This is a genomic window from Kitasatospora sp. NPDC001261 (assembly GCF_042896795.1).
Taxonomy (GTDB): domain Bacteria; phylum Actinomycetota; class Actinomycetes; order Streptomycetales; family Streptomycetaceae; genus Kitasatospora.
Window position 1 is genome coordinate 57401 of record NZ_JBIAXP010000033.1, and the last position, 55790, is coordinate 113190.

Sequence of the window (55790 nt, forward strand, 5' to 3'; positions counted from 1 at the left end):
CGCCGGGCCGGGCCGCGCCACCCGCCCCGTGCTCGGCCGCTCGATCCCGGCGACCAGCCGCAGCAGCGTCGACTTGCCGCTCCCGTTCCGCCCGGCGATCCGCACCAGCTCGCCCGGCCCGACCGCGAGGTCGACCCCGCGCAGGATCCACCGCTCCCGCCGCCCGTACCGCTTGCCGACCGCCGTCAGCTCCATCGCTCCCCCGCTCCCGATCCGTCCCGAGAGGAAGGCTATCCAGGCCGCGTAAGACCGCTGTGAAAGCACGGATTCCCCAACTGTGCGCCGGAGTTCGCGCCGGGGCTGGTCGAAGCACGATCCGGGCCCGTTTCGCCATGGCGAACTGATGATCCCCAGGGCGTGTCCGACAATTGGCGTCGGATCAGGGCGCGGCGTCGGGGTGCGTGCATCGCAAGGCGGAGGAGGGAGTCCATGCGGAGCATCGGCGACCGACGACAACGCGGCGAGGTGCGTGCACCGGCGTCGCGCGCCCGGCGGGAATTGTCGGACACGCCCTAGGATCGGCCGGGTGACTACCGGACGACGACCACAGACCAGGCTCGGCAGCCTGCTGGCAGCAGTGGCGATAACGGGCGCCTCGCTGCTCCTCGGCCTGCCCGCCCACGCCGACGAACCATCAGCCGGCGCCGCTCCCGCGACCAAGGAGGCGCCCCGGGTCGACCTCGTCCTGGACGTCAGCGGCTCCATGCGCGAGGCGGACATCCAGGGCAAGAGCCGCATCGCGGTGGCCCAGCAGTCGCTGAACGAGGTGATCGACGCGCTGCCCGCGGAGACCGAGTTCGGCATCCGCACCCTGGGGGCGAACTACCCCGGCAACGACAAGGCCCAGGGCTGCCAGGACACCAAGCAGCTGTACCCGGTCGGCAAGACCAACAAGGTCGAGGCCAAGACCGCCGTCGCCACCCTGCGCCCCACCGGCTGGACCCCGATCGGCCTGGCCCTGCGCGGCGCCGCCCAGGACCTCGGCAAGGGCGAGACCACCCGCCGGGTGGTGCTGATCACCGACGGCGAGGACACCTGCACCCCGCCCGACCCCTGTGACGTCGCCCGCGAACTCGCCTCCCAGGGCATCCACCTGGTGGTCGACACCCTGGGCCTGGCCCACGACGACAAGACCCGCCAGCAGCTGCTCTGCATCGCCAACGCGACCGGCGGCACCTACACCGACGTCCGCACCCAGGAGCAGCTCACCGACAAGGTGAAGCAGCTGGTCGACCGCTCCAACGACACCTACACGGTGACCCCGGTCAAGACCACCGGCACCGACAAGTGCGAGAGCGCCCCGGTGCTCGCCCCGGGCGTCTACACCGACCGCGAGAAGTTCTCCGAGCACCGCGTCTACAAGGTCCCGGTCAAGTCCGGCCAGGAGCTGCGCACCTCGGTCAGCGTCGCCCTCGACCGCCCGGTGGCCCGGGACTACGGGGTGCTGCTCCAGGCCACCAGCGCGACCGGCCAGGAACTGGTCCGCGGCACCGACGCCGGCAGCAGCCGCACCGACGTGGTCTCCACCGGCCTGCGCTGGTCCACCGACGACTCCAAGGGCTACGTCACCGCGAGCCCCACGGCCACCAAGGACTCCAAGGAGAAGCCGGAGACCACGGTCTGCCTGGTCGTCAGCAACTCGCTGGCCCCGCAGGCCGGCGTGCTGGCCGACCCCGGCCTGCCGCTGGAGCTGACCGTCGACCTGGCCTCCGCCTCGCCCGCCCCGGAGGGCGCCGCGATGGGCCTCGGCCGCGGCTGGATCCTGCTGCTCACCCTCACCCTGGCCGGCCTGGCCTTCGGTCTGGTCTTCGGCTGGATCGCGCGCTGGCGGATCGCCGTCTGGCGGGAGAACTGACCATGCGTACGACGATCCGCGGCGCCCTCGCCGCCCTCGCCCTGCTGCCCGCCCTGGCCCTGAGCGCCCTGGGCGCCCCGGCCGCCTCGGCCGCCTCGCCGTCCCCCTCGGCCAGTGCGAGCGGCACCCCGGCCCCGGCCACCAAGGCCGGCACCTCCTTCCTGACCGCGGTCAACCTCTCGCCCAACCAGGACGCCAACGTCTCCGTCTCCACCGGTGACTACCTGTACTGGGCGTTCGGCGCCGCCGAGGGCCAGACCCCGACGGTCAACCTGACCGTCGGCCTGGCCCCCTCGGCCGACCGGCACGGCCCGCAGACCTGGTCCGTCGAGGTCTTCGACGGGCTGCGCCGCCGCCAGGCGTGCACCGCCGGCACCCAGAACGCCACCGCCGAGCAGAGCGCCGGCTCGCTGGCGCTGAACTGCACCCTGCGCGAGGTCCGCACCTGGGCCGAGCCGTGGTCCGGCGACCCGCTGCCCGGCACCTACTACGTGCGGCTGTCGGTCAGCGACGTCCCGCAGCCGGACCTCGGCCTGGCCTCCTCGGTGCAGCTGCACGTCGCCGCCAAGGGCGACGCGGACAACGCCCAGCCGGAGGGCGGCGAGCTGAAGGCCCCGCTGGTCCCGCCGGCCGGCGGCGGCGCGAGCACGGCCAAGGCGGCCGCCCCGGTGGCCCAGGAGGAGCACTGGTACACCGGCTGGTTCTCCGGCTGGAACAGCCGCTGGTACTGGACGATCGGCGGCGGCTTCCTGGCCGCGCTGGCCGGCGTCCTCGGCTACCGGCTGACCCGGCACCCGCGCGGCCACCGGCCCGGCCACTACGGCGCCGTCCCGTCGCAGGGCTCCCACCAGAGCGGTCACTACACCGGCTCGGACCGCCCCTGACCCGCCCCGGAGGGCCGGCCGGACGTCGTTCCGGCCGGCCCTCCGGCGTGTCCGGGCCCCGCCCTCAGCCGCGGAACAGGTTGTGTCCGACGTCGGTCGGGACCTCGTCCTGGACCGGCTTGCTGCCCGGCCCCGGCACGTGCTCGCCGGGGACCGGCTCGTCGCCCTCCCGGTGCAGCAGCACGACCCCGTCCTCGGCCCACAGCTGCCGGTAGCCGTGCGCCAGCAGCAGCTGGATCCGCTCGGCCTGCTCCTTGTCCGTCTTGAACGGGAAGGACCGCTTGTCGCCCCGGGTGAGCACGTACTCGCGCCCGCGCGGTGTGCCGTCCACCAGCACCACGTCCGTCCGGGCGGTCAGCCGCGGCGCGATCTGGTTGTCCGCCTCGACGGACGCCCCGTCCGGGATCAGCGCGGCCGCCCGGACCAGCGCCGCCTCGCTCGGCTTGGGCGCCCAGGAGGACGGCAGGACCAGCGGCACCAGCCCGATCGGCACCGCGGCCACCAGCGCGATGCCGGCCGCGCCGAGGCCCAGCCGGCGGGCCCGCCGCAGGCTCCGCTCCGGCCGCCCGGTGGCGCTCAGCCGGCCCAGCACCTCGATCGCGGCGGTGAGCAGGACCGGCCACAGCAGCGAGTCGTAGTGCCGGGCGATCGACCAGTGGTTGGGGTTGCTGGACAGGATCCGTTCGGCCAGCAGCGGCACCGCGCACAGCACGGTGGCCGAGCGCAGCGGCAGCAGCAGCATGGTGCCGAAGAGCCACAGCAGCAGCAGCAGCGGCTTGAGCGGCTGGTCGAAGGCGGCCTGCACCAGCAGGAACGGGTCGTGCAGCAGGTTGCGCAGCGCGTCGCCGCCGTCCGCGCCGAGCGAGCCGTAGTTCCAGTAGTAGCCCGGTTCCCCGCCCATCGCCGGGATCAGCCAGGTGATGGCGGCGGCCGAGGCGACCGGCCCGCCCAGCAGCAGTCCCAGCCCGGTGCGGCGGCCCGCCCGGTCGTCGGTGCGGCGGGTGCGCAGCAGCAGCACCAGCCCGTACGCCCCGACCAGCAGGCCGAGGTCCTCCTTGGTGCAGCACAGCAGCAGGGCGGCGAGCAGCACCGTGCCGTACCGGCGGGCCAGCCCGCGCTCCAGCATCAGCAGGGTCAGCGGCACCGCGAAGGCGACCTCGTGGAAGCCCACCCGGGCGGCGACCAGCAGCGGCCAGCCGAGCCCGTAGACCAGGCCGGCCAGGTCGGCGGCCCGGCGGGCGGTGCGCGGCTCGGCGCCGGCGAAGGCGTACCCGGCGATCCGCCGGATCAGCGGCACGCCGGCCGCGAACAGCAGCGACTGTCCGATGATCAGCGAGCGCGGGTCGTCCCAGATCCAGTACAGCGGCGCGAGCAGCGCCAGCACCGGCGAGAAGTGGTCGCCCAGCAGCGAGAAGCCGGGCGGGAACTCGTGGTGGAAGCTCTTCAGCGTCGAGACGGGCAGCCCGAAGTGGGCGTAGCCGCGCACGCCCTGGTCGAAGATGCCGAGGTCGAAGCCGCCGAGCGAGACGGACGTCCAGCCCTGCAGGCCGATGGCGCAGGTCACCGTGAAGCAGAGCGCGGTGAGCAGCGCGGTGCGCCGGGCGGGGCCGAGCAGGACGGCCGCGGCCATCCGGCGGACGGCGGGCCCGGCGGCGGCCGGCGGCGGGGGTGCGGTCTGGGTGGTCACGTCTGGTCTGGTCCGTCCGGTCTGGGGTCCGTGGGTCCGGTCCGTCAGGTCCGGTTCGTCAGCGCGGGGTCGCGGTCCAGCCTGGCGGTCAGCAGGGTCAGGGCCCCGCCGCCGGCGGCGTCCACGGCCTGCCGCCGGGCGCGGTACAGCCGCACGCCCAGGACGACCAGGACGGCGATCGCGATCGGCGGGTAGATCGCGCCGGGCAGCTGCCAGTACCAGGCGACCCCGCGGCCCCAGCGGTGCGGCACCGCCCACATCACGTGGGAGAGGAAGACCGCCGCGGTCACGCCGAACAGCACCCGCCGGGCCGTGGTCCTGGCCTCCACCGCCAGCAGGGCGAGCAGCGGGATACACCAGACCCAGTGGTGGGTCCAGCTGATCGGCGAGACCAGCAGCGCGGTGAGCGCGGCGCAGACCGCGCCCCAGGCGTCGGCCCGCCGCAGCACCCGCGCCGAGCGGCCGGCCAGCACCGCCACCCCGAGCCCGAACACCGCGACCAGCGCCGAGGCGACGACCCCGACCAGGCCGGGGTCGTTGACGTCGAGCAGCCGGCAGACGGCGCCGCGCAGCGACTGGTTGTCCACCAGGACGGTCACGCCGACCCGGCTCGGGTCCCAGAGGTAGGTGGTCCAGAACCCGTACGAAGCGTCGGGCAGGAGGGCCCAGCCGATCAGGCCCGCCGCCAGGAAGGTGCCGGCCGAGACGAAGGCGGCCCGGACCCGGCCGGTCAGGAACAGGTAGACGGCGAACAGGCCCGGGGTGATCTTGATGGCGGTGGCCAGGCCGATGCCCACGCCCTTGAGGCGGTGGCTGTCCGGCCGGGTCAGGTCCCACAGGACCAGGCAGAGTATGCCGAGGTTGACCTGGCCGTACTGGAAGGTGGTGAAGACCGGCTCCAGCCAGACGCCGAGGCCGGTGGCCAGGACCACCACGGCCGCGCGGTGCCGCTTCGGCCAGCCGGCCAGCTTGAGCGACAGGTGCACGGCCACGGCGAGCAGCGCGTAGTTGAGGAGCATCACCAGGACGCGCAGGGTGCTCACGTCGAACCAGGTGCTCGGCACGAAGAGCATCGCCGCGAACGGCGGGTAGGTGGCCGGCAGGTCCCAGCCGGGCAGCCGCATCGCGTACAGGTCCTCGCCGCGGACCACCGCCTGGCCCTCGGCCCGGTAGACCAGCATGTCGACCATGGTGGCCCCGTGGACGTGCCGGAACCAGGCGAACACCGCCAGTGAAACCGCCGCCACACAGGCCGCCGGAAGGGTCCAGGAATTCGGCCTTCCGGTTTCCGCCGCGTCGCCGGACCCTTCCGGACCGGACCGCCGCACCCACCGTTTCAGACCGAACTCGCGCACCGCGATGGCACCCCGTCGAGATAGACCAGATCGTTCCCTCGTCGCCGTCTGGGCCCACCCACCATAACCGACCCCCCTGAGCCCCAAACCGCGTCAGAAACGGGCCCGGAGGGGCGATGTGACCTCCCCCACAACGGGCCCCGGGTCGGGGTCGGCACCGGGCCCGGACCCCAAAACGCGAAATCCCGCCGGGAGTTGCCTCCCGGCGGGATTTCGTCGACCGGCCGGAGCCGATCTGTTGGGTGGAGCTGAGGGGATTCGAACCCCTGACCCCCTCGATGCGAACGAGGTGCGCTACCGGACTGCGCCACAGCCCCAACGAGAAGAAACTCTAGCACCTTTCGGAGGGGGTCCGTGACCACCCCCGGATCACGGTGCCGGCCGGGGTGGCCAGGGGCTCGCCCCGAACGCGGGCCGCCCCGCCCGCGGTGGCGGGCGGGGCGGCATCGGGTGGGTGCGTCGCGGCGTACGGGCGGGCCGGGGGCCGACCCCCGGCCCCCGTCACTCGTTGGCCGCGCGCGGGCGCGACTCGGGAGCCTGGGGCTCGGCGTACTGGTCGAAGAGCGGGGTCTTGCGGGACTCGGCGGGGCGCCCGGCGGTCCAGGTGCCGGGGGCCGACAGGTCGAGGCCGCGGGAGACCCGGGGGGCGACCGGGGCGGTCACGTAGGTCGGCAGCGGGACGGGCACCGGCTCCCAGGAGTCCGGCCCGGCCGCGCCGCGCTCGCGCATGCCGTCGACCCACTCCTCGTGCTCGGTCGCCTCGGCCACCGCGGAGGCGGAGGGCACCGAGACGGTGGCCTGCTCGGGGTCGGCGGCCAGCCGCAGGTGGGAACGGCGCGCGGGCCGCTCCCCGGCGGGCGCGGCCGGGGCCGGCTCCGCGGCGGGGGCCTCGGCCGGGGCGCCGGCCGGCGGCCGGGCCTCGGCGCGCTGCTGCTCGCGCTTGCGCAGCCGCTCGGCGGCCTGGGCGGCCCGGACCCGGTCGAGCTTCACCTCGTACCGCTGGCGCTCCAGCCGGCGCAGGTGGCCGATGTACAGGGTGAGGAGGACCGCCGGGACCGCCGGGACCCAGAGGAAGGCGAGTCCGGCCACCGCGGCGACCACCGCGCCGAGCGCGAAGGAGAGGAACAGGGCGGTGACCATCCGGCGCCGGCGGGCCAGCAGCCGCGCCCGGCGCTCGGTCCCGACCCGCGGTTCGGGGCCCGGCCGCTCGGCCGGGCGCTGCACCGGGGGTTCGGGCTCCCGTGCGGGGTCGCCGGAGGCGGCCTCGTCCCGTTCGGGAGGACCGTCGTCGCTCTGCTCGTCACGCGGTTCGTCACCCAGGGCCCGGGCTGCCCGCCGCTCCAGCCCCGAACGCCCGGCCAGCAGGCGGATGGCGGTGCTGAAGCGTTCCGTCGGGCGCGCCTCGTTGAGTTCGTCCTGCCTGCGGAGCCACATCGGCACCAGATAGGCGGCCCAGGCCCCTACGATGACGGCGTAGATAAGGCCGCTACTGCTCACGATTCACACCGTACGGGCGCCGGGGAAGGCCTGGCAGCAATTTGGTGCGGCGTGTCGTGTGATCAAGCTGATTCTCCGACTATTTTGCCGCTATTTGTGCGGGTCCGGTGCCCCGACGATGCCATATCGATATTTCTTTCGAACATACATTCAATTACGTGTCCCGCGCCCGGAACTGAGCGCGCGCCAGCGCTCCAGCATCCCCTCCGGGACCTCCTCGTCGGTCAGCGCGTAGACGAGGTGGTCGCGCCAGTCGCCGTCGATGTGGAGATAGCGCGGACGGATTCCCTCCGAGCGGAAGCCGAGCTTTTCCACCACCCGTCGGCTCGGGCCGTTCTCCGGGCGGATGCAGACCTCGATCCGGTGCAGTCCGAGCGTGCGGAAGCAGTAGTTCACCGAAAGGGCCACGGCGGTCGGGATGATGCCCCGGCCGGCCACCTCCTCGTCCACCCAGTACCCGATGTTCGCCGAGCACATCGATCCCCAGGTGATCCCGCCGACCGTCAACTGGCCGACCAGCTGGCCCTTGTGGACCACGACGAAGGGCAGCATCCGGCCGGCCGAGGCCTCGCCGCGCAGGAAGCGGACCATCTGCCGGTAGGTCGGCCGGGCGCCGGCCGCCTGGCCCGCCGGGCCGGGCGGCACGGTGGCCTCCCAGCGGCGCAGCCAGTCCCGGTTGCGGCGGCTCACCTCCTGCCACTCGCGCTGGTCGCGGGCCCGGATGGGGCGCAGCACGACCTCACCCTCGTGGAGTTCTACCGGCCAGCCGGCGTTCAGTGCCCTCTCCTGGATGCTGGAGCCCCGGGTGCCGGGGCGTCGGTCCGGGGGTGGTCCCCGCCGCCGAGCTGGTCGACGGCGTGGGCGAGCAGCGGCTCCAGGACGGCGAGGCCGTCCCTGACGCCGCCGGTCGAGCCCGGCAGGTTGACGATCAGGGTACGTCCGGCGAGGCCGGCGAGCCCGCGGGAGAGCGCCGAGGTCGGCACCTTCTCCCGGCCGTACGCACGGACGGCCTCGGCGATGCCGGGGACCTGGCGGTCGATCACCCGGGCGGTCATCTCGGGGGTGAGGTCCATCGGCGAGATGCCGGTGCCGCCGGTGGTCAGCACCACGTCGTAGCCGGCCGCGACGGCCTCGCGCAGCACGGCCTCCACCGGCTCGCCGTCCGGGACGACCCGGGGGCCGTCGGCGGTGAAGCCCATCGCGGTCAGGCCGGCCACCAGCAGCGGGCCGCCCCGGTCCTCGTAGACCCCGGCCGAGGCCCGGTTGGAGACGGTGACCGCCAGGGCCCTCACTGCGCCACCTCCGGGGCGAACCAGTCGCCGCTCTTGCCGCCGGTCTTGCTCAGCACCCGGACGGACTCGATCGTGGCGCCCTTGTCCACCGCCTTGACCATGTCGACGACGGTCAGCCCGGCCACCGCGACGGCGGTCAGCGCCTCCATCTCGACGCCGGTGCGGTCGGCGGTCTTCACGGTGGCGGTGATCTCGACCGCGTCGTCCGCGACGGCGAGGTCGACCTTGACGCCGGAGACCGCGATCGGGTGGCAGAGCGGGATCAGCTCCGGGGTCTTCTTGGCGCCCATGATCCCGGCGATCCGGGCCACCGCGAGGGCGTCGCCCTTGGGCACGCCCTCGCCGCGCAGCAGGCGGACCACCTGCGGGGAGACCCGCACCCGGCCGGCCGCCACGGCGGTGCGCGCGGTGGCGGCCTTCTCGGACACGTCGACCATCCGGGCCGCGCCCTGGTCGTCGACGTGGGTGAGGCGGTCGCCGGGGGGAGGTGTCGTCACGGGTAACTCCAGGGGCGCGCAGGTCGAATACCGCGCTACCGTACCGTTCCCCGGTCCCGGGGGCCGATCAGGCGTCCAGCAACACCACGTCCACCTCGCTGCCGGCCGGCAGTTCGGTGGTCTCCTCGGGGACGGTGATCAGGCAGTCGGCCCGGGCCAGCGCGCCCACCAGGTGCGACCCGGCGCCGCCGACCGGCTCGACCGTGCCGTCGGCCGCCGAGTAGCGGCCGCGCAGGAACTGCCGGCGGCCGGCCGGGGAGCGCAGCGGGGACGGGCAGAGCGCGCGGACGACCGGGCGGTGCACGTCGGCGGCGCCGAGCATGGTGCGGATGACCGGGCGGACGAAGAGCTCGAAGGAGATGTAGGCGCTCACCGGGTTGCCGGGCAGGGCGAGCAGCGGCACCCCGGCCGCGCCGCCGATCCGGCCGAAGCCCTGCGGCTTGCCGGGCTGCATCCGCAGCCTCCGGAAGTCGACCCCGCCGTAGGACTCGAAGACCTCCTTGACCACGTCGTACGCGCCGACGCTGACCCCGCCGCTGGTGACGATCAGGTCAGCCCGGCCGAGCTGGTCCTCCAGGACGGCGCGCAGCCGGTCGGCGTCGTCCGGGACGGCGCCGACCCGGAAGGCGATGGCGCCGGCGTCCTGGGCGGCCGCGGTGAGGGCGAAGCTGTTGGAGTCGGCGATCTGCCCGGGGCCGACCGGCTCGCCGGGCTGGACCAGCTCGCTGCCGGTGGACAGCACCACGACCCGGGGGCGGGGGCGGACCTTCACGGTGGGCCGGCCGATCGCGGCGAGCAGGCCGAGCTGGGCGGGGCCGAGCCGGGTGCCGGCCTCCAGCACCCGGACGCCGGCCGCGACGTCGCTGCCGCGGCGGCGGATGTGCGCGCCCGCGGCGACCGGGCGCAGCACCCGGACCTCCTCGTCCGGGACCGGCGCGGTCATCGCGGCGGCGGCCACCCCGGTGCCGGTGCCGCCGTCGGTCCACTCGACCGGGGCGACGGCCTGGGCGCCGGGCGGCATCGGGGCGCCGGTCATGATCCGGGCGGCCTGGCCGGGGCCGACCCTGGGCAGCGCGTCGGCGCCGGCGGCGATGTCGCCGACCACCGAGAGCACCGACGGGTAGGTGTCGGTGGCGCCCTCGGTGTCGGCGGTGCGGACCGCGTAGCCGTCCATCGAGCTGTTGTCGAAGGGCGGCAGATCGCCGTCGGCGACCACGTCCTCCTCGAGCCGGCAGCCGCGGGCCTCCAGCAGCTGCAGCTCGATCGCGGGCAGCGGGCCGACCGCGGCCAGCACGTCGGCGAGGTGCTCGTCCACCGTCCAGAGGCGGGGGGCCGCCGGGGCCGGGTCCGCTCCGGCGTCGCAGCAGGCGCTGGGCATGGTGCTGTGCTCGGTGGACCCGGTCATCGGCGGCTCGCTCCCTCGGTCGTGGTCCTGCGTCAGTCCTGCATCTCGGAGCCGACGAACTCCCGCAGCCAGGAGCGGAACTCCGGGCCCAGGTCCTCGCGTTCGGCGGCCAGACGGACGATAGCGCGCAGGTAGTCGGCGCGGTCGCCGGTGTCGTAGCGGCGGCCCTTGAAGAGCACGCCGTGCACCTGCCCGCCGTCCGCCGCCTCGCGGTTGGTCAGCTCGCGCAGGGCGTCGGTCAGTTGGATCTCGCCGCCGCGGCCGGGCGGGGTCTCCCGCAGCACGTCGAAGACCAGCGGGTCGAGGACGTAGCGGCCGATCACGGCGTAGCTCGACGGGGCCTCGCCGGGCTCGGGCTTCTCGACCAGGTCGGTCACCTGGAAGACGTCCTCGCCGAAGCCGTTCGCCTTGACGGCGGCGCAGCCGTAGAGGTGGATCTGGGAGGGGTCGACCTCCATCAGGGCGACGACCGAGCCGCCGAGCTGCTGCTGCACCTCGATCATCCGGGAGAGCAGCGGGTCGCGCGGGTCGATCAGGTCGTCGCCGAGCAGGACGGCGAAGGGCTGGCCGGCGACGTGCTGCTCGGCGACCGAGACGGCGTGGCCGAGGCCCTTCGGGTCGCCCTGGCGGACGTAGTGCATGTTGGCCAGCTCGACGGACTCGCGGACCCGGGCCAGGCGCTGCTCGTCGCCCTTGCGGACCAGCAGCTCCTCCAGCTCGTAGGCGCGGTCGAAGTGGTCCTCCAGGGCCCGCTTGTTGCGCCCGGTGACCATCAGTATGTCGGACAGGCCCGCGGCGGAGGCCTCCTCGACGACGTACTGGATCGCCGGCTTGTCGACGACCGGGAGCATCTCCTTCGGGGTGGCCTTGGTCGCCGGAAGGAAGCGGGTGCCCAGTCCGGCCGCGGGCACCACGGCCTTGGTCACCGGAACTCGGGGGTTGGTCGTCGTCATGCGTTCACCTTACTCAGGCACGTTTTCGCCCGGCCGAGTACGGGCGGACGGCTAGGACAGCACGTCGCTGGGCCCGGCCGCGGTGGCAGTCGTATGGGTCGCGACCGGCTGGGCGAACGGGTCCCGGCCGACACAGGCCGACACACTACCCGCCTTTTCCGTACGGTCACGTTCGGCATCCGTTCCGTGATCGGGCGTGCGAGCGGCCTGTTCGGAGCGGTCGGCGCGGGGCTCCCCGGACTCCCCGGGCGGCCGGGCCGAGAGCCGCCAGCAGTCGCCGCCGGCCGCCCGGGCCGCGGCGAGCGCCGTGTCGGCGGCGCGCAGCAGGACGGCCGCGTGGGTGCCGTTCTCGGGCAGCACGGCGATGCCGGCGGCGGCGGTCAGGCCGTTGCCGGCGGCGGGGCGGGACTCGCGCGGGCCGGAGGACCAGTCCAGCAGCAGGTGCCGGCGGACCGACCAGACCAGCCGCTCGGCGACCTGGGCGGCGCCCTCGGCGCCGGTGTCCGGCAGCACCACCAGGAACTCCTCGCCGCCGTAGCGGCCGAGGGTGTCGGCCCGGCGGATCTCCATCGCGAGCCGCTGGGCGAGGTCGCGCAGCACCGCGCCCGCCCGGCCCCGGCCGTGCTCGGCGACGACCGCGTCGAAGCCGCTGATGGCGAGCATCAGCACGGCGAGCGGGCGCGGGCCGTCGGCCTGTCCGGTGTGCTCGGCGCGACGGGCCCGTTCGATCTCCCGGTCCAGGGTGAGCTGGAGGTGGCGGTAGTTCCACACGCCGGTGAGCGGGTCGCAGGAGGCGGTGCGCTCCAGGTCGGCGCAGCGCTCCTCCAGTTCGGCGATCCGCCCGCGCAGCCGCTGCGCCCCGGCGGCGGCCCGCGCCCGCTCCCGGCGGCCGCGCAGTCCGAGGGCGGTGGCGCCGGCCAGTGCGGGGACGCCGAGTGCGGCCAGGGCCTGGACCAGCAGCGGGGTGGTCAATGGGGGGTGCCCCTTCGCGTGTCAGGCTCTGCGCGTCGGCGGTGCGGAGGCCAGGAGGATCGGATGAACGAGGATCGGATGCCCAACGAGAAGAGCGGCCTGAGGACACGGCTGTTGTCGCGGCGGCGCGAACTGGCCGCCGAGGAGCGGGCGGCGGCGGCCGACGCGCTGGCCGGGCACGCCGGGGAGCTGGCCGCCCCCGGCGCCACGGTGGCCGCGTACGTCTCGGTGGGAGCCGAGCCCGGGACCAGGCCGCTGCTGGACGCGCTGCGGGCGCGCGGGGTGCGGGTGCTGCTGCCGGTGCTGCTGCCGGACAACGACCTGGACTGGGCCGCGTACGCGGGGCCGGACGCGCTGGCCCCGGCCGGGCGCGGGCTGCTGGAGCCGGTCGGTCCGCGGCTCGGCCCGGAGGCGGTCGCGCGGGCGGCGGTGGTGCTGCTGCCCGGCCTGGCGGTGGACCGCTCCGGGCTGCGGCTGGGCCGGGGCGGCGGCAGCTACGACCGGGTGCTGGCCCGGCTGGCGCGGGCGGGCGCTCGGCCGGTGCTGGCGGTGCTGCTGTACGAGCACGAGCTGCTGGAGCGGGTGCCGGCCGAACCGCACGACCGGCCGGTGGACCTGGCGGTGCTGCCCTCGGGGGTGCGCAGGCTCGGGTGAGACGGCGGCGGCCCCGCTCCCTCGGGGGGAGCGGGGCCGCCGGTGTCCGGGCCGTACGGGCGTCAGCCGGTGGTGAGCACCAGCTTGTGCTTGGTGGCCTTCTCGACCGCGTCCGGCGTGTAGGCCCAGGTCAGCAGCTTGCCCTTGAGCCAGAGGTCGGTCTGGTCGTTGTAGTTGTCGTGGAAGGCGTGGCCGGAGGCGCCGCCGACGTTGACCCAGCGCGAGGAGTCGAGGTCGTTCAGGTCGACCACCATGCGCATCGACGGGATCCAGTCCACCTGGTAGCCGGCCGCCGCGTTCCAGCCGGCCGCGTCGACCGCCGCCGAGCCGCCGGAGAGCCGGTACGGGCCGCGGTTGAGCAGCTTGTGCACCGCGCCGGAGGCGATCGAGGAGTCGTCGGTGCCGAGGGTCTGCTCGCGCAGCTCCAGCTTGTGCAGGCGGCCCCAGCTCCAGGTGGAGACGTCCTTGCTGAGCAGCGAGGTCAGCTCCTGGCGGGCGTTCTTCATCGCCTCCTGGAGCAGGTTGTCCAGGCCCTTCTGCTCCTTGTGCTGGTCGTCGATGTACGTCCACCACGAGCTGTCGGGCTTCTCCAGCTGCTGGCGCACGACCTCGGTCCAGCGGTCGCCGCCGTCCGGCTGGGCCTTGCCCGGTTCGCGGGTGCCGCACTCGGTGACGATCTTGGTGGCGCTGTCCGGCTTGGTGGGGTCGTCCTGCTGGCGGACCAGCAGGCAGTTGTCCTTGGCCCGCAGGTCGGCCGGGAACTTCTGGCCGAAGGCGAGGATCAGCAGCTGGCGCCAGACGCCGTTGTAGTAGGCGGCGGCGGCCGAGTCGGCGTCCTGGTGGAAGTTCCAGTCCTTCAGCAGGTCCTGGGCCTCGCGCACGTACGGGTCGCTGACCGGCTGCTTGAGCAGCAGCGGGACCAGCGTCTTGGCCATCACGCTGGTGTTGTCCAGCTGGAGGGTCTGCATGTCGTCCGGCGAGATCTTGCCGTTGTTCTTGAGCAGGCCCTCGATCTGGTCGGTGATCTCCTTGGCGCGGGTGCCGTACTCCCAGTCCTTGGTGAGGTTGTACTTGTAGCTCGGGTCCACCACGGCCTGGTTGGCGGTGACGATGTAGCCGGCCGAGGGGTTGAGGCTCCACGGCAGCGCGTTGAAGGGGATCGGGTCCTTCCACTGGTACGCGGAGTCCCAGCCCAGCGCCGGGAGGGTGCCGTCGCCCTTGCCGCGGACCGGGATGGTGCCCGGGGCCTGGTAGCCGATGTTCTTGGCGTCGGCGTAGATCAGGTTCTGCGCGGGGACGGTGAAGTCCTTGGCGGCGGCGCGGAACTCGTCCCAGTTCTTCGCCTTGTCCAGCTCGAAGACGGCGTCCATGGTCTTGCCGGGGCTGAGCGCCGTCCACTGCAGGGCGACGCCGTAGCCGCTGGTGCCGCGGTCCGGGGCGGAGGGGCCGTTGGGGGCGTACTTGCCGACGTTCTGCTGCTCGGTGCTCTGGTCGGAGATGAGCGGGGCGCCGGTCTGGGTGGTGCGGACGGTGATGGTGCGGTCCTCCCCGCCGGCGACCTTGATGGTCTCCTTGCGGAGGTCGAACTTCACGTCCTTGCCGTCCACCTGGTAGGTCTCCGGGCCGGTGACCTTCTCCAGGAAGAGGTCGGTGACGTCGGCGCCGAGGTTGGTGAAGCCCCAGGCGATGTCCTTGTTGTGGCCGATGACCACGCCGGGCATGCCCGCGAAGGTGAAGCCGGAGACGTCGAACTGGCAGGCCGGGGAGCTGGTCCGGCAGTGCAGGCCCATCTGGTACCAGACCGAGGGCAGGCCGGGGCCCAGGTGCGGGTCGTTGGCCAGCAGCGGCTTGCCGGTGGTGGTGTGCGAGCCCGCGACCACCCAGGAGTTGGAACCGATGCCCTGGCCGGGGCGGCCGAGCAGCTGCGGCATCGCGTCGACCCGGTCCGTCAGGCTCTGCAGCATCGCCTTGGTGGTGGCCGCGCCCTGGGCGGTGGCGGACGTTCCGGCGGGCGTGCCGGACTGCGGGGAGCCGTCCGCGGGGCGGTAGTTGTCGCCGGTCACCGCGCCGGTCTTCACGATGGTGCCGTTGCGGGCGTACGGGTAGTCCGGGTACAGCTCGGCGATCTTGTCCGGGCCGAAGTCCTGGGCCAGCAGCGAGCGGTCGATCTCCTCCTGGAGGTTCCCGGAGAGGTTCCAGGCCATCGCCTTGAGCCAGGCCACCGAGTCGACCGGGGACCACTGCTCGGGCCGGTAGCCGCCGTTGACGACGCCGAGCAGGCCGTACTCCAGCGAGGCCTTCGCGCCGCCGGGGTGCTCGGAGAGCCAGGCGTTCACACCGTCCGAGTAGGCCTGGAGGTACTTCTTGGTCTCCGGCGAGAGCTTGGTGTCGAACTCCTTCTGCGCCACCTGCCGCCAGCCCATGGTGCGGATGAAGGTGTCGGTGTCGACCTGGCTGTCGCCGAACATCTCGGAGAGCCGGCCGGCGGTGATGTGCCGGCGGACGTCCATCTCCCAGAAACGGTCCTGCGCCTGGACGTAGCCCTGGGCGCGGAACAGGTCCTCGTCGGTGTCGGCGTACAGCTGCGGGATGCCGTTCGCGTCCCGCTTGACGTCGACGGGCGCGCTCAGGCCCGCGACCTTCACGCTGCCGTCGACCTCCGGGAAGGAGGCGCGAACCGCGGAGACCCCGCGGTAGCCGCCGTAGCCGGCACCGGCCACCAACAGCACGACCAGCACGATCACGATCAGACGGGCGCGCCGGAACTTCTTCGAGCGGGGCATCTGGGTCCTTGCGGTCCTGACTTCGGGGCGGGCGGGCGTGTCCAGGGCCTGCGGCCGTGACAGGGCACCACATTAGGCCGAGTCGGCCGGGCACCGTGAACGGGGGACCAAGCTAAAGATATGGCAAAATGTTAGACTGCGTAACGATCCGCAAGGGGAGCATTGACGACTTCTTAACGGGTCACCCCACAGCACCACCAGACACCCCGTCCGCCCCTGCCTGCCCGAGGTGCCCCTGCGTGAACATCTCCCATCTGAACCAGCTCCTGCTCGAATCCTCCGTGATCCTGCTGTTCGCGGTGGGCGCCGTACGTCTCTCCACCCGATCAGGGCTGCCCAGCCTGCTGATCTACCTGGGGATCGGCGTGGCGCTGGGCCAGAACGGGATCGGTGTCACGTTCAACAACGCGGAGCTCACCCAGGTGCTCGGCTACGCGGCGCTCGTGGTGATCCTGGCCGAGGGCGGCCTCAAGACCAGCTGGCGCGAGATCAAGCCCGTGATGCCCGCCGCGACCGTGCTCGCCACCCTCGGCGTCGGCGTCAGCGTGTTCGCCACCGCGGCCGGCGCCCACTGGCTGGTCGGCCTGGACTGGCGCACCTCGCTGCTGCTGGGCGCCATCGTCTCCTCGACCGACGCGGCCGCCGTCTTCTCCGTACTGCGGATGGTCCCGCTGCCGCACCGGCTCACCGGCCTGCTGGAGGCCGAGTCCGGCTTCAACGACGCGCCCGTGGTCATCCTGGTCGTCGCCTTCGCCACCACCGGGGAACTGGACTCCTGGTACGTCCTGATCGGCACGATCGTCGCCGAGCTGGCCATCGGCGCCGTCATAGGCCTGGCCGTCGGAAAGATAGGGGCCTACGGGCTCAAGCACGTCGCCCTGCCCTCCTCGGGCCTCTACCCGATCGCCGTGATGGCGCTCACCGTGCTCGCGTACGCCGGCGGCGCGCTGCTGCACGGCTCCGGCTTCCTCGCCGTCTACATCAGCGCGGTGATCCTCGGGAACTCCAAGCTGCCGCACGGCCCGGCCGTCCGCGGCTTCGCCGACGGGCTCGCGTGGATCGGGCAGATCGGCATGTTCGTGCTGCTCGGGCTGCTCGTCACGCCCGAGACCATGGGCGACGCGGTGGTGCCCGCGCTGGTGATCGGCGGGGTGCTGGTGTTCCTGGCCCGGCCGCTGTCGGTGATGGTCTCGCTGACCCCCTTCAAGGTGCCGGCCCGCGAGCAGGCGCTGCTGAGCTGGGCCGGGCTGCGCGGGGCGGTGCCCATCGTGCTGGCCACCATCCCGGTGGTGTCCGGCGCGCACCGGGCCGAGGACGTCTTCAACATCGTCTTCATCCTGGTCGTCGTCTTCACCCTGCTCCAGGGGCCGACCCTGCCCTGGGTGGCCAAGCGGCTGCGGATCGACGAGGGCGACATGGGCCAGGACCTGGGCATCGAGTCCGCCCCGCTGGAGAAGCTGCACGGACACCTGCTGTCGGTCGCGCTCTCCCCCACCTCGAAGATGTCCGGCGTGGAGATCAGCGAACTGCGGCTGCCCAAGGGGGCCGCGGTCACCCTGGTCGTGCGCGAGGGGAACTCCTTCGTGCCGGACAAGGCGACGGTGCTGCGGGCGGGCGACGAGCTGCTGGTGGTCACCACGGACGAGGTCGGCGAGGCCGCCGAGCGGCGGCTGCGGGCCGTGGACAAGGGCGGCAAGCTCGCGGGGTGGCTGAACGGGCGGTGAGGGGCGCCGGGCCCGCCCCGGCCCAGGGGGCCCGGACGGGCCTGCGGGCCGGGGTGGGCTGGCGGTGTCTACGCGCGTAACTGTATGCTGGTTCGACCACGCCGTATAACCACCGCTAGACCACCCCAGCATCTGCCTGACGCAGAGTTGGCGCGACCGCTCGGCGGCCGCGGTCCGGCCCCCGGCCACCACGCCGGACCGACCCGGTATCTACCCCGGTCGACGCGCGAGAGGACGACTCTCGGCGCCGTCGGGGCCACACCATGCCCTGCCGCGCTACCAGGCAGCAGGAAGGACCGACCGTGACGGCGCGCCGAACGGTCGACACCGCCGCGCACCCCGCGGCCACCCCCGCAGCTCCCGCCCCCGCCCGCGTCGGGTACGGCGAGCTGCTGCGCACGCCCGGGGCCTGGACGTTCCTGTCCCCCGCCCTCGTCGCGCGACTGCCGTACGCGATGCTCAGCATGGGCATCCTGCTGCTCGTCACGCAGACCCACGGCTCGTACGGCACCGCCGGTACGGTCACCGCGGTCGCCGCCGTCGCCCAGGCCCTGATCGGGCCGCAGACCGGGCGGCTCGCCGACCGCTACGGCCAGGCCTCGGTGCTCGTCCCGACCGTCCTGGTGCACGCCGTCTCGGTCGGCGTGCTGATCGCCCTCGCGCTCGGCCACGCGCCCGCCTGGAGCCTGTTCCTGGCCGCCGTGCCGGCCGGTGCGAGCGTGCCGCAGGTCGGCGCGATGGTCCGGGCCCGCTGGGTCGCCAGGTTCACCGCCGACGGCGCCTCCGACGCCTCCGCGGCCCGGGTGAGCACCGCCTTCGCCTTCGAGTCCGTGACGGACGAGTTCACCTTCGTGATCGGCCCGATCCTGGCCTCCGGCATCGCCGCCCTCGCCAACCCGGCCACCGCCCTGGTCGCCGAGGCCGCGCTGACCCTCGTCGGCGGCCTGGCCTTCGCCGCCCAGCGGGGCACCGCCCCGGCCCGGATCGTGCCGCAGCCCGGCACCAGGCGCGCCTCGGCGCTCGCCTCCCCCGGCGTCCGGCTGCTGGCCGGGACCTTCCTCGGGGTCGGCGCGGTGTTCGGCGGCATGCAGGTCTCGGTGAACGCCTTCGCCGACTCGGTCGGGCAGCACGACGCCGGCGGCACCGTGTACGGGATCTTCGCCGGCGGCTCCATGCTGGCCGGCGTGCTGTACGGCGTGATCGCCTGGCGGCGGCCGGTGCAGCAGCGGATGCTGTTCAGCTACGCGCTGCTGGTGCTGGGCTGCTCGGTGCTGTGGGCGATGCCCAACCTGGTCGCGCTGACCGTCGCCGGGCTGGTCTGCGGGCTGGCCATCGCGCCGACCCTGATCAGCGGCTACACCCTGGTCGAGACGCTGGTCGCGGACGGGGCCAAGACCGAGGCCTTCACCTGGCTGACCGGCGCCATCGGGCTGGGACTGGCGGTCGGCTCGATGGCGGCCGGCCGGCTGATCGACGGGCACGGGCCCTCCACCGGGTTCCTGGTGCCGGTGGTCGGGGCCGGGCTCGGACTGGTCGTGCTGGCCTCGCTGCGGCACCTGCTGGTGGCGCCGCGGGGCGAGGAGACCGCCGCTGCGGGGACCGCGGAGGGCGGGCGTCCGATGCAGCTGGCGGGTGTCGCCGAGGGCTGAGCGGGGCGGCGGCCGGGGGCCGGGCCTCCGGCCGCCGGTGCTGAGCCGACGGCGGCCGGAGGCTGCGCGGGTGTCGTCCGGGAACCGGGCCGACGGCGGCCGACGGGTGTTCCGGGGCCGATCTCACACCGGGGTCGCTGGACTGATCCCGCGGAATGCCGCATCATTGACCATCGTTAGCACTCATCAGGCGAGAGTGCCAGGAGGAAGACAAGTGCCCACGTACCAGTACCAGTGCACCGAGTGCGGCAACGGCCTGGAGGCGGTGCAGAAGTTCACCGACGAGGCGCTGACCACGTGCCCCGACTGCCAGGGACGGCTCCGCAAGGTCTTCTCGGCCGTGGGCGTCGTGTTCAAGGGCTCCGGCTTCTACCGGACCGACAGCCGTTCGTCCTCCAGCAGCTCGGTGGGCGCCGGGTCGTCGTCGACCCCCTCGACGTCGTCCACCGCGTCCACGTCCTCCTCGTCGACGTCGTCGGGCTCCGGCTCCTCGACCTCGTCCAGCCCGGCTCCGGCCGCGAGCTGATCCCGGCGCCGGGCACCATCGGCCCGGACGGCCCGTAGACCCGGGAAAGGCCCGTCGACCCCGCTTCCACGCGGGGCGGCGGGCCTTTTCGCATGCCCGCCCGGGCGCCCTGTCACCCCGGAGGGGTCGACCTCACTCCGGCGAGTGAACGAAGTTGTCCACAGGGGCGAGTTGTCCACAGGCCTGGGGAAAGGGCTTTCCGAGTTCGCCGGAAACGCCCATCGTGTGGGCATCCGGTCGGTCCGCGAGGGGCCGGCCCGCCGACACCCCGGAGGTGCGTCGATGACGACCGCGAGCTTCTCCCTCCCCCTGCCGCTGCCACTGCCCGCGCCCGCCGTGCCGCCCCGGCAGGAGCTGCCGAGCTTCCCGCCGATCCGGCGCGGGTGCGGCGGGTGGCACCGCTGGCGCAGTGCGGTGCGGCGGCGGGCCGCCGTGCCCGTCCTGGTGCTGCTCGCGGTGGCGTCGGCGCTGGCACTGGGGCCCGCGCGGGCCGGGCTGCCACCGCCCCAGGGAGGCGCACTGGGCCGGACGGGTTGTCAGTCCGGGGCTGCGGAAGATCACCCGTAACCGGGAGGCGACTTCGTCGTTCGAGGCGGCATGAAAGGCTTCAAGGAATTCCTGCTGCGTGGAAATGTCGTCGAACTCGCCGTCGCCGTGGTCATCGGCGCGGCTTTCACCAACATCGTCAACGCCTTCGTCAAAGGCGTGATCAATCCGATCGTCGGCGTCTTCGGGACCAAGGACCTCGCGTCCTACAGTTCCTGCCTCAAGGGGCCCTGCGAGGTGAGCCCGACCGGTGAGGTCACGTCCGGGATCCTCATCCTGTGGGGATCGGTGCTCAGCGCCGTGCTCCAGTTCCTGATCACCGCGGCGGTCGTCTACTTCGCCCTGATCGTGCCCATGAACAGGCTGGCGGCCCACCGCAAGAGCCTCGCCGAGGAGGCGGCGGAGGCCGAGGCCAAGGAGGTCCAACTGCTGACCGAGATCCGCGACGCGCTGGTCGCGCCGCTGCGCTGACCGGCGGGCGCCGTTCGGCCCCGGTCCCCGTTCCCCGTCCCCGTTCCTCAGTCCCCGTGGTGCGGCGGGCGCTGGCTCAGGTACCAGTCCAGCCCCCGTCCACCGCTCTCCCCCGCCCCGGGGCGGCCGCCCCAGCCGGCGTCGGTGTCGTCCCCGGACTGCTGGTCCAACGGGTCCCGGAAGACCAGCCGGGCCTTCGCGGCCGCGGCCTTCCGGAGCTCCTGGTCCTGCTCCCCGCCCTGCTCCCGGTCCTTTTCCTGCCCCTGCTCGCTCACGCCGTCCACTCCGTCCGCTCGTCCCTTTCCTCCAGCCTAAGAGCCCCGTGGCACGCCTCGGGCCCCGGTGCGGGGCGCTCCGCACCAGGGCCCGATGAGGGCGGGTCCAGGCAGCCTGCCGGGAGGCTTCCCCGGCGGCCTCTCAAGCGGCTTCCTCAGGCTGCTTTCCCGGCGGCCTCTCAGGCGGCTTCGAAGCCCGCGTGGTCCGCGATCTTCTTCAGCTCGGCCAGCGCGTGCTTCTCGATCTGGCGGATCCGCTCGCGGGTGAGGCCGTGCTGCTTGCCCACCTCGGTGAGGGTGCGCTCACGGCCGTCCTCCATCCCGTAGCGGGAGCGGATGATCGAAGCGGTGCGGTCGTCCAACCGCCCGATCAGGCCGTCCAGTTCCTCGCGGCGGAGCATGACCATCACGGCGTCCTCGGGGGACGTGGCCCCGGTGTCCTCGACGAGGTCGCCGAACTGGGTCTCGCCCTCGTCGTCGACCGACATGTTGAGGCTGACCGGGTCGCGCGCCCAGTCCAGCACGTCCTTGATCCGGGCCTCGGTGGTGTCCAGCTCGGCCGCGATCTCGGCCGGCTCCGCCTCGCGGCCCAGCTCCTTGGACTTCTCCCGCTGCACCCGCCGGATCCGCCCGAGCTCCTCCACCAGGTGCACGGGCAGCCGGATGGTGCGGGACTGGTCGGCGATGGACCGGGTGATCGCCTGCCGGATCCACCACGTCGCGTACGTGGAGAACTTGAAGCCCTTGGCGTAGTCGAACTTCTCGACGGCGCGCACCAGGCCCGCGTTGCCCTCCTGGATGAGGTCCAGCAGCGGCAGGCCGCTGCGCGGGTAGCGGCGGGCGACGGCGACCACGAGCCGGAGGTTGGAGCGGATGAAGACGTCCTTGGCGCGCTCGGCGTCGGCGGCTATCGCCTCCAGCTCCTCGCGCGTGACGCCGTCGGGGAGTTCGCCCTCGTCCAGCATGTGCTGGGCGTACACGCCGGCCTCGATCCGCAGCGAGAGCTCGACCTCCTCGGCGGCATCGAGCAGGGGTGTCCTGGCGATCTCGTCGAGGTACATGCCGACCAGGTCGCGGTCGGCCTCGAGGTTGGTCGGGCGGGCCGCGCGACTCCGGTCGGCCCTGTCGCGAACGACGGCACGGGTGGCCATGCTTGCTCCCTTTGCTGGTGTTGCCGAGGTCTGCCTGCCTGCCTCGTGAGGGCAAGAAATGCGGGCCCCTCGGGGCCTCACACGTAACGATCCAACGAACAGATTCCGGACAACATTCCCAAGTCACTCAGATTCTTCCCGGCGATGCAGTATCCTGCCGGTTTTCACCCCGGTTCTGGACACTGGGTGACCGGTCGGGCACTTCCCGTGTCATCGGGTGACCGCTCCGGGAGTGTTTTCTTCACTCGACCCTCACGCGGCCACCGCCCTCCCGTTGAACCCGCGAACGGCCGCCGACGTTCCCCGCGCGCCCCGCCGCCCGTCCCGGCCCACACCCCGGCGCACGCAGGTCCTCCGCACAAACGATGCCGAATCGCTATCACTCCGGCCCTTGCTCGGCACGGGACACTGGGAAGGTGTCAGCCATGCACCTGACCAACAGCACGACCATCCTCACTGCGCGTAATCGCAGTCTCCTTCGGGACGCCGCGCTCGCGCTGGGCTGTGCCGCGCTGTTCGGCCTGCTGGCGGCCCTGGTCACCGGCCAATGGCGCCCGCTCGCCCGCTTCGACCAGGAGTGGATCGGCGAACTGCACACCTACGCCCGGGAGCACCGGATCTGGACCGCCTCGGTGCAGACGCTCTCGGACATCGGCGGCACCGTCACGATGCGTACGCTTCTCGGATTCGCCGCCGGGTGGCTCTGGTTGATCGGCGCCCGGGTGCTGGCCGGCTGGGTGGCCGCCCAGGCCCTCGTCGGCTGGGGCGTCCTGTGGGCGCTGAAGCTGTCCTTCGACCGCGCCCGCCCCTCCTTCACCGATCCGGTCTCGCACGCCGGCGGGCCGTCCTTCCCCTCCGGGCACGCCATGGCCTCGGCGATCACCTGCGCCGTCCTGGTCGGCCTCCTCTGGTACCGGGTCCGTCGGCGCGGCCGGACCGCCGCCTGTCTGGTGGCCGCGGCGACGGTGCTGACCATCGGCTGGACCCGGGTCGCGCTCGGCGTGCACTGGCCCAGCGACGTGCTGGCCGGCTGGCTGGCCGCCGGGATCGTGCTGGGCACCGTGACCGCCGTGATCCAGGTGTGGCGCCCCGGCGCGCTGGCCCAGGACGTACGGCGGGTCAACTGGCGTACCAGGCCCCGGGTGCAGCGGGTCCTCGTGTCGGCCGGGCACCCCTCGGGCACCGCCGCCCCGCTGGACGAGGACGGACCGCACGGCGCGCGGGACGGCGCCCCGGGCGAACCGGTGGACCCGGCCGACCCCGTCGACCGGCCGGACGAGGCCGTGCGCTGAGGCGCCGTCACCCCGCTGACCCGCCCTCGCCGCCCCGTTACTCCGACACCGGCCGAGGGCCGTCGCGCTAGGTTGGCGGCCATGTCCGACACCCCTGCCCCCACCGCTCCCACGGCTCCCAACGCCCCCACCGCACCGGCCGGTTACCCCGGGCGCCCGCTGCGGATCGCCACCGTCCAGACCCAGGCCGTGGCCGGTGACATACCGGCCAACGCCGCCCAGGCCGCCGGACTGATCCGCGAGGCCGCCCGGGCCGGCGCCCGGCTGGTGCTGTTCGCGGAGAAGTTCCTCTCCGGCTACGAGCCCGAGCTGATCAGCGCCGACCCCGTCAGGTACGCGGTCCAGCCCGGCGATCCGCGGCTCGCGCCGATCGCCGAGGCCTGCCGCGAGACCGGCACCGCCGCGATCGTCGGCGCCGCCGTACGGGACGGCGACGACCTGCGCGTCTCCGCCCTCGTCTTCGGCCCGGACGGCGGCTTCGTCACCCGCTACGACAAGCAGCACCTGTTCAAGAGCGAACGCGAGCACTACCGCCCCGGAACGGCCGGCTGCACCGTGGAACTGGACGGCTGGCGGCTCGGCCTCGGCGTCTGCTACGACTCCGGCTTCCCCGAGCACGCCCGCGCCGCCGCGCTCGACGGCTGCCACGCCTACCTGGTCGGCGCGCTGTTCAGCATGGGCCACGGCCACCACGAGTCCCGCACCTGGTTCCCGGCCCGCGCGCTCGACAACACCCTCTACACGGTGCTCGCCAACCACGTCGGCCGCACCGGCGGCTGGCACACCTGCGGCGGCAGCGCGGTCTGGGGCCCCGACGGCCGGCTGATCGCCGAGGCGGGCGAGGACCGGCGCGAACTCGTCGTCGTCGACCTCGACCCGGACGTCCTGCGCACCACCCGCGAGACCGAGACCCTCCTCGCCGACCTCGCCCTCGCCGCCGACCGGCCGCCCGCGCCCCGGACCCGCTTCACCCTGGCCTGAGCACCCCGCCGGGCCGGCAGCCGGGAACCGGGTGTCGGGCACCCGGCTGCCACCCAGGTCAGGAGGCCCGCATCGCCGCCACCGCGCTCATCCGCCCGACCCGGCGGGCCGGGAGCACCGCGGCGGCCAGGCCGACCAGGACGGTCAGGCCCAGGGCGGCCAGCACCGGCAGGACCGGCGGGGTGCCGACCGTCCCCACCGTCGAGGTGATCGAACGGGCGGCCGCCCAGCCGTAGGCGGCCCCCAGGCCCGTCCCGACCAGGGCGCCGGCCAGGGAGAGCAGGAGCGCCTCCAGGGTGAGCATCCGGCGGAGCTGTTCGCGGGACATCCCGATCGCGCGCAGCATGCCGATCTCGCGGGAGCGTTCGCTGATGCTGAGCATCAGGGTGGCGGCGACGCCGAGGCCGGCGATGGCGACGGAGAAGGACAGCAGGGCCATGCTGATGGTCTTCAGCCGGTCCAGCAGGGAGCGCAGGGTGTCCGCCTGGGCGGCCGTGTCGGCGACGGTCACCTGCGGGTGGTCGGCGAGGGCGTGGTCCAGGGCGCGGCGGGCGGTCGGCCAGTCCTCGCCGGCGGCCGGGCTGATCCAGGCCGTGGTGACGGGCGCGCCGGGGGCGAGGCGGTCCAGGGTCGCGGGCGCCACCAGCAGGGTGGCGCCGCTCTGCAGGGTGAACGGCAGGCTGCTGCGGCCGGGTTGGAGCCGCAGCTCGACGCCGCCGACCCGGCGCACCCCGGTGTCGCCGAGCCCGCTCAGCGCGCCGCCCTCGGTGAGCGCGCGGGCCCGGCCCACGTCGTCCGTCGAGGAGTTGAGCCGGGTGGCGTCGACGGCGGCGACCACGGTGGGCCGGCCGTCGAGGTCGACGGTGGCGGACCGGACCGGGGTCACGGTCAGTCCGTGCTCGGCGCCGAGCGCGCCGAGCGCCCCGGCGGGCAGGGCGCCGCCGCCGGTGGCGGCCGCCGAGAAGACCCCCGGCTGGCGCGCGGACACCACGGGCACCAGCGACTGCGAGGTGATGTCCAGCGCGGTGACCGCGCCGACCATCACGGTGACGCCGAGCAGCAGCGCCGAGCCGGTGGCCCCGGTGCGGCCCGGGTTGAGCCGCAGCTGCTGGGTGGCGAGCCGCCCGGCCGTACCGCCGAGCTTCCGGGCGGGCCGGCCGAGCACGGCGACGACGGCGGGCAGCACCCGGTGGGAGAGCCGCAGCACCCCGAAGAAGTTGGCGATGGCGCCGACGGTGACGGCGAGCAGCGACAGCGGCGGCGGGGCCACCGCCCCGGCCACCAGCAGCGCGGTGCCCGCGACCAGCAGTCCGGTGGTCCACACCGCGGCCCGCACCCGGGCCGCCCCGTCGGCCGGCGCGGGGGTGCCGCCGAGCGCGGCGATCGGCGGCACGGCCGCGGCGGCCTTCGCCGGGCCGCGGACGGCCAGCAGGGTCAGCAGCACGCCGAACAGCCCGGCCAGCAGGCAGGTCAGCGGGGAGGGCAGCAGTGACAGGTGCACCGGGCCGAGGTCGAGCCCGCCGACCACGGCGGTGCCGGCCGCGCCGAGGGCGACGCCCAACAGCACTCCCGTCGCCGAGGCGCCCACCCCGAGCAGCAGCCCCTGGCGGCGGATCAGCCGGCGCAGCTGCTGCCGGTCGGCGCCCACGCAGCGCAGCAGGGCGAGCTGGCGGGTCCGCTGGGCGAGCACCACGGTGAAGGTGTTGCCGACCACCATCCGCGCCACCGCGAGGGCGATCAGGACGAAGGAGAGCGAGGCGATCAGCACCATGCCGTACAGGGTGCTGCTCTGCCGGGTCGCCTCGTTGACCGAGGCCTGGTGGGTGTGCACCTGGATGTCGGCGCCGAGGGCGGCGCGCAGGGCTTCGACGGTCCCTGCCCGGGATACGCCGGGGGCGACCCGGACGTCGAGTCGGTCGGTGACGGCGCCGGCCGCGTAGCCAGCGACCGCGTCCGCCGGGACGCCGATGATCGGGACCCCGGCGAGGCTCGGGGCGCCCCGCTCGTCCAGGGTGCCCACCAGCCGAGCGGTGGCGGTGGTGCCGTCGGCCCGGGCCAGGTGCACCTCGGCGCCCACGGCGGCGTCCAGCCGGTGCGCCGTCCCGGTGTCGAGCAGCACCTCGCCGGGTCCGGCGGGCCAGCGGCCGTCCTTGAGCAGCTGCCAGCGCAGCGCCGGGTCCTCGGCGACGGCGCTGACCGCGGCGGTGCGGTCGAGCGGCCGCCCGTCGGCGGCCAGCACGCCACCCTTGCCGGTCAGCCGCGGCGCCACCGCGGCCACCCCGGCGGTCTGCCGCACGCGCTCCGTCGCCGCCGCGTCCAGCCCGCCGGCCGCGGTCTTCCCGGTCACCTGGATGTCACCGGGCCCGACCTCGGCGGCCGCGGTCTGGCTGAAGGAGTCGACCAGTGCCCCGCTGCCGCTGACGGAGGCGATCAGGAAGGCCACCCCGAGCGCGATCGCGGCCCCGCTCAGGAGCAGTTGGCGCAGTTGGCCGCGCAGTTCGGCCACGGTGTATCGGTACGTCGTCATGGTTCCCCGGCTCGTCCACCCTGGCCGGTACGGTGCTCCGGCAGGGGTCTCGACGAGCCTAGGAGCGGAGCGGCCGCGGGCCATCGGCACGAGGTCTGCTTCATGATCAATCCGTGGGCGGACGGTCTCCCGCCCCCTCCTCCTCCCGGAGAGGTACGCCGCCCCTGACGCGGTCAGCCCCGGGAACGCCGAGGGCCCATGGAACGCCGACGGTCGGGGGAACGCCGACGGTCCGGGGAACGCCGACGGTCCGGGGAACGCCGACGGCCGCCCGCCCCCGGAGGGGCGGACGGCCGGTGCGCGGTGCCGCTCGGGCGTCAGATCTTGTCGTACACACCGAACACGTCGATGATCAGGTCGGTCGACTCCCAGCCCCGGTTCCAGACGTCGACGGTGTCGGCACCGCTGACGTCCGCCTGGACCAGGTTCGACACGGTGGCGCCCTTCTCCCAGTTCAGGACCGAGGAGTCCGGCGGCGTCGGCCGGACGGCCTTGCCGTTCCCGTAGGCGTCGGCCGCGTTCGGGTCCGGCGCGACCGAGAGGTGTCCGCTGCCCTGGGTGTTGGTCACCGTCGTGTTCAGGACGAGGGCCTCGGCCGACCGCCCGACGATCCCCCCGGCGTACTGCCGGTAGTAGTCCTGGCCCTTGAGCGACAGGGACAGCGTCCGGCTGTCCCACACGCGCCAGGGATCCACCGGCCGGTAGGCGGACTTGCCGTCGGCGCTGTAGTAGCCGGTGACGTCCACGATCACGTCGGCCCCGGACCAGGAGCCGTTGCGGACGGTGATCCTGCCGTCCGCGCCGACCGGCACGATCACCGCGTTGGCCACCGTCTGCCCCGGCTCGAAGTTCAGGTTCGACGTGGCCGACGGCTGCCCGCCGCCCGGCGAGACCGTCAGGTGGCCCGAGCCCTGCGGGTTCGTCACCGTCACGTTGAGCGCCACGGCCGCCACCCCCTGGACCGGCAGCCCGCCCTGGTCCGCGACCTGCAGGTCGAAGGTGCCCTGGCCGGCGACCTGCCCCTGCGCGGTGCCCTTGCCCTCGCGGGTGTCGGCGATCCGCGCCGGCTTCACCGAGGTGTACCCGTTCGCCGCCGCCTTGGTGAAGTAGCCCGTCACGTCGGCGATCAGGTCCACCGTGCCGCCGCTGCGGTTGGCCAGCTCGACGTACCCGTCCGCGCCGACCGGCACGATCGCCAGCGTCGGCACCGTCCTCCCCGCCGCGAAGTTCACGTTCGAGGTGGTCGGCTGCGACGTGCCGGAGGCGAACGCGATCACGTGCCCGTCCGCCACGGCGTTGGTCGCGGTGATGTTCAGCGCCACCGCCGTCACCCCCGCCGGGATGCCGCCGCGGCCGGCCACCTTCACCCTGGTCGCGGCGTTCGGGCCGACGGCCCCGACGTACGGCGCCCCGGTGCCGTCCCGGGTGTCCAGCAGCCGGGTCGGCGCGTACGGGGTGAACTCGGAGCCGTTCAGCACCACCTCCGCGGTGGTGGTGGCGGTCAGCTTGCTGGTCTGGTCGGTCGCCGTGACCGTGATCGTGTGGGTGCCGGCCTTCCTGAATGTGTGCTTGAAGTGCCCGTACGCACTGGCGTTGGCCGCGTCCGTTTCGACCGGGGTGCCGTCGCCCCAGTCGAGCTGGTAGCTGATGGAGCCGTTGGGCAGGTCGGTGGTGACGCCGGTGGCGACCCCCACGCTGAGCGAGTCGGTGCTGTAGGAGCCCACTCCCACGGTGAACTTCGGCGCGGCCGACGGCGCCGAGGACGGCGCGGCGGCCGCGGTCTTCTGCTGTGCGGCCCCGACCCCCTTGGCCGCGAGGTCCTGCTCCGCGGCGGCCTGTCCGGCCTGCTCCGCGGTGGCTCCGGCGGCCGGAGCGGTGGCGGTCGCGGCCCCACCGGGAGCGGCGGACGGGCTCGCCGCCTGCGCCACGGCGGGCACGAAGCCCACGACTGCCGCGACGACGGCGGTGGAGATCATGAAACGGTGACGGTACACCGGCCCCCCAGTGCTTGAACGAGTTCAAAAAGCCTGGGCCGGAGCCTACCTGACCAGCAGTTCGAGCCGAAACGGGAAGCCGGTCGCCCGCTCCCGGGGAGCGGACGGCCGGCGCACCGCGCATGACGTCGCGTCAGCTGGTCTCGTACCGGCCGAACACGTCGATGATCAGGTTGGTCGGCGACCAGCTCCGGTTCCAGACGTCGATCGTGTCGGTGTTCTTGAGGCTCGCCTGCACGAGGTTCGACACGGTGGCGCCCTTCTCCCAGTTCAGGACCGAGGAGTCCGGCGGCGTCGGCCGGACGGCCTTGCCGGTCCCGTAGGCGTCGGACGTGTTCGGGTCCGGCGCGACCGAGAGGTGCCCGCCGCCCTGGGTGTTGGTCACCGTCACGTTCATGACGACGGAGTCGAACGAGCCGAAGAGCTGCGGCACGTAGTGCCGGTAGTAGTCCTGGCCGGCGAGCCCCAGGCCCCAGGTCCGGTCGTCGTGCGCCCGCGTGGGCTCCTCCGGCATGTAGGCGGCCTTGCCGTCGGCGCTGTAGTAGCCGGTGACGTCCACGATCACGTCGGTTCCGGACCAGGAGCCGTTGCGGACGGTGACCTTGCCGTCCGGGCCGACCGGCACGATCACCGCGTTGGCGACCGTCTGCCCCGGCTCGAAGTTCAGGTTCGATGTGGCCGACAGCTGTCCACCGCTCGGGGAAACGGTCAGGTGGCCGGCGCCCTGCGGGTTCGTCACCGTCACATTGAGCGCCACGGCCGCCACCCCCTGGGCCGGCAGCCCGCCCTGGCCCGCGACCTGCACCGCGAAGGTGCTCTGGCCGGCGGCCTGCCCCTGAGCGGTGCCCTTGCCCTCGCGGGTGTCGGCGATCCGCGCCGGGTTCATCGAGGTGTACCCGTTGGCCGCGGTCTTGGCGAAGTAGCCCGTCACGTCGGCGATCAGGTCCACCGTCCCGCCGCTGCGGTTGGCCAGCTCGACGTACCCGTCCGCGCCGACCGGCACGATCGCCAGCGTCGGCACCGTCCTCCCCGCGGTGAAGTTCACGTTCGAGGTGGTCGGCTGCTTCGCGCCGGAGGCGTAGGCGATCACGTGGCCGTCCGCCACGGCGTTGGTCGCGGTGATGTTCAGCGCGACGGCCGTCACCCCGGCCGGGATGCCGCCGTTGCCGGCGACCTTCACCTTGGTGGTGCCGAACGCGGCGACCGCGCCGGCGGCCGGGGCCCCGGTGCCGTCCCGGGTGTCCAGCAGCCGGGTCGGCGCGTACGGAGTGAACTCGGAGCCGTCCAGCACCACTTCGAAGGTGGTGGTGTCGGTCAGCTTGCTGACCGGCTCGGTCGCCGTGACCGTGATCCGGTGGGCGCCGGCCTTGGCGTACTTGTGCTTGAGGAACACGTCCTCCGTGCCCAGGCCGTGCGCCGAGGTCGCGGGGGTGCCGTCGCCCCAGTCGACCGTGTAGTTGACGACGATGTACTTCAGGTCGGTGGAGACTCCGGCGGCCATGCCCATGCCGTGCGCGTTGGAGGTGGACGCACCCGTGAACACCTTGAAGTACGGCTCGGCGGCCGCGGCCTTCGACGCGGTCTCGGCCTCGGCCTTGACCTCGGCCTTGGCGGCGGCGTCCTTCGCGGACCGCTCGGCGGCGGCCTCGACGGCGGCCTCCTGCTGCGCGGCCGCCTCCTTCGCGGCCCCGGCCCCGACCCCGGCGGCCGGAGCGGTGGCGGTCGCGACCCCGCCGGGAGCCGCGGACGGGCTCGCCGCCTGCGCCACGGCGGGCACGAAGCCCACGACTGCCGCGACGACGGCGGTGGAGATCATGAAACGGTGACGGTACACCGGCCCCCCCAGTGCTTGAACGAGTTCAAAAAAGCCTGGACCGGAGCCTACCTGAACAAAGGTTCGGACCCGGCGGAATATCCGGCCACCTCCCGGCATCGGCCGGTGAACGCCGCGGAGAACGGACGGGACGACCGCACCGGACCGTGCGGCGAACCGGCGGAACCGACCGGCCCGGCCGGCCCGGAAAGCGGCACAGGCCCCCCACCCGACATGGGCGGAGGGCCTGCGACCTGCGTGTTCGTTGTGCCCCAGGCAGGATTCGAACCTGCGACACCGGCTTTAGGAGAGCCGTGCTCTATCCCCTGAGCTACTGAGGCGGGGCCCGCGTGCTGCCGGGCCGTTCACAGCGTACCGGATCGGGGCTGGGGCTCGGGGTGCGTCCTGTGGATCTTGTCGGATCGGGCCGCGGCGGCGCGGACCGGGCGGGATCCGCGGGAGGCGCCGCACGGCGGCGGAGGGGGTGCGGGTGGCCGACGGCGCGTCAGGGCGGGTCAAGTAGCCTGCCGGGCAGGGCGGGATCCGCCCCGGCGCGTCGCGTGAAGGAGACGAAGGACTCGATGAGACCTGCTGTGCGCCCGGTGGGCCGGCTGTTGGGGCAGGTGTGGGTGTGGCCCGCGCTGGTCATGCTGGCGGTGGGCGGGTACCGGCTGGGAACGCCGGACCTGTGGCGGGACGAGATGGCGACCTGGACGGTGTCCACCCGCTCGCTGGGCGACCTGCTGCGACTGCTCCAGCACGTGGACGCCAGCAACGGCGCGTACTACCTGCTGATGCACGGCTGGACGGCGGTGTTCGGCGACTCGACGCTCTCCCTGCGAATACCCTCCGTGCTGGCGATGGCCGGGGCGGCGGCGCTGGTGGCGCTCACCGCCCGACGGCTGTTCGGCAGCAAGGTGGCGGCGGTCGGCGCCGGGCTGCTGCTCGCGGTGCCCCCGGAGATCTCCCGGTACGCCCAGGAGGCGCGCTCCTACGCGCTGGTGACCTGCGCGATCGCGGCGGCCTCGTACTTCCTGCTGCGGGCCCTGGAGCGGCCGACCTGGCGGCGCTGGGCGCCGTACTGCGTGGCCATGGCGCTGGCCGGCGCCGGGCACCTCGTCTCCTTCAGCACGGTCGCCGGGCAGCTGGGGCTCCTGGCGCTGCACCTGTGGCGCACCCGTCCGGCGGTCGACCGGCGGCTGCTGTGGCAGTACCCGCTGGCGGTCGCCGTGGCGGCGCTGCCGGTGCTGCCGGTGGTGCTCCTGGGCAGCCGGCAGTCGGACCGGCAGCTGGGCTGGATACCGACCCCCTCCCTGCGCGGCCTCGCCTACTTCGGCGAGCGCCTCTTCGGCTCGGACCTCGTCTTCTACGCCTTCGTCCCGCTGGCGCTGCTGGCACTGGCACTGCCCGGCCGGCGGATCCAGGCCTGGCAGGCGCTCCTGCTCGCGGAGCTGCCGGTGGTGGGCGTCTGGCTGGTGTCCCGGCTGACCGACACCTCGTACTTCCTCGGGCGGTACCTGCTGTTCACGGTGCCCGCCTGGGCGGTGCTGGCCGGCGGCGGCGCCGGGGCGGTGTACGGCGCGGTGGCGGCCCTGGCCCGACGGCGCGGCCGGGCGCCCCGGGGGGCCGTCGCGGTGGCCGGGCTGCTGACGGTCGGGCTGCTCGCGGCGCCGGCCGTGGTCGCGCTGCCGAAGCAGCCCGAGATCCGGTACGCGGACTCGCACAACGGCTCGGAGGAGCCGTTCAAGGCGGCGGCCCGGGAGATAGCGGCCGGCTACCGCACCGGGGACGGGATGGCGGCCCCGCTGGGCGACCAGGCCTGGGCGATGGCCTGGCCGGGCGTCAGCTACTACCTGCCCCGGGACGTCGTCCCCTTCCCGGTCTTCGTCGCGCAGAGCGCCGACGACGCCGAGGACCTCTCCCCGACGCCCTGCCCGCAGCCGGCGGACTGCCTGGGCGGGGTGTCCCGGATATGGCTGCTGGTCCTCGGCGACACCGAGGACCCGCTGGGCGCGATGCCGACCGACCAGGCGCAGGTGCTCCGCACCCAGTACGGCGACCCGGACCGGGTGACGCCGCTCGGCGGCCTCACGCTCGCACTGCTCGACCGGGACGTGTAGGGGGCGGAAGGAACGGAAGAAGGGGAGCCGGTGTGGACCGGCTCCCCTTCTTCCGTCCCGCGGTCGGCGCCTCAGCGCCTCAGCCGCTCAGCGCCTCACAGCGTGCGCAGCAGCCGGGACTGGATGGACGGCGGGTTCAGGTCGGCCTGGAGGGCCACCGGGACCTCCGCCTTGTCCTCGCCCGCGCCCACCCGCAGCGTGCCGACCTCCGTGCCGGCCAGCGCGCGGTGGCCGATCTTCGAGGTGTCCAGGGTGACCGTGCCGGAGATGCCGGGGAAGCCCGCCACCACCAGGTCCTTGGTCGCGACGACCGCGACCTTGCCGCCGATCCCGTCGTCCACCGAGCCGACGACGTCGCCCTTCTTCACCACGGTCTGGCCGGTCACGCCGTTCTGCGCGGCCTGGATCTGCTTACCGCTGACCTTCAGCACGGTCGGCAGGATGCCGTCGCCCGGGTTGGGCGAGGTGGCCTGCTGGCCCAGCGTGACGCCGAGGATCAGCCGCTGCACGCCGCCGATCTCCTTGTAGGCGGCCCACATCAGGCAGCCGCCGGCCGGGGTGCTGGAGCCGGTCTTGACGCCGATGACGCCGGTCTTCGGGTTGATCAGGTTGTTGGTGTTGGAGATCTTCACGTTGTTGAAGTTGGTCTCCGGGGTGGAGACGATCTGCCGGAAGATCTCGTCCTGCATGACCTGCTCGGCCAGCTTCAGCTGGTCCTTGGCGGTGGACTTGGTGTCCGCGCTGAAACCCGCCGGGTCGGCGTAGATGGTGTTGGTCATGCCGAACTTGGTCGCGGTGTCGTTCATCAGCTTGACGAACGCGTCCTCGGAGCCGGAGTGGAAGCGGGCGAGCAGCCGGGCCACGTTGTTGGCCGAGGGCAGCATCAGCAGTTCCAGCGCCTGGTACTCGGTGATGACCTGGCCCTCGGTGAGGGTCACCCGGGACTCGTCGACGTTGCCGGACTCCTGCGCGGCCTGCTTGTCGACGGTGATCTTCGGACCGCTCTCCCCCTTCTTCAGGGGGAACTTCTGGAGGATCAGGTAGGCGTTCATCACCTTGGTGACGCTGGCGATCGAGGACGGCGTCTCCTGGCCCGAGCTGCCGAGGCTGCCGACGCCGACCACCTCGGCGGCGGACTGGCCCTTGGCCGGCCAGGCGAGGTCGAGCACGTCGCCGGAGAAGCTGTAGCTGCCCGCGGCGGTCATCTTCAGCTTGGGGTCCGGCAGCGGACGCAGCAGCTGGGCCACCGCGAGCGCGCCGAGCACCACGGCGAGGAAGACCGTCCAGATGGTCACCCGCTTGAGGGCGCGCCGCAGCGGCGAGACCGGGCGGGCGTTGAGGGAGGCCAGGACCTCCATCGCCTCGGCGGTGTTCTCCGGCGACGGCAGCGGCTCCGGGGCGGGCAGCGGCTCGGGCTTGGGCAGCGGCGGGACCGGCGGCACCGGCCGCGGGTCGGGCTCCGGCAGCGGCTTCGGGGCCGGTACGGGGGCGGGCTCGGGGGTCGGCTTCGGCAGCGGCGCCGGACCGGGGGTCGGCTCGGGCTCGGGAAGCGGCTTGGGCTCGGGCTTGGGCTCGGGCTTCGGCTCCGGCACGGTGCCGGTCCCGGGGACGGCGGCGGCCGCGGAGGCGCGCAGCGGCGCGGGCTTCTCCAACTTCTCGGCCTGACCCGGCCGCTGGCCCGACTGGCCGGGCTGGCCGGGCTGAGCGGGCTGAGCGGGCTTGGTCAGCGCGAGGGTCACGGAGCCGATAGCGGGAGCGCCGTCGTCGTCACCGGTGTCGCCGGTCTCCTCCGGGGTCTCCTCGGCCTTCCCTGCCTTCTCGGTCTTCGCGGCCTTCTCGGCCGTCTCGGCCTTCTCGACCGGCTCAGCCGTGGCGGCTTCGTCGGCCTTGTCGGCCGCTTCGTCGGCCGCTTCGTCGAGCTTCTCCGCCGCCTTCTCCACCGGTGCGGCGGCAGGCTCGGAGCCGCCCTCGGAGCCGGTCTCCCCCGACGGCTCGGCCGTCTTCTCCCCGGCCTTCCCCGCCACCGCGGCACCTGTCCGCATGGCGAGACGCGGGTCGGCGGCGACCGGACGCCCGGCGGACTCCGTCACCTCCGCGGTGTCCGACGAGGACTCCTTCTCCTCGCCCCCACCTTCGGAACTCCCCTTGCCGGCAGCCTTCACCAGCTCCTCAGGCAGCCGCAGCGCGGTGGTCCGGTTGTCCACCGGCAGTCGCAGCATCGTCGTCCGGCTGTCCACATCCCGGACGCGGAGCTGCACGGTCGAGCCGCCCTTGGGCGCCGTCGCCGGGGCGTCGTCGGACGCCTCCGGGGCGGCCTCGGCGGAGGTCTCCGCGGGGCTGTCCGAGGCGGTGCCGGAGTCGGCGGCCGAGGAGGCGGCGTCGGAGGAGGTCTCCGCGGTCGCCCCGGTCTCAGCCGCGGCTGACGCCCGGTCGGCCGCCGCACCGGAGCCGCCCCCGGCCGGCCCGGCGGCGCCGGCCGCCGCACCGGTCCGTTCGGGTTCGCGGTCCCGCTGCCGCTCGTCGCCGTCCCTCAGCACCCTGTCGGGGGACTCGCCCACGTATCCCAGCCTCCTCAACGCCCGGCGGGGCACCGGCGAACCCGATTTCGGGAAGCCGACGCCCCGCCCCGTGTACCTGTACAGTCTCCGCCACCGGCGGCCGTTCCGGCCGCGCACACCCCGCCCGACCGGCGCTTATTGTCGTCGCCCGGCCGCGCCGCGGTCTGTTCACCGCTCAGACGCAGGGCCCGCCGCCGCCGGTTCCGCGCCTTCACCGCAAGGTCACGATTCGGAGGCGTACTCGACAAGCCCGTGTGAGAGGCGTCACCCTGTCTCTCATCCACGCGGGGAGGCTTGGATGGGCAAGAGCCGCAGAACTGTTCCCGAGGAACTCTTGCTGCTCGCTTTGGACCCGACCACGGGTACCACGGCGCAGCCGCAGACCCTCGACCTCGGACTTGCCGGGGCCCAGCTCGTCGAGCTGTCCCTGGCCGGACGGATCGTACCGGAGGGAGACCGGATCGCCGTCGTGCTCGCACGGCCGACCGGCGACCCGACCCTCGACCATGCACTGGAACTGCTGCGCCGACGCGGCAGTCCGGTCCGCGCGGCGCACTGGATCGGCGGGCCCCGGCTGGGGCTGCGGCAGACGTATCTGGCGCACCTGGAGCGCTGCGGCATGGTCACGGCCGTACCGGGCCAGGTGTGCGGCGTGCTGCCGACGACCCGGTACCAGGCGTCCGACGACTGCACCAACGCCGCGATCAAGCAGCGGCTGGACACCGCGATCCGCACCGGCGTCCCGCCGGATCCGCGGACGGCGGCGCTCGCGGCGCTGGCCCACTCGGTCGGCCTGGGCAAGCACCTGTACCCGGGCAACGAGGGCCGGTCCTCGCGGTCGCGGCTGCGCGACCTGATCCGGTACGACCCGCTGGGCGGGATGGTCGCGCACGCCGTGATGGACGTGCAGAACGGCCTACCGGCTCAGCAGAACCGTTCTTCCCAGGGTTCCGGGGCCGCTTCCGGCCGTCCTGGTGCCCGTACGGCGGGCCGGGGTTCGGGCGGGCGGGTCCCCGCCTCCCGGGTCGGCGTGCGCTGATCACAGCGGCGTGCACTGATCTCGGCGGAGCGCACTGACCACGGCGGTCCGCGCGGCCCGGCGGGCAGCCATCACGGCGCCCGACACCACCGGCCGCACGCCCGCCGCACGCCCGCCGGCACCGGTCGCGCGTCCGACGCCAACGGCCGCGCACCCGGCGGCGCACGCCGCCCCGCTCGCACCGCCCGAGGGCGCCGAGCGACCCGACGCACGACCGGTACCACCGGCGCCAGGAGCACGACGCGCACCGGCCGCACCGGACGCACCACCGGCACCACCAGCACCGAGGGGCGGTCGCCCCGCGACGCGAGTCGCCCGGCGACCGCCCCTTCGCCGTCCCCGGACGCCCGGCAACCGCCCGCCCCCGCACGCGCCGGGGCAGGTGCGGGCCGGTCCGGGGACGGCCTCCGCAGTACCTGTCCGAGTCGTCCGAGCCGCATTACCACCTGGGGGCTTTCGCTGTCTCGCGGAAGTGCTTTTCCGATGATCTGTTCTACCGCGCTGCTGTGATTCCCCGGCGCCGACCTGGCCCAAGGTGACATGCTGCTCCAAGTCAGGGGGGTTGGTCCCAATGTCCGAAGTGTTCCGAGGACTGCCGTTCCAACGAGCACCAGAGGTCCGGCCGGAGGTCGAAGTGTCCGCCAACGTCAATCCCACCGTGCGCCGTCGGCGCCTCGGTTCGGAGCTGCGCAAACTCCGTGAGGGCCTCGGCATGACGGCGGAGGAGGTCGCCGGCCGGCTGATGGTCTCCCAGTCGAAGATCAGCCGGTTGGAGAACGGCCGGCGCAGCATCAGCCAGCGCGACGTGCGCGACCTCTGCGACGTCTACAAGGTGCCCGACGACCAGTTGCGCGCCAGCCTGATGGAGATGGCCAAGGAGTCCCGCCAGCGCGGCTGGTGGCACGACTTCAACGACATGCCGACCCCGTACAGCGTCTACATCGGGCTGGAGGCCGAGGCCTCCTCGATCCGCGCGTACGAGTCCTCCTTCGTCCCCGGCCTGCTGCAGACCGAGCACTACGCCCAGGCCGTGGTCGAGGGCACCCAGCCGGACACCGACGCGGTCGCCGTGCAGCGCCGGGTACAGGTCCGGATGAAGCGCCAGGAGCGCGTCCACGGCGAGAACCAGCTGGGCAGCCTGTGGACCGTCATAGACGAGGCGGTGCTGCGCCGCGAGGTCGGCAGCAAGGCGGTGATGGCCCAGCAGCTGCGGCAGATGCTGGAACTCAGCCAGCGCCCGAACATCACCATCCAGGTGATCCCGTTCTCGCACGGCGCCCATCCCGGAATGACCGGGACATTCTCGCTGCTGGAGTTCCCCGAGTCAGCCGATTCCACAGTTGTCTACTTCGAAGGTGTGACGAGCGATCTCTACCTGGAGAAGGAGGCGGACGTGCGCCGCTATACCGGTCTGTACGACTACCTGAGAGCGGCCGCACTCGGTGTCTCGGAGAGCCGGTCGCTGATAGCCGACATCGAGAAGGAATTCCACGAATGATCACCCCGTCCGAGTACGGAACCCCTTGGCACAAGAGCAGTCACAGCGGGGGCCAAGGCGCCTGTGTGGAGATCGCCGTCCCCGGCGCGGGGGAGGTGGCCGTCCGGGACTCCAAGGACCCCCGGGGGCCCCAACTGCGCTTCTCGACCGAGGCGTGGAACACCTTCGCCTCGGCGGCGGCGGGCGGCGCCTTCGGCGAGCTCCCGGGCTGACCCCCTCCGGTTCCGCACTCGGACCAGTTGCCCGTAGCGGTGTCCGTCGCCCGTCGGCGGCCGGCGCTACGGGCAACTCCCGTTCCGGGGGCCGCCCCGGCCCGGCCCGGCTCCGGTCCCGAGGGCCGGTCCCGAGGGCCGGTCCTGAGAGCCGGTCCCGGTGCAACTCCGGCACCCAAGGCCCCGGTTCAGCCCGCCACCGGGTAGCGGGTGGTCCAGTTGGCGCCCTCCGGGGTCCGCCGGTCGTGCAGTTCGGTGCCGTGCACCAGCTCCATCACGAAGTCGTCGGCGAGTTCGAGGATCGCCCCGCGCCCTTCGAGCCCGGCCAGCAGGCCCGGCGGCAGCGCGGTGTCCCCGTGCAGCGCCCCGAGCAGGTTGCCGCAGATCGCGCCGGTGGAGTCGCTGTCCCCGGAGTGGTTGACGGCGAGCAGCAGGCCCGAGCGGACGTCGTGCGCGACGAGGGCGCAGTAGACCCCGATCGCCAGCGCCTCCTCGGCGACCCAGCCCTCCCCCAGCGCCTCGACCCGCTCGGCGGACGGCTCGCCGGCCCGCACCGCGTCCAGGGCGGCCCGCAGCGCCGCGGTGGTCTCCTCGTGCGCCGACCGCTCGGAGAGCAGGGCGAGCGCGAGGTGGACGCCCTCCTCCAGGGTGCCGCCGCGGGCGACGGACTGGACGATCACCGCGAGCGCGCCCGCCGCGAGGTAGCCGGTGGGGTGGCCGTGGGTGAGCACCGAGCACTCCACCGCGAGCTGGAACACCAGGCCCGGCTCCCAGGTGGTGAGCAGTCCGAAGGGCGCCGCCCGCACCACCGTGCCGCAGCCCTTGGAGTGCGGGTTCTTGGGGGCCTCCAGGGTGCCGAGCCGCTCGGCGTGGGCCCCGCTGAGGCCGGACAGGCAGCCCTGGCCGGGGGCACGCTGGGCGTACAGCCACTCCTCGCGGCCGAGCCAGCCGAGGTCGGGGCGGCGCTCGTCCGGGCCCCAGTCGCGCTGGGTGGCGGCCCAGCGCAGGTAGGCCAGGTGCAGGTCGGTGGGCGGGTGCCAGCTGCCGGTGTCGCGCCGGATGTGGGCGCGTATCAGTCCGTCGACGGTGAAGAGGCTGAGCTGGGTGTCGTCGGTGACGGCGCCGGTGCGCCCGTACGCGGGGACGTAGCCGGTGACGCCCTGCGGGCCGTGCTGGGCCCGGATCTTCTCCAGCGACTCGAACTCGACGCCGGCTCCGAGCGCGTCGCCGATGGCACCGCCGAGCAGACAGCCCCGCACCCGGCTGCGGTAGTCCTGCTGCTGGGCGCGTGACCACAGTGGCATCACGACGGGGCGCCTTTCCTCGGGCGTGTGGGGGTCCGCGCGACGCTCGGCCGGGCGCGCGCCCTCGCACTGTATTCGAAGAGCCGGTCGGACCGGCCCCGTCCCCCGGACTTCGGCGCACCCGTCCCCGGGAGTTCACCGCCCCGTCCCGGCCGCCGCCCGTACGGCGGCCGGGGCGGCGGCCGGGACCGTCGCGGGCCTCAGTCCAGCACCGGCAGCAGCTCCGGCAGGTGCCCGTCCGAGGCCAGCGCCGCGGCCCGCCGTTCGGCCGGCACCTCGCCGTAGGTGGTGGTGCGCTGGCGGTGCGGGCGGCCCGCCGCCTCGGCGATCGCCTGGAGGTCGCGCACCGACTTGTAGCTCCCGTACGCCGAGCCGGCCATCCGCGAGATGGTCTCCTCCATCAGCGTGCCGCCGAGGTCGTTGGCGCCCGAGCGGAGCATCTCGGCCGCGCCCTCGGCGCCCAGCTTGACCCAGCTGGTCTGGATGTTGGGGATGTGCGGGTGCAGCAGCAGCCGGGCCATCGCGACCACCGCGCGGTTGTCCCGGGCGCTCGGGCCGGGCCGGGCGATGCCGGCCAGGTAGACCGGGGCGTTGGTGTGGATGAACGGCAGGGTCACGAACTCGGTGAAGCCGCCCGTCCGTTGCTGGATCCCGGCGAGCAGCCGCAGGTGGCCGAGCCAGTGCTCCGGGGTGTCCACGTGCCCGTACATCATCGTGGACGAGGAGCGGATGCCCAGCTCGTGCGCGGTGGTGACCACCTCGACCCAGGTGGCGGCCGGCAGCTTGCCCTTGGTGAGCACCCAGCGGACCTCGTCGTCGAGGATCTCGGCGGCGGTGCCCGGAATGGTGTCCAGGCCCGACTCCTTGGCGCGCTGCAGCCAGTCCCGGATCGACAGCCCGGTGCGGGTCGCGCCGTTGACCACCTCCATCGGCGAGAAGGCGTGCACGTGGATGCCGGGCACCCGCTCCTTCACCGCGCGGGCGATGTCGAAGTAGGCGGTGCCGGGCAGGTCCGGGTGGATGCCGCCCTGCATGCAGACCTCGGTGGCGCCCACCTCCCAGGCCTGCGCGGCCCGGTCGGCGACCTGCTCCAGGGAGAGGGTGTAGGCGTCCGCGTCGGTGCGCCGCTGGGCGAAGGCGCAGAAGCGGCAGCCGGTGTAGCAGACGTTGGTGAAGTTGATGTTCCTGGTGACGCAGTAGGTGACGTCGTCCCCGACGGCGTCCCGGCGGACGTCGTCGGCGATCCGGCAGAGCGCGTCCAGGGCCGGGCCGTCCGCGTGGAACAGGGCCAGCGCCTGGTCGTCGGTCAGCCGCGCCGGGTCGTCCGCGGCCACCGCAAGGGCCTCCCGGAGGTCCCCGGCGAGGCGCTCGGGCGCGCCCTTGGCGAGCACCTGCTCGCGCAGCACCTCCCAGTCGCCGTACACGTCCTCGAAGTCGGCCCGGCGGTCGCCGGTGCGGCCCTCGGTGTCGACGGCGGTGTGCAGGTCGGTGCGCCCGTACGACTCCGGCAGGTCCTCGGGCTCCTGCCAGGGCAGGCCGCGGACGACGGCGTCCGGGTTCGCCAGGCCGGTGGCCGGGTCGGCCAGGGCGCGCACGTGCGGCAGCACCCGCGGGTCCAGCCAGGGCTCGCCGCGCAGCACGTACTCGGGGTAGACGGCGAGGCGCTCGCGCAGCTCGAAGCCGGCCGCCGCCGAGCGCTCGGCGAGGCGCTCGATCTGCGGCCAGGGGCGCTCGGGGTTGACGTGGTCGGGGGTGAGCGGGGAGACCCCGCCCCAGTCGTCGACGCCGGCCGCGATCAGCCGCTCGTACTCGCCGTCCACCAGGTTCGGCGGGGCCTGGAGGCAGGCGGCCGGGCCCATCAGGTGCCGGGCGACGGCCACCGTGGCCACCAGCTCGTCCAGTTCGGCGTCCGGCATGCCGCGCATCGCGGTGTCCGGCTTGGCGCGGAAGTTCTGCAGGATCAGCTCCTGGACGCCGTGGTAGGCGCGGGAGACCCTGCGCAGCGCGAACAGCGACTCGGCGCGCTCCTGGTGCGTCTCGCCGATGCCGATCAGCAGGCCGCTGGTGAACGGGACGGAGCTGCGCCCGGCGTCCTCCAGCACCCGCAGCCGGACGGCCGGTTCCTTGTCCGGGGAGCCGAAGTGCGGGCCGCCGGGCTCGCTCCACAGCCGGGTGGCGGTGGTCTCCAGCATCATGCCCATCGAGGCGGAGACCGGCTTGAGCCGCTGGAAGTCCGTCCAGCCCAGCACCCCGGGGTTGAGGTGCGGCAGCAGGCCGGTCTCCTCCAGGATGCGGATCGACATGGCGCGCACGTAGGCGATGGTGTCGTCGTAGCCGTGCGCGTCCAGCCACTCGCGGGCCTCGGGCCAGCGGTCCTCGGGCTTGTCGCCGAGCGTGATCAGGGCTTCCTTGCAGCCGAGTTCGGCGCCGCGGCGGGCCACCTCCAGCACCTCGTCCGGGGACATGAACATCCCGTGCCCGTCCCGGCGCAGCTTCCCGGGGACGGTGGCGAAGGTGCAGTAGTGGCACTTGTCGCGGCAGAGCCGGGTGAGCGGGATGAAGACGCTCTTGGAGTAGGTGATGACGCCGGGGCGGCCGGCCGCTTCGAGTCCGGCGTCGCGGACCCTCGCGGCGCTCGCGCAGAGGTCCAGCAGGTCCTCGCCTCTGGCCTGCAACAGCACGGCGGCCTCGGTCACGTCGAGGGCGACGCCGTCCCGGGCGCGGCGCAGGGCGCGGCGCATCGCGTTCGCGGTCGGCGGGGTGCTGGAGTCCGTGGCGGTTCCGTCCATGGCGCGACCCTACGCCAGGGGTGGTACCGCGGGTGGATGCAACCCTGAGGCGGCATCAGGGTCGGCGTACCCACGAAGGTCAACCCGATCTGGCCCCACAGGGCGATGACGGCGGCGGCGCGGCGGCCTCTAATGGAAGGGCAAGGCCAACCACACGTGTTCGCGGAGGAGTTGAGGACGCCATGACCAATGAGAAGGCGGCGGGGGACGATCTGGACGCCGGTACGCCGTACCGCTCCCGACGGCGCGTACTGATGCGCGCCGGGGTGCCGGTGGCGGTGGTCGCCGCGATCGCCGCGGGGGTGGGACTGGTCCCGGCACTGGCCGCCGACAGCGCGCCCGACCTGCCGGCGGTGAGCGCGGAGCAGCTGGTCGTCAAGGTGCTCGGCTCCGAGACCCAGGCGCTGTCCGGGTCGGTCGCCATCTCGACCGACCTCGGCGTGCCCGGCCAGCTGCTGAGCGGCGCCGCCGGCCTCGGCGGGGCGGTCGGCGGGCACGGCGGTGACGGCGGGGGCTCCACCGCCGACCCGCAGTCCAAGCTGCTCGGCCTGCTCGGCGGGGACCAGACGCTGCGGATCGCGGTGGACGGCCCGGACCGCCAACGGGTGGACGTGCTGGAGAAGATGGCCGGCTACTCCATGGTCCGCAACGGCGACCAGGCCTGGGCCTGGGACAGCTCGTCCAACTCCGCGGTGCACATGACCGGTCGGGCCGCCGACCAGGAGCACGCCAAGACGCCGCTGTCCGAGCTGCCGACCACCCCGCAGGAGGCCGCCAAGCAGTTCCTGGCCGCGAGCGCCGGCACCACCTCGGTGACCGTCGCCGGGACGGCCAAGGTGGCCGGGCAGAACGCCTACCAGCTGAGCGTGAAGCCCACCCAGTCCGGTTCGACCCTCGCCGAGGTGCGGATCGCGGTGGCCGCCGACAACGGGGTGCCGCTGTCGGTGGCGGTGAAGTCCATCGACGGCAGCACCGTGCTGAACGTCCGCTTCACCCAGGTGTCCTTCGCCCGGCCGGACGCCAAGACCTTCGACTTCACCGCCCCCAAGGGCGCCAAGGTGACGGAGCAGAAGGCGCAGGACGCGGCCAAGGGCGCGCCGGGCGACGCCCGGGAGCACCTGGACGCCGGGGCGCCCGAGGGCCTCGACGTGATCGGCGAGGGCTGGACGACGGTCCTCGCCACCCGGCTGCCCGCCGCGGTGGACGGGGCCGCGGACGGCGCGCCGAAGGGCGACGCCAAGGGCGGCAAGCACGGCGGCCACGGGGCGGGGGCCGGTCAGTCGCTGAACCCGCAGTCGATGGTGAAGTCGCTCGGCAAGCCGGTCGCCGGCGGCACCCTGGTGAGCACCAAGGTGCTCAACGTCCTGCTCACCGACGACGGCCGGGTCCTGGCCGGCGCGGTGACCCTGCCGGTCCTCCAGCACGCCGCCGGGGTGAACTGACGGATGACCCAGGCTCCCGTAACGGGGGACGTTACGGAGCCGGCCGGGGGTCCGGGCGCCGCGTCGCGCCCGGCCCCCGCGCCCGTGCCCGCTCCTACCGCTCCTACCGCTCCTACCGCTCTTTCGACTCCCACTCCTTCGGCTTCCGACGACGTCATCCGGACCCGCGGCCTGACCAAGCGCTTCCGCGGCGGCCAGCTCGCCGTGGACGGCCTGGACCTCGCCGTGCCGCGCGGCTCCGTCTTCGGCTTCCTGGGCCCCAACGGCTCCGGCAAGACCACCACCATCCGGATGCTGATGGGCCTGATCGCCCCCACCTCGGGCGCGGCCACCGTCCTCGGCGAGTCGATGCCGCAGTCCGTCGCCACCGTGCTGCCCCGGGTGGGCGCGCTGATCGAGGGCCCGGCCCTGTACGGCTTCCTCACCGGACGGGACAACCTGGTGCGCTTCGACGCCGCCGACCCGACCGCCGACCCGCGCACCCGCCGCCGGCGCGTCGACACGGCCCTGGACCGGGTCGGTCTGAGCGCCGCGGCGGGCAAGAAGGCACGCGCGTACTCGCTGGGCATGAAGCAGCGCCTGGGCCTGGCCTCCGCGCTGCTCCAGCCGCGCGAGCTGCTGGTGCTGGACGAGCCGACCAACGGGCTGGACCCGCAGGGCATGCGGGAGATCCGGACGCTGGTCCGGGAGGTCGCGGCGGAGGGCACCACGGTGTTCCTCTCCTCGCACCTGCTGGACGAGATCGAGCAGGTCTGCACCCATGCCGCGGTGATGTCCCGGGGCCGGCTGGTGGTGCAGGGCACCGTCGCCGAGCTGGCCGCCCGGGCGCAGGGCCGGCTGGTGGTCCGCACCCCGGACGTGGCGCGGGCCGCGGAGGTGCTGGCGGCCCACCGGGTCACCGCCCTGGTGCCCGGCGAGGACCGGGTGGACGGCGAGCCGGGCGTCCTGGACGAGGAGGCGCTGCCCAGGCTGTGCGCGGCGCTGGTCGGGGCCGGGGTGCGGGTGCACGGCTTCGGGCTGGAGCGGGGCACGTTGGAGGACGCCTTCGTGGCGCTGACCGGGGAGGGCTTCGATGTCGCGGGCTGAGGCACCGGCCGAGGGCGGGACGCTGCCGTTGACGACCGGCCGGCGGCCGCAGACGGCGGCCGGGTTCCTGGCGCTGTTCCGCAGCGAGCTGCACCTGACCTTCCGCCGGATGCGCACCAAGGTGCTGCTGGGCATCCTGGCGGCGCTGCCGATCCTGATCGGGGTGGTGGTCAAGCTCAACACGGACAGTCCGCACCAGGGCGGCGGCGGTCCGAGCTTCATCGCGCAGACCACGCAGAACGGGCTGTTCCTGGTCTTCACGGCGCTCGCGGTCGCGCTGCCGGTCTTCCTGCCGATGACGGTCGGCGTGGTCGCCGGGGACTCGGTGGCGGGCGAGTCGGCCGCCGGGACGCTGCGCTACCTGCTGGTCGCCCCGGCCGGGCGGACCAGGCTGCTGGCCGCCAAGTTCACCGCCGGGCTGGTGTTCTGCCTGGCGGCCACGGCGGCGGTCGCGGTGACGGCGCTGGCCGCGGGTGCCCTGCTCTTCCCGCTCGGCCGGGTCACGCTGATCTCCGGGGACACCATCGGCCTCGGCGACGCGCTGCTGCGCGCGCTGCTGGTGGCGTTGGTGGTCGCGGCCTCACTGGCCGGGCTGGTGGCGATCGGGCTGTTCGTCTCCACGCTCACCGGCAGCGGCATCGCGGCGATGGCCGCGACCGTCGGGCTGGTGGTCACCGTCCAGATCCTGGACGTCTTCCCGCAGCTGCACGCCGTCAGTCCGTTCCTGTTCTCCCACTACTGGCTGAGCTTCGCGGACCTGCTGCGGGCGCCGATGTACTGGGACGGGGTGCTGAAGGACCTCGGCCTCCAGGCCGCCTACGTCGCCGTGTTCGGCTCGGCGGCCTGGTCCCGCTTCACCAGCCGGGACATCAGCGCGTGACGGCCTCCGGGGCGGCCGCGGGGGTGGCCGCCGCCGCGGGGGCGGGCTGCGGCACCGCCGCGGCGGCCCGCACCGCGCGGTCGGCCCGCACCTGGCGCAGCGCGTCCCAGGTGAGCAGCGCGAGCGCGACCCAGACCAGGCCGAAGCCGGCCCAGCGGGCGGGCGGCATGGACTCGTGGAACACCGCGACGCCGATCAGGAACTGGAACACCGGCGCCAGGTACTGCAGCAGCCCGAGCACCGTCAGCGGCACCCGGACGGCGGCCGCGCCGAAGAACAGCAGCGGGATCGCGGTGATCACCCCGCTGAGCATCAGCAGCCCGGAGTGCCCCCAGCCGTACGAGCCGGCCACCGTGTGCCCGAAGGTGCCGCGCCCGCTGACCTCCAGGTAGACCAGGTAGCCGAGGGCGAACGGGAACATGAAGGCGCTCTCGGCCGCCAGGCTCTCCAGGCCGCTCAGCCCGACCTGCTTCTTCAGCAGGCCGTAGGTGGCGAAGGAGAGCGCCAGGGTGAGCGCGATCCAGGGCAGCTGCCCGTACGCGACGGACAGCACCGCGACGGCGGCGGCGCCGATGCCCACCGCCGTCCACTGGGCGCCGCGCAGCCGCTCCTTGAGCACCAGGACGCCGAAGCCGATGGTGACCAGGGGGTTGATGAAGTAGCCGAGGCTGGTCTCGACCACGTGGCCGGCGTTGACGGCCCAGATGTAGACGCCCCAGTTGACCGAGATCACGGTGGCCGCGCCGGCCAGCATGGCGAGCCGGCGGGGCTGGCGCAGCAGCGGGCGTATCCAGCCCCAGTGCCGCTGGGCGACCAGCAGCAGGACGACCGCGACCAGGGACCAGACCATCCGGTTGGCCAGGATGTCGTCCGCGGCTCCCGGCTCCAGCAGCGGCCAGAACAGGGGGAAGAGGCCCCAGATGCCGTACGCGGCGACGCCGTACCAGAGGCCCCGGCCGTTGTCCTGCTGGTCTGTTCCCGCCATGGCCGAGTGCCCTCCCGCGCGCGTGTGTCGATGGCGACGGTAGCGGGCGGGAGGGGCGACTGTCATCTCCGTTTCCGGATTTTGGTCATGACATTGCCTGCATGCCGGACCCGTCCGGAGTTCCGGGAGCTCAGGGCGGGTGCCCCGGGGGTCGGGAGCCGTCGCCTCAGGCGTCGAGGGCCGTACGGACGGACTCGGCCAGCGGGACGGTCGGGCGGCCGATCAGCCGGGCCAGGTCGCCCGGGGTGCCGGCCAGCTCGCCGCGCGCGATGCCCGCGTCCACGTCCACCAGGGCCTCGGCGAAGCCCTGCGGCAGGCCCGCGCCGACCAGCGCGTCCAGGTGCTCGGCCGGGGTGACGTCCCGGTGCCCGACCGGCTTGCCGGAGGCCTTCGCCAGCTCGGCGGCCAGCTCGGGCAGGCTCCACGCGGCGTCGCCGCTCAGCTCGTACACCCGGCCCTCGTGGCCCTCGCCGACCAGGACGGCGACCGCCGCGTCCGCGTAGTCCCGGCGCGGGGCGGTGGCGACCCGCCCGTCCCCGGCGCTGCCGAGCACCACGCCGCGCGCCACCGTGCCGGCCGCGTCGCCCAGGTAGTTCTCGGTGTACCAGCCGTTGCGCAGGAACGCGTGCGGCAGCCCGGAGGCGAGGATCAGCTCCTCGGTCGCCTTGTGCTCGTCGGCCAGCCGGAAGGTGGCCGCGCCGGGGATGCTGGTGTAGGCGAGCAGCGCGACCCCGGCGGCCTTGGCGGCCTCCACCACGGCCCGGTGCTGCGGGATCCGGCGGCCGACCTCGCTGCCCGAGATCAGCAGCACCCGGTCGCCCTCGGCGAAGGCGCCGGCCAGGGTCTCCGGCTTGTCGTAGTCGACCACGCGGACGGCGACGCCGCGCGCGGCCAGGTCGGCGGCCTTCTCGGCGGAGCGGACGGCGACGGCCACCTCGCTCGCGGGGACCTGGGCCAGCAGGCCCTCGACGACGAGACGGCCGAGCTGGCCGGTGGCACCGGTGACGACGTACATGGTGAAGCTCCTCGGGGTTACGTTTTGCGGTTCTGGCCTCGGAACTCACCCTAGGGGTGGCACTAACCTTTCGAAAGTACGCACTTCAAAGTAGGGTACTGACATGAAGGTAAGCGAGATGAAGGCCGGCGGGCTGCCACCCGCCGACGTCTTCGACCGGATGTGTCCGTCCCGGGGCGTGCTGGAGCACGTCACCAGCCGCTGGGGCGTGCTGGTCCTGGGCGCGCTGAACGAGCGCGGCTACCGGTTCAGCGAGCTGCGCCGCAAGGTCACCGGGGTCAGCGAGAAGATGCTCGCCCAGACCCTCCAGACGCTGGAGCGGGACGGCTTCGTGCTGCGCGAGGCGCACCCGGTGATCCCGCCGCGGGTCGACTACAGCCTCACCCCGCTGGGGCGCGAGGCGGCGGAGCTGGTCGCGGCGCTGGCGCACTGGTCGGAGCGGCGGGTGCCGGAGGTCGAGGCGGCGCGCCAGGGGTACGACGGACGGGCCGCCGCCCTGCGGTGAGGCCGCCTCCCCTCGGTGATCGGGCGGGCTGCCGGCCTCGGCTACCGCTCAGCGACGAGGGCGGCGAGCCCGTCCAGGACCCGGGCCAGGCCGAAGGCGTAGGCGTGGTCCGGGCTGTACGCGCCGCCGTGCGCCTCGCCGGCCGCGGCCCCGACCCGGGCGGCGACCGGGTAGCGCTCGGCGTCGAAGACCCGGGCGAGCAGGTCGGCGTTGGCGGCCCACCACTGCTCGTCGGTCATCGCGCTGTCCTGCCGGGCGGCGCGCTCGTCGGCGGCCATCCGGGCGCAGGTCTGGACGAAGCCGAGCAGGTGGGTCAGCGCGGCGTCCAGGTCGACGTCGGGCAGCCCGGTGCCCTCGAAGGCGCGCAGCTCGTACTCGTACTTGGCCATCAGTCCGGGCCCGAGCGGCGGGCGGCTGGTGGAGACGGCGGCGACCCACGGGTGGGCGCGGTGCAGCGCCCGGTTGTCGTCCGCGACGGCGGTGACCCGGGCGCGCCAGCCCTCCCCGGCCGGGGTGCTGCGGGGCATCGTGGCGTAGACGGTGTCCAGCATCAGGTCGAGCAGCTCGGCCTTGCCCGGCACATAGGTGTAGAGCGCCATCGGGGAGAGGCCCAGCTCCTGCGCGACCCGGCGCATGGTGACGGCGTCCACGCCCTCGGCGTCGGCGAGGGCGATCGCGACGGCGGCGATCTCGCCGGTCGAGCGCGCCTGCCGGGGCCCGCGCCGGCCGGGCTTCTCCTCGGCGGTGAGCCCCCAGAGCAGGGCCAGGGTGCGGGCCGGGTCTCCTGCGCTGCTGCGGTCGGTGGCCATGGGGCCATCGTTTCACGCACCGGCCGGGGGCCCTGACGGCGCGGACGGCTACCGTCTCACCATGACCAGCCCGACCACCCCTCCCGGCCGTCCCGGCCCTTCCGGACCGGCCGAGCCCGAGACGCTCCCCGGGACGGACACCGCGCAGACCCTCCGCCCGCGGGTGACCTGCCGCCGCTGCCACCGGCCGCTGCACGACCCGGAGTCGCGGATGCTGCGGCTGGGCCCGGAGTGCCGGGACCCGGCGGAGCGGGTCGCCCGGTACGACGTCGACCAGGAGCCGCTGCCCGGGGTGGGTTAGGCCCTCTGAGCCTCAGCCCCGGCCGATCAGCCCCGGCCGAAGAGGCGGCGCAGCCGGCCGCGCCGGGGCTCCTCCTCCGCGGCCGCCGCTGCCGGGGCCTGCGGCTCCGCGGCCTGCGGCTCCGACTCCTGCGGCTCCGGCTCCGCCCCCGCGTCGGCGGCGTCCTCCCGGGCCGTCAGGTGGCGGGCGAGCGCGCGGTCCTCGGCGGACGTCCAGGGCGCGGCGAGCACCAGCGCGGACAGCGAGCGCAGGATCGTCACCGCCCGGGTGCGGCGGGCCCGGGCGCCGTGGTGCAGCCGCTGCCGGAGCAGCTCGGCGATGTCGGCCCTGGTCCGCGGCTGCGTCCAGCCGATCGCGACCAGCGCGAAGCCGGCCGCCTCGACCACCCAGTCCTCCGGCCCGAGCAGCAGGTCGCGCAGCACCCGGCGGCGCTCGGAGCCCTCCCAGGGCTGGTCGGCCCGGTGGTGGGCGATGCCGAGGCAGGCGAAGACCTGGACGGCCCGCACCCAGAGTTCGGGCTGGTGGGCGAGCAGGGCGCGGCCGAGGTCGTCCTCGCGCGGCACCGGCGGGTGGACCAGGACGCCGAGCAGGTCGTCCAGCGGCAGTCCGGCCAGCCGGACGGCGTGGTCGTAGGCGGCGGGGACGGTCGGCCAGAAGATCTCGGCGGTGGCCCGGACGAGTTCGGCGCTCTGCGGCGCGGGCGGGTCGACGGCCGGGCGCGGGTCGGTGCCGTCCCAGGCCCAGATCCGGGTGGTGGGCTCGGTCAGCGGCAGCCGGGGGTCGGGCTCGCCGACGGCCTGGTAGCGGACGGTGGAGCGCGGCAGCGCGAGCCGGACGGCCAGCACCGAGCTGGGCGGCTCCACGGTGGAGGCCGTGCACTCGATCTCGGTGTCGCGGCTGGTGTCGGCGGCGGCGAGCACCTGGTGCAGCACGTTGACGGTGGCCTCGGTGGCGCCGGAGACCAGGCCGAGCCAGGGCTCCCGGTGGCTCAGCCGCTCCAGCAGCTCCTGGGCGTACCCGTGCTCGGGGTGGGCGCGGTGGTGGTCGGCCAGGGCGAGCAGGTGCGCCGGGTCGCCGTCGAGGGCGTGGCGCAGCCCGTACCGGGCCGGGCCGGCCTTGGGGTGGTCGGGCACCGCGGCTAGCACCCGGTCCAGCCAGGGCAGGCCCTCGGCGGGGCGGCCGAGCGCGCCGTACAACTCGGCGACGTCGACGGCGAGGTAGCTGTTGGAGTCGTCGAGGTCCGGGGCGACCCGCTCCAGTTCGGCCTCCCAGACGGCGAGCGCCTGCTCCGGGCGGCCGGCCGAGCGCAGGGCGTTGCCGAGCATCACGGCGGGCAGGTAGCCGGGGGCCGACCGGTGCGCCCGGTCGGCGAGTTCGACGGCGCGGGCGGTGTCGCCGAGCCGGCGGGTCAGGCCGGAGGCCATCGCCAGCAGCAGGACGTGGTCGCCGTGGCGGTCCAGCACGGCCTGCACGAAGTCGTGGAACGGCCGTACGGCTTCGGCCGGTTCGGCCGGGAGCGGGTCGGGCAGCGCGCCGGTCGCGCGGGCCACCGCCTGGGCGACGGCGTCCGGGTCGACCAGGCCGGGCAGGTCCTCGCGGGCGAGCCAGGCGGCGTGCGCCCAGGGGCGGGCCGGCTCGGCCTGGATGGCGGAGGCGAGCAGTCCGACGGCGGCGTTCCAGTCCCCCGCCGCGGCCTCCACGTGGGCCCGGCAGACCGCCGTGCCGAGGTACACCCGGCCGTCCAGCGGGAACAGCTCGCGGGCCGCCGCCGGGCCGCCCGCCGCGGCGCACAACTCGGCCAGCGCCTCGTGCAGTTCGGGCAGCTGGGGGGCGGCGAGGATCGCGTCGCCGAGGTGCTCGGCGGCGTGCGTCAGGTCCCCGGAGTCGATCGCCAGCCGGGCGACCGCGACCTCCCCCTCGGCGGCCAGGCGCTCGGCGCCCTCGTCGTCGGTGTGACCGCTCATGCGCCCCTGCTCCCCCGGTTGTGCCGTCCGACTCGGAAGGAGGCTATCCGGTACGACCGACAGCCCGGTGATCACCCCGAGGGCGGCCGGCGTCCAACGACCGGATCGGATACGACCCGTACGAGTGGTTTAGACCTCCGTTGGACATATTTGACGCTTTCCGCCCGCCAGGATGGCGGAGGCCCTTCGCGAACCTTCGCGAGCTGTCGAGACCCTTCGCGACTCTTCGCGGATCTTTGCGACCTTTTGCGCGAATCTGCGCGTCCCCGCGAACCGTCCCGAGCCGTCGCGAGTCCTCGCGAGCGAAGTGCCGCCCCCGCCAAGGAAACCCGAGGAACGAGGAAACCGATGAAGCTTTCCCGCACCCTGTCGCTGGCGGCCTCCGCCGCCGTGCTCAGCACCCTCGCCGTCGCCGGCCAGACCGCCCCGGCCTCGGCCGCCGGCTCCTTCGTGGTGAGCGAGGCCCAGTTCAACAAGATGTTCCCGAACCGGAACGCCTTCTACACGTACAAGGGCCTGACCGACGCCCTGGGCGCCTACCCGAAGTTCACCACCACCGGCGACACCGCCACCCGCAAGCGCGAGGCGGCCGCCATCCTGGCCAACGTCAGCCACGAGACCGGCGGACTGAAGTACATCGTCGAGCAGAACACCGCCAACTACCCGCACTACTGCGACACTTCGCAGCCGTACGGCTGTCCGGCCGGGCAGTCCGCGTACTACGGGCGCGGGCCGCTCCAGCTGAGCTGGAACTTCAACTACAAGGCGGCCGGCGACGCCCTGGGCATCGACCTGCTGCACGACCCGTACCAGGTCGAGAAGAACCCGGCGACGTCCTGGAAGACCGCGCTCTGGTTCTGGAACACCCAGAACGGCGCCGGCCGGATGACGGCGCACGACGCCATCGTCAACAACAAGGGCTTCGGCGAGACCATCCGCACCATCAACGGCGCGCTGGAGTGCGACGGCAAGAACCCGGACCAGCGCAACGACCGGATCAACCTCTTCAAGCAGTTCGTCGGCGTCCTGGGCACCGACGTGGGCGGCGGCAACCTCTCCTGCTGACGGGCGCCTCGGCCGCCCGGTGCGCGGGGTCCCGGTGCGGCCGATCAGCCCGTTCATCGAACGTCGACCGCCCGTCGACCGCTTGTCCACGCCCCACCCCGACCGTGATCACCTGCCGGCCACCGGGGCCGGCCCCCTCCGAGGAGCTGAAAATGATCACGAAGCGGATCGCACGGGCGTCGACACTGGCCCTGGCAACCGCCGCACTGGCCGGCACGTTCACCGTCGGCGGCGCGGGCAACGCGTTCGCGGCGTCGGGCGGCGGCTGCAACGGCAGCACCCAGCAGGCGTGCGTCAGCGTCAACGGGAGCACCCTGGTCGCCGACGCGTACACCAACTTCGCGAACTCCAACTGCACGGTCGACCTGGTCCTGTACGACCGGAGCACCGGCTACCGGTGGGACACGATGGCGGGCTGCGGGCTCGGCTGGTCCCACTACGTCGGCACGCAGGTCCCCAACCCCACCCCGGGCCACGTCTACCAGACCCAGCTCATCGTCAACTGGGGCGCCGGGAACGTGGGCGTCACGTGGAGCCCCGAGCTGACCGCCTGACGCCTCCGGGCCGTCGTGGAGCGGGAAGTCGGCCGGGCCGACTTCCCGCTCCGCGTTCGGCGGCTCAGCGGGGCACCGGGGTGGCGCCGGTCGCGGCCAGCGAGAGCTCCCAGAGGCGGGCCGCCCCGTCCGGGTCGACGGCGTACGGGCGGACGCCGCCGTCGTCCATCGGGGTGTCCGGGCCGGCGGGGCGCGCGACCTCACAGTCCTCCAGGTAGAGCCCGCCCAGGCCGTCGAGCAGCGGCGAGGTGGCCGCCCACAGGCCCGTGGCGGCGCCCTGGGAAGGGGACTTGAAGTCCGCGCCGATCACGGTGCCCCGCTCGTCCACCCAGCCGCGCTCGACCTGCTCCTGCCGGGTCATCTCCCGCTGGAGCCCGGTGATGATCTTCCCGGGGTGGAGCGCGAACGCCCGGACGCCGTCCGCCCGTCCGAGCGCGTCGAGGTGCACCGCGAACAGGGCGTTGGCGGTCTTGGACTGGCCGTACGCCAGCCACTTGTCGTAGCCGGTGCGGAAGTGCGGGTCGTGCCGCCGGATGTCCGTCAGGAAGTGCCCGGCCGAGCTGTTGACGACGACGCGGGCGCCGTCCGGGGCGGCGGCCAGCAGCGGGTACAGCTCGCAGGCGAGCAGGAAGTGCCCGAGGTGGTTGGCGGCGAACTGCCCCTCCCAGCCCGGCCCGACGCGCCGCTCGGGGGTGGCCATGACCCCGGCGACGGCGAACAGCAGGTCGAGGCGGTCCGTGGTCTCGCGGACCAGCCCGGCGGCGGCGCGGACGCTCGCCGGGTCGGCGAGGTCCATCGGGACGATCCGGCTCCCGGTTCCGGCGAGCGCGGCGCGGGCGGTGTCCGGGCGGCGGGCCGGGACGATCACCTCGGCCCCGGCGGCGGCCAGCGCCCGGGTGGTCTCCAGGCCGAGGCCGGAGTAGCCGCCGGTGACGACGGCGGTGCGGCCGGAGAGGTCGAGGCCCGCCAGGACCTCCTCGGCGGCGGTGGCGGCGGAGAAGGGCGAGCCGATCGGCTGCTGCTGGCGCTGGAGCTGAGTGGTGGTCATGGCGATGACCGTAGGAAGTGGAGCGCGGTCTAGATCAAGCCCGGCTCCCGCGTTCTTCCTATGCTCTGACGACATGACGGAACTCAGCATCGGCGAGGTGGCCGAACGCACCGGGCTCAGCGTGCACGCCCTGCGCTTCTACGAGCGCGAGGGGCTGCTGGTCGGCCCGGTGCGGCGCACGGCGGGCGGGCGACGGCGGTACGCCGTGCTGGACGTGCAGTGGCTGGAGATCTGCGTCAGGCTCCGCGAGTCCGGCATGCCGCTCGCCGACCTGCGCCGCTTCGCCGAACTGGTCCGGCAGGGCCCGGGCAACGAGGCCGAACGGCTGCGGCTGCTCGACACCCACCGGCAACGGGTCGACGAGCGGATCCGGGAGCTGGAGGAGTGCCGCTCACTGATCGCCTGGAAGACCGCCGTCTACGCCGACCACCTGGAGCGCGGCGAGGCCGCCGGGCTCTGGGACCCGACGGCGGAGAACCGGTCGGCCCGGGCCTGATCCGCCCGACACCACGGCCGGCGCTACCATCGGCCCGGCTCATGGGGCCCTCGGGTGCCCGGGGCGGGCCACTCGAACGGGGGGATCCAGGAATGGCGTCCGACGCGGTCGACACCACCGACGCCGCAAACACAGCCGACATCGCCGACATCGCCGGAACGACCGACGGCGACGCGACGACCGGCACCGCCGACGGCACCGGCACCGGCGCCCGGAAGCGCGGCGGCCGACCGGGCCTCCGGACGGCGGCCGCGGCGGCCCTGGCCGTCGCCCTCCTGGGCGGCCTGTGGGGGCTGGGGTTCCTCCACCTCCCGAAGCCGGGGCACGAGCCGGGCGGCCCCGGAAAGCCGGCCGAGTGCGCCGCGCCCCGCCCCACCGACAAGCCGGGCTACCCGGCGCTCTGCGCGGCGCTCAACCGCCCCGACCTCCCGGCCCTACTGGGCACGCCCGAGGACCGCGTCACCGTCGCGCAGCCGGCGCCGATCACCTTCGGCACGGACGTCATGGCGGAGGTGCGGCTCACCCACACCGTCGTGAGCCTGCTGGACAGCAGCACCTCGCTCGAGGACACGCGCGACATGCGGCGGGTCTACACCTGGCCGGCCACCGTCCTCGGCCACCCCGCCGCGACCTACTGGTCCAACGCGACATCGGTCATCCCCGGCGGGAAGCTCGGCCCCGCCACGCGGAACATCGTCGTCGCCCAGGACCCGGCGGCACCCGGCGGACGGGCCTTCGAGGTCGTCGTCTTCCGCGACGACGGCCTGACACCCGACGAGGCGACCCTGACCCGGCTCGCCGAGACGGTGCTGCCCACCGTCCCGGGCTGGGTCCCGGCCCCGTAGCCGGACACGGCGGGCCTCCTCCCTCAGGCGTCTCCCTCGTCCTCGTCCTCGTCCTCGTCCTCGCCGTAGGGCGGGATGGTCCAGCGCAGGACCGTCCCGCCCGCCCCGTCGGCTTCGAGGGTGACCGGGAAGGCCTGGCCCCAGTCCCGCCCGCCGTGGTGCCGGACCGCGTGGTCGCCCTGGCACCAGTCGATCCCGAGCACCTGGCAGCCGCCGACCTCGATCGCGCCCACGTGCAGCGGGTGGTGCAGGCCGGCCCGCCGGAAGGTGAAGTAGTCGACGTGCTTCTCCACCATGGTGGCCACTCCCCTGCCGGGCAGGCCGCCCCGCCAAGCGCCGATCTCGGCCTCCAGCGCGACCGCCTCCGCCACCGGGAGGTCGAGCCACCCGTACCGGCCCCCGTCACCCTCGTACGAGCGCATCCGCTCGCCGCCGAACCGCTCGTGCGCCTCCTGCTCGTACCGGCCCCAGTAGGAGAGGTCGGCGAGCCCG

The 55790-nt window shown here is 74.0% G+C and carries 48 protein-coding genes and 2 tRNA genes (2 of these 50 running past the window's edge); 23 read left to right on the forward strand and 27 right to left on the reverse strand.

Going from position 1 to position 55790, the window contains the following annotated elements; genetic code table 11:
* A protein-coding gene (locus tag ACFY4B_RS34970; protein ID WP_387974666.1) for an ATP-binding cassette domain-containing protein crosses the window boundary here: on the reverse strand, positions 1–195 show its start. 657 nt of this gene lie to the left of the window's left edge; only the first 195 of its 852 coding nucleotides appear in the window; its start codon is at positions 193–195; its stop codon lies beyond the left edge, outside the window.
* Between the two features lie 331 nt (positions 196–526).
* Here ACFY4B_RS34970 and ACFY4B_RS34975 point away from each other — a divergent pair, with 331 nt between their 5' ends.
* Together ACFY4B_RS34975 and ACFY4B_RS34980 are read left to right on the forward strand one after the other, a co-directional pair.
* Complete coding sequence (locus tag ACFY4B_RS34975; protein WP_387974669.1) at positions 527–1855, forward strand: VWA domain-containing protein; 1329 nt, start codon at positions 527–529, stop codon at positions 1853–1855.
* 2 nt (positions 1856–1857) lie between these two features.
* On the forward strand, positions 1858–2739 hold the full coding sequence (locus tag ACFY4B_RS34980) for a peptidase (protein WP_387974672.1): 882 nt from the start codon (positions 1858–1860) through the stop codon (positions 2737–2739).
* 64 nt (positions 2740–2803) lie between these two features.
* Here ACFY4B_RS34980 and ACFY4B_RS34985 read toward each other — a convergent pair whose 3' ends face one another.
* The 10 genes from ACFY4B_RS34985 to ACFY4B_RS35030 all read right to left on the reverse strand — a co-directional run bounded on the left by ACFY4B_RS34985 (position 2804) and on the right by ACFY4B_RS35030 (position 12397).
* Positions 2804–4426, reverse strand: coding sequence for a DUF2079 domain-containing protein (locus ACFY4B_RS34985; RefSeq protein WP_387974674.1), 1623 nt, complete (start codon positions 4424–4426; stop codon positions 2804–2806).
* A 44-nt stretch (positions 4427–4470) separates the two neighbouring features.
* The gene (locus ACFY4B_RS34990) at positions 4471–5673 is read right to left on the reverse strand and encodes a glycosyltransferase 87 family protein (RefSeq protein WP_387974677.1); all 1203 of its coding nucleotides are present in this window, start codon (positions 5671–5673) and stop codon (positions 4471–4473) included.
* Between the two features lie 351 nt (positions 5674–6024).
* Positions 6025–6098: transfer RNA gene (locus tag ACFY4B_RS34995), tRNA-Ala, on the reverse strand.
* Positions 6099–6282: 184 nt separating this feature from the next.
* Entirely contained in the window at positions 6283–7278 is a 996-nt protein-coding gene (locus ACFY4B_RS35000; protein ID WP_380775255.1) for a hypothetical protein, read from the reverse strand.
* A gap of 150 nt (positions 7279–7428) precedes the next feature.
* Positions 7429–8013 (reverse strand): GNAT family N-acetyltransferase, encoded by a 585-nt coding sequence (locus tag ACFY4B_RS35005; RefSeq protein ID WP_369808369.1) that lies wholly within the window; start codon positions 8011–8013, stop codon positions 7429–7431.
* Positions 8014–8051: 38 nt separating this feature from the next.
* The gene (locus ACFY4B_RS35010; RefSeq protein WP_049660037.1) at positions 8052–8570 is read right to left on the reverse strand and encodes a molybdenum cofactor biosynthesis protein B; all 519 of its coding nucleotides are present in this window, start codon (positions 8568–8570) and stop codon (positions 8052–8054) included.
* Positions 8567–9007, reverse strand: coding sequence for a cyclic pyranopterin monophosphate synthase MoaC (gene moaC / locus ACFY4B_RS35015; protein ID WP_259316910.1), 441 nt, complete (start codon positions 9005–9007; stop codon positions 8567–8569). The genes ACFY4B_RS35010 and moaC overlap by 4 nt, the downstream gene beginning before the upstream one ends.
* 127 nt (positions 9008–9134) lie before the next feature.
* Positions 9135–10472 carry a gephyrin-like molybdotransferase Glp gene (gene glp / locus ACFY4B_RS35020; protein WP_117489260.1) on the reverse strand — a complete coding sequence of 446 codons (1338 nt, stop codon included), beginning with the start codon at positions 10470–10472 and terminating at the stop codon, positions 9135–9137.
* Between the two features lie 32 nt (positions 10473–10504).
* Positions 10505–11425 (reverse strand): UTP--glucose-1-phosphate uridylyltransferase GalU, encoded by a 921-nt coding sequence (galU, locus tag ACFY4B_RS35025; protein ID WP_049660927.1) that lies wholly within the window; start codon positions 11423–11425, stop codon positions 10505–10507.
* 51 nt (positions 11426–11476) lie between these two features.
* Entirely contained in the window at positions 11477–12397 is a 921-nt protein-coding gene (locus ACFY4B_RS35030; RefSeq protein ID WP_074001263.1) for a GGDEF domain-containing protein, read from the reverse strand.
* A gap of 63 nt (positions 12398–12460) precedes the next feature.
* Between ACFY4B_RS35030 and ACFY4B_RS35035 the strand changes: the two genes are divergently transcribed.
* On the forward strand, positions 12461–13051 hold the full coding sequence (locus tag ACFY4B_RS35035) for a 5-formyltetrahydrofolate cyclo-ligase (RefSeq protein WP_074001262.1): 591 nt from the start codon (positions 12461–12463) through the stop codon (positions 13049–13051).
* Positions 13052–13113: 62 nt separating this feature from the next.
* Here the strand turns inward: ACFY4B_RS35035 and ACFY4B_RS35040 are convergent, their stop codons facing one another.
* Entirely contained in the window at positions 13114–15834 is a 2721-nt protein-coding gene (locus ACFY4B_RS35040; protein ID WP_387974681.1) for a penicillin acylase family protein, read from the reverse strand.
* A 239-nt stretch (positions 15835–16073) separates the two neighbouring features.
* Here ACFY4B_RS35040 and ACFY4B_RS35045 point away from each other — a divergent pair, with 239 nt between their 5' ends.
* From ACFY4B_RS35045 to mscL, 5 genes are all read left to right on the forward strand, one after another.
* Positions 16074–17558 carry a potassium/proton antiporter gene (locus tag ACFY4B_RS35045; protein ID WP_049654523.1) on the forward strand — a complete coding sequence of 495 codons (1485 nt, stop codon included), beginning with the start codon at positions 16074–16076 and terminating at the stop codon, positions 17556–17558.
* A 302-nt stretch (positions 17559–17860) separates the two neighbouring features.
* On the forward strand, positions 17861–19207 hold the full coding sequence (locus tag ACFY4B_RS35050; protein WP_380718803.1) for an MFS transporter: 1347 nt from the start codon (positions 17861–17863) through the stop codon (positions 19205–19207).
* Between the two features lie 214 nt (positions 19208–19421).
* On the forward strand, positions 19422–19733 hold the full coding sequence (locus ACFY4B_RS35055) for an FmdB family zinc ribbon protein (RefSeq protein ID WP_049654525.1): 312 nt from the start codon (positions 19422–19424) through the stop codon (positions 19731–19733).
* Positions 19734–20015: 282 nt separating this feature from the next.
* Positions 20016–20300 carry a hypothetical protein gene (locus ACFY4B_RS35060; RefSeq protein WP_147409151.1) on the forward strand — a complete coding sequence of 95 codons (285 nt, stop codon included), beginning with the start codon at positions 20016–20018 and terminating at the stop codon, positions 20298–20300.
* 30 nt (positions 20301–20330) lie between these two features.
* Positions 20331–20750: a large conductance mechanosensitive channel protein MscL gene (gene mscL / locus ACFY4B_RS35065; protein ID WP_049654529.1), complete on the forward strand. Its 420-nt coding sequence runs from the start codon at positions 20331–20333 to the stop codon at positions 20748–20750.
* Between the two features lie 47 nt (positions 20751–20797).
* On the opposite strand, the gene ACFY4B_RS35070 is transcribed toward mscL, so the two are convergent.
* Complete coding sequence (locus tag ACFY4B_RS35070; protein WP_387974685.1) at positions 20798–21025, reverse strand: hypothetical protein; 228 nt, start codon at positions 21023–21025, stop codon at positions 20798–20800.
* Between the two features lie 179 nt (positions 21026–21204).
* A complete protein-coding gene (locus ACFY4B_RS35075; protein ID WP_049654530.1) occupies positions 21205–22176 on the reverse strand; it encodes a sigma-70 family RNA polymerase sigma factor in 972 nt (323 codons plus the stop codon).
* 425 nt (positions 22177–22601) lie between these two features.
* On the opposite strand from ACFY4B_RS35075, the gene ACFY4B_RS35080 reads away from it, so the two are divergent.
* Both ACFY4B_RS35080 and ACFY4B_RS35085 read left to right on the forward strand, forming a co-directional pair.
* Positions 22602–23468 (forward strand): phosphatase PAP2 family protein, encoded by an 867-nt coding sequence (locus ACFY4B_RS35080; protein WP_387974688.1) that lies wholly within the window; start codon positions 22602–22604, stop codon positions 23466–23468.
* An 81-nt stretch (positions 23469–23549) separates the two neighbouring features.
* Entirely contained in the window at positions 23550–24449 is a 900-nt protein-coding gene (locus ACFY4B_RS35085; protein WP_387974691.1) for a carbon-nitrogen hydrolase family protein, read from the forward strand.
* A gap of 58 nt (positions 24450–24507) precedes the next feature.
* On the opposite strand, the gene ACFY4B_RS35090 is transcribed toward ACFY4B_RS35085, so the two are convergent.
* The 4 genes from ACFY4B_RS35090 to ACFY4B_RS35105 form a co-directional block, all read right to left on the reverse strand.
* The gene (locus tag ACFY4B_RS35090; RefSeq protein ID WP_387974693.1) at positions 24508–26976 is read right to left on the reverse strand and encodes an FtsX-like permease family protein; all 2469 of its coding nucleotides are present in this window, start codon (positions 26974–26976) and stop codon (positions 24508–24510) included.
* A gap of 317 nt (positions 26977–27293) precedes the next feature.
* Positions 27294–28952 (reverse strand): PKD domain-containing protein, encoded by a 1659-nt coding sequence (locus ACFY4B_RS35095; protein WP_387974696.1) that lies wholly within the window; start codon positions 28950–28952, stop codon positions 27294–27296.
* A 151-nt stretch (positions 28953–29103) separates the two neighbouring features.
* The gene (locus ACFY4B_RS35100) at positions 29104–30786 is read right to left on the reverse strand and encodes a PKD domain-containing protein (protein WP_387974699.1); all 1683 of its coding nucleotides are present in this window, start codon (positions 30784–30786) and stop codon (positions 29104–29106) included.
* A gap of 265 nt (positions 30787–31051) precedes the next feature.
* Positions 31052–31124, reverse strand: a tRNA-Arg gene (locus tag ACFY4B_RS35105).
* Between the two features lie 240 nt (positions 31125–31364).
* On the opposite strand from ACFY4B_RS35105, the gene ACFY4B_RS35110 reads away from it, so the two are divergent.
* Positions 31365–32903, forward strand: a complete 1539-nt coding sequence (locus tag ACFY4B_RS35110; protein ID WP_387829827.1) for a glycosyltransferase family 39 protein — start codon at positions 31365–31367, stop codon at positions 32901–32903.
* A gap of 95 nt (positions 32904–32998) precedes the next feature.
* Here ACFY4B_RS35110 and ACFY4B_RS35115 read toward each other — a convergent pair whose 3' ends face one another.
* Complete coding sequence (locus ACFY4B_RS35115; RefSeq protein WP_387974702.1) at positions 32999–35461, reverse strand: hypothetical protein; 2463 nt, start codon at positions 35459–35461, stop codon at positions 32999–33001.
* Between the two features lie 298 nt (positions 35462–35759).
* Between ACFY4B_RS35115 and ACFY4B_RS35120 the strand changes: the two genes are divergently transcribed.
* From ACFY4B_RS35120 to ACFY4B_RS35130, 3 genes are all read left to right on the forward strand, one after another.
* On the forward strand, positions 35760–36500 hold the full coding sequence (locus ACFY4B_RS35120) for a GPP34 family phosphoprotein (RefSeq protein WP_049656970.1): 741 nt from the start codon (positions 35760–35762) through the stop codon (positions 36498–36500).
* Positions 36501–37134: 634 nt separating this feature from the next.
* Entirely contained in the window at positions 37135–37998 is an 864-nt protein-coding gene (locus ACFY4B_RS35125; RefSeq protein WP_049656226.1) for a helix-turn-helix transcriptional regulator, read from the forward strand.
* Positions 37995–38210 carry a DUF397 domain-containing protein gene (locus ACFY4B_RS35130; protein ID WP_049656225.1) on the forward strand — a complete coding sequence of 72 codons (216 nt, stop codon included), beginning with the start codon at positions 37995–37997 and terminating at the stop codon, positions 38208–38210. The genes ACFY4B_RS35125 and ACFY4B_RS35130 overlap by 4 nt, the downstream gene beginning before the upstream one ends.
* Positions 38211–38398: 188 nt before the next feature.
* Here ACFY4B_RS35130 and ACFY4B_RS35135 read toward each other — a convergent pair whose 3' ends face one another.
* Both ACFY4B_RS35135 and ACFY4B_RS35140 read right to left on the reverse strand, forming a co-directional pair.
* The gene (locus ACFY4B_RS35135; RefSeq protein ID WP_049656224.1) at positions 38399–39514 is read right to left on the reverse strand and encodes an ADP-ribosylglycohydrolase family protein; all 1116 of its coding nucleotides are present in this window, start codon (positions 39512–39514) and stop codon (positions 38399–38401) included.
* 200 nt (positions 39515–39714) lie between these two features.
* A complete protein-coding gene (locus ACFY4B_RS35140; RefSeq protein ID WP_375875992.1) occupies positions 39715–42303 on the reverse strand; it encodes a bifunctional FO biosynthesis protein CofGH in 2589 nt (862 codons plus the stop codon).
* A 182-nt stretch (positions 42304–42485) separates the two neighbouring features.
* Between ACFY4B_RS35140 and ACFY4B_RS35145 the strand changes: the two genes are divergently transcribed.
* From ACFY4B_RS35145 to ACFY4B_RS35155, 3 genes are read left to right on the forward strand one after another with little or no spacing between them, the layout of a single operon-like run.
* The gene (locus tag ACFY4B_RS35145) at positions 42486–43745 is read left to right on the forward strand and encodes an outer membrane lipoprotein carrier protein LolA (RefSeq protein WP_387974705.1); all 1260 of its coding nucleotides are present in this window, start codon (positions 42486–42488) and stop codon (positions 43743–43745) included.
* A 3-nt stretch (positions 43746–43748) separates the two neighbouring features.
* Positions 43749–44831 (forward strand): ABC transporter ATP-binding protein, encoded by a 1083-nt coding sequence (locus ACFY4B_RS35150; protein ID WP_082346009.1) that lies wholly within the window; start codon positions 43749–43751, stop codon positions 44829–44831.
* Positions 44818–45711: an ABC transporter permease gene (locus ACFY4B_RS35155; RefSeq protein WP_387974709.1), complete on the forward strand. Its 894-nt coding sequence runs from the start codon at positions 44818–44820 to the stop codon at positions 45709–45711. Before ACFY4B_RS35150 ends, ACFY4B_RS35155 begins: the two co-directional genes overlap by 14 nt.
* Here the strand turns inward: ACFY4B_RS35155 and rarD are convergent.
* The gene (rarD, locus tag ACFY4B_RS35160; protein WP_387974711.1) at positions 45701–46696 is read right to left on the reverse strand and encodes an EamA family transporter RarD; all 996 of its coding nucleotides are present in this window, start codon (positions 46694–46696) and stop codon (positions 45701–45703) included. The genes ACFY4B_RS35155 and rarD overlap by 11 nt on opposite strands.
* Positions 46697–46862: 166 nt before the next feature.
* Positions 46863–47711, reverse strand: coding sequence for an SDR family oxidoreductase (locus ACFY4B_RS35165; protein ID WP_049659738.1), 849 nt, complete (start codon positions 47709–47711; stop codon positions 46863–46865).
* Between the two features lie 103 nt (positions 47712–47814).
* Here ACFY4B_RS35165 and ACFY4B_RS35170 point away from each other — a divergent pair, with 103 nt between their 5' ends.
* Entirely contained in the window at positions 47815–48216 is a 402-nt protein-coding gene (locus tag ACFY4B_RS35170) for a helix-turn-helix domain-containing protein (protein WP_074001251.1), read from the forward strand.
* Positions 48217–48257: 41 nt separating this feature from the next.
* On the opposite strand, the gene ACFY4B_RS35175 is transcribed toward ACFY4B_RS35170, so the two are convergent.
* Entirely contained in the window at positions 48258–49025 is a 768-nt protein-coding gene (locus ACFY4B_RS35175; protein WP_074001250.1) for a TetR/AcrR family transcriptional regulator C-terminal domain-containing protein, read from the reverse strand.
* Positions 49026–49086: 61 nt separating this feature from the next.
* Here ACFY4B_RS35175 and ACFY4B_RS35180 point away from each other — a divergent pair, with 61 nt between their 5' ends.
* Entirely contained in the window at positions 49087–49326 is a 240-nt protein-coding gene (locus ACFY4B_RS35180; protein ID WP_049659733.1) for a DUF6011 domain-containing protein, read from the forward strand.
* Between the two features lie 26 nt (positions 49327–49352).
* Here ACFY4B_RS35180 and ACFY4B_RS35185 read toward each other — a convergent pair whose 3' ends face one another.
* Positions 49353–51290 carry a hypothetical protein gene (locus ACFY4B_RS35185; protein WP_387974715.1) on the reverse strand — a complete coding sequence of 646 codons (1938 nt, stop codon included), beginning with the start codon at positions 51288–51290 and terminating at the stop codon, positions 49353–49355.
* 348 nt (positions 51291–51638) lie between these two features.
* On the opposite strand from ACFY4B_RS35185, the gene ACFY4B_RS35190 reads away from it, so the two are divergent.
* Both ACFY4B_RS35190 and ACFY4B_RS35195 read left to right on the forward strand, forming a co-directional pair.
* On the forward strand, positions 51639–52355 hold the full coding sequence (locus tag ACFY4B_RS35190; RefSeq protein ID WP_049658918.1) for a chitinase: 717 nt from the start codon (positions 51639–51641) through the stop codon (positions 52353–52355).
* A gap of 152 nt (positions 52356–52507) precedes the next feature.
* Positions 52508–52909, forward strand: a complete 402-nt coding sequence (locus tag ACFY4B_RS35195) for a hypothetical protein (RefSeq protein ID WP_049658920.1) — start codon at positions 52508–52510, stop codon at positions 52907–52909.
* 64 nt (positions 52910–52973) lie between these two features.
* On the opposite strand, the gene ACFY4B_RS35200 is transcribed toward ACFY4B_RS35195, so the two are convergent.
* A complete protein-coding gene (locus tag ACFY4B_RS35200) occupies positions 52974–53957 on the reverse strand; it encodes an oxidoreductase (RefSeq protein WP_387974718.1) in 984 nt (327 codons plus the stop codon).
* Positions 53958–54030: 73 nt separating this feature from the next.
* On the opposite strand from ACFY4B_RS35200, the gene ACFY4B_RS35205 reads away from it, so the two are divergent.
* A complete protein-coding gene (locus ACFY4B_RS35205; protein ID WP_049658924.1) occupies positions 54031–54453 on the forward strand; it encodes a MerR family transcriptional regulator in 423 nt (140 codons plus the stop codon).
* Positions 54454–54545: 92 nt separating this feature from the next.
* The gene (locus tag ACFY4B_RS35210; protein ID WP_387974720.1) at positions 54546–55298 is read left to right on the forward strand and encodes a DUF6215 domain-containing protein; all 753 of its coding nucleotides are present in this window, start codon (positions 54546–54548) and stop codon (positions 55296–55298) included.
* Between the two features lie 23 nt (positions 55299–55321).
* Here the strand turns inward: ACFY4B_RS35210 and ACFY4B_RS35215 are convergent, their stop codons facing one another.
* Positions 55322–55790: the 3' portion of a hypothetical protein gene (locus tag ACFY4B_RS35215; protein ID WP_387974723.1), read on the reverse strand. It continues 410 nt past the right edge of the window; the window shows 469 of its 879 coding nt (coding positions 411–879); its start codon lies beyond the right edge, outside the window; its stop codon occupies positions 55322–55324.

Bases quoted from the DNA above. Each gene is read 5' to 3' on its own strand.
- ACFY4B_RS34980 (WP_387974672.1), top strand. From the start codon at position 1,858: ATGCGTACGACGATCCGCGGCGCCCTCGCCGCCCTCGCCCTGCTGCCC.
- moaC (WP_259316910.1), bottom strand. From the start codon at position 9,007: ATGGTCGACGTGTCCGAGAAGGCCGCCACCGCGCGCACCGCCGTGGCG.
- glp (WP_117489260.1), bottom strand. From the start codon at position 10,472: ATGACCGGGTCCACCGAGCACAGCACCATGCCCAGCGCCTGCTGCGAC.
- galU (WP_049660927.1), bottom strand. From the start codon at position 11,425: ATGACGACGACCAACCCCCGAGTTCCGGTGACCAAGGCCGTGGTGCCC.
- ACFY4B_RS35035 (WP_074001262.1), top strand. From the start codon at position 12,461: ATGAACGAGGATCGGATGCCCAACGAGAAGAGCGGCCTGAGGACACGG.
- ACFY4B_RS35040 (WP_387974681.1), bottom strand. From the start codon at position 15,834: ATGCCCCGCTCGAAGAAGTTCCGGCGCGCCCGTCTGATCGTGATCGTG.
- ACFY4B_RS35060 (WP_147409151.1), top strand. From the start codon at position 20,016: ATGACGACCGCGAGCTTCTCCCTCCCCCTGCCGCTGCCACTGCCCGCG.
- mscL (WP_049654529.1), top strand. From the start codon at position 20,331: ATGAAAGGCTTCAAGGAATTCCTGCTGCGTGGAAATGTCGTCGAACTC.
- ACFY4B_RS35075 (WP_049654530.1), bottom strand. From the start codon at position 22,176: ATGGCCACCCGTGCCGTCGTTCGCGACAGGGCCGACCGGAGTCGCGCG.
- ACFY4B_RS35080 (WP_387974688.1), top strand. From the start codon at position 22,602: ATGCACCTGACCAACAGCACGACCATCCTCACTGCGCGTAATCGCAGT.
- ACFY4B_RS35085 (WP_387974691.1), top strand. From the start codon at position 23,550: ATGTCCGACACCCCTGCCCCCACCGCTCCCACGGCTCCCAACGCCCCC.
- ACFY4B_RS35090 (WP_387974693.1), bottom strand. From the start codon at position 26,976: ATGACGACGTACCGATACACCGTGGCCGAACTGCGCGGCCAACTGCGC.
- ACFY4B_RS35095 (WP_387974696.1), bottom strand. From the start codon at position 28,952: ATGATCTCCACCGCCGTCGTCGCGGCAGTCGTGGGCTTCGTGCCCGCC.
- ACFY4B_RS35100 (WP_387974699.1), bottom strand. From the start codon at position 30,786: ATGATCTCCACCGCCGTCGTCGCGGCAGTCGTGGGCTTCGTGCCCGCC.
- ACFY4B_RS35110 (WP_387829827.1), top strand. From the start codon at position 31,365: ATGAGACCTGCTGTGCGCCCGGTGGGCCGGCTGTTGGGGCAGGTGTGG.
- ACFY4B_RS35120 (WP_049656970.1), top strand. From the start codon at position 35,760: ATGGGCAAGAGCCGCAGAACTGTTCCCGAGGAACTCTTGCTGCTCGCT.
- ACFY4B_RS35130 (WP_049656225.1), top strand. From the start codon at position 37,995: ATGATCACCCCGTCCGAGTACGGAACCCCTTGGCACAAGAGCAGTCAC.
- ACFY4B_RS35135 (WP_049656224.1), bottom strand. From the start codon at position 39,514: ATGCCACTGTGGTCACGCGCCCAGCAGCAGGACTACCGCAGCCGGGTG.
- ACFY4B_RS35140 (WP_375875992.1), bottom strand. From the start codon at position 42,303: ATGGACGGAACCGCCACGGACTCCAGCACCCCGCCGACCGCGAACGCG.
- ACFY4B_RS35145 (WP_387974705.1), top strand. From the start codon at position 42,486: ATGACCAATGAGAAGGCGGCGGGGGACGATCTGGACGCCGGTACGCCG.
- ACFY4B_RS35150 (WP_082346009.1), top strand. From the start codon at position 43,749: ATGACCCAGGCTCCCGTAACGGGGGACGTTACGGAGCCGGCCGGGGGT.
- ACFY4B_RS35155 (WP_387974709.1), top strand. From the start codon at position 44,818: ATGTCGCGGGCTGAGGCACCGGCCGAGGGCGGGACGCTGCCGTTGACG.
- rarD (WP_387974711.1), bottom strand. From the start codon at position 46,696: ATGGCGGGAACAGACCAGCAGGACAACGGCCGGGGCCTCTGGTACGGC.
- ACFY4B_RS35165 (WP_049659738.1), bottom strand. From the start codon at position 47,711: ATGTACGTCGTCACCGGTGCCACCGGCCAGCTCGGCCGTCTCGTCGTC.
- ACFY4B_RS35170 (WP_074001251.1), top strand. From the start codon at position 47,815: ATGAAGGTAAGCGAGATGAAGGCCGGCGGGCTGCCACCCGCCGACGTC.
- ACFY4B_RS35175 (WP_074001250.1), bottom strand. From the start codon at position 49,025: ATGGCCACCGACCGCAGCAGCGCAGGAGACCCGGCCCGCACCCTGGCC.
- ACFY4B_RS35180 (WP_049659733.1), top strand. From the start codon at position 49,087: ATGACCAGCCCGACCACCCCTCCCGGCCGTCCCGGCCCTTCCGGACCG.
- ACFY4B_RS35185 (WP_387974715.1), bottom strand. From the start codon at position 51,290: ATGAGCGGTCACACCGACGACGAGGGCGCCGAGCGCCTGGCCGCCGAG.
- ACFY4B_RS35190 (WP_049658918.1), top strand. From the start codon at position 51,639: ATGAAGCTTTCCCGCACCCTGTCGCTGGCGGCCTCCGCCGCCGTGCTC.
- ACFY4B_RS35195 (WP_049658920.1), top strand. From the start codon at position 52,508: ATGATCACGAAGCGGATCGCACGGGCGTCGACACTGGCCCTGGCAACC.
- ACFY4B_RS35200 (WP_387974718.1), bottom strand. From the start codon at position 53,957: ATGACCACCACTCAGCTCCAGCGCCAGCAGCAGCCGATCGGCTCGCCC.
- ACFY4B_RS35205 (WP_049658924.1), top strand. From the start codon at position 54,031: ATGACGGAACTCAGCATCGGCGAGGTGGCCGAACGCACCGGGCTCAGC.
- ACFY4B_RS35210 (WP_387974720.1), top strand. From the start codon at position 54,546: ATGGCGTCCGACGCGGTCGACACCACCGACGCCGCAAACACAGCCGAC.